This is a genomic window from Candidatus Odyssella thessalonicensis L13 (assembly GCF_000190415.1).
GTDB lineage: Bacteria > Pseudomonadota > Alphaproteobacteria > Paracaedibacterales > Paracaedibacteraceae > Paracaedibacter > Paracaedibacter thessalonicensis.
This window is the reverse complement of sequence record NZ_AEWF01000001.1, coordinates 461,370-519,040: the sequence shown is the minus strand read 5'-3', so window position 1 is coordinate 519,040 and position 57,671 is coordinate 461,370. Positions and strand designations below refer to the sequence as shown.

The 57,671-nt window shown below is 41.7% G+C and carries 51 protein-coding genes and 2 tRNA genes (2 of these 53 cut by a window edge); 18 read left to right on the top strand and 35 right to left on the bottom strand.

Annotated features, from left to right (window positions below; translation table 11 throughout):
- The 5 genes from HMO_RS0102540 to HMO_RS0102520 form a co-directional block, all read right to left on the bottom strand.
- Positions 1-173, bottom strand: the start of a protein-coding gene (locus HMO_RS0102540; RefSeq protein WP_010298360.1) for an amino acid ABC transporter ATP-binding protein. 532 nt of this gene lie to the left of the window's left edge; only the first 173 of its 705 coding nucleotides appear in the window; it begins with the start codon at positions 171-173; the stop codon falls past the left edge of the window.
- Positions 166-822: an amino acid ABC transporter permease gene (locus HMO_RS0102535; protein WP_010298359.1), complete on the bottom strand. Its 657-nt coding sequence runs from the start codon at positions 820-822 to the stop codon at positions 166-168. The genes HMO_RS0102540 and HMO_RS0102535 overlap by 8 nt, the downstream gene beginning before the upstream one ends.
- Positions 823-917: 95 nt before the next feature.
- Positions 918-1,664 (bottom strand): ABC transporter substrate-binding protein, encoded by a 747-nt coding sequence (locus HMO_RS0102530; protein ID WP_010298358.1) that lies wholly within the window; start codon positions 1,662-1,664, stop codon positions 918-920.
- 104 nt (positions 1,665-1,768) lie between these two features.
- Complete coding sequence (gene obgE, locus HMO_RS0102525; RefSeq protein ID WP_010298357.1) at positions 1,769-2,815, bottom strand: GTPase ObgE; 1,047 nt, start codon at positions 2,813-2,815, stop codon at positions 1,769-1,771.
- Positions 2,816-3,135: 320 nt separating this feature from the next.
- Positions 3,136-4,866: a leucine-rich repeat domain-containing protein gene (locus tag HMO_RS0102520; protein WP_010298355.1), complete on the bottom strand. Its 1,731-nt coding sequence runs from the start codon at positions 4,864-4,866 to the stop codon at positions 3,136-3,138.
- A gap of 539 nt (positions 4,867-5,405) precedes the next feature.
- Between HMO_RS0102520 and HMO_RS0102515 the strand changes: the two genes are divergently transcribed.
- The gene (locus HMO_RS0102515) at positions 5,406-6,626 is read left to right on the top strand and encodes a hypothetical protein (RefSeq protein WP_217490974.1); all 1,221 of its coding nucleotides are present in this window, start codon (positions 5,406-5,408) and stop codon (positions 6,624-6,626) included.
- A gap of 47 nt (positions 6,627-6,673) precedes the next feature.
- Here the strand turns inward: HMO_RS0102515 and HMO_RS0102510 are convergent, their stop codons facing one another.
- The 12 genes from HMO_RS0102510 to HMO_RS0102455 form a co-directional block, all read right to left on the bottom strand.
- The gene (locus tag HMO_RS0102510) at positions 6,674-7,195 is read right to left on the bottom strand and encodes an SEL1-like repeat protein (RefSeq protein WP_010298351.1); all 522 of its coding nucleotides are present in this window, start codon (positions 7,193-7,195) and stop codon (positions 6,674-6,676) included.
- A gap of 215 nt (positions 7,196-7,410) precedes the next feature.
- Positions 7,411-7,737, bottom strand: a complete 327-nt coding sequence (gene nuoK / locus HMO_RS0102505) for an NADH-quinone oxidoreductase subunit NuoK (RefSeq protein ID WP_010298349.1) — start codon at positions 7,735-7,737, stop codon at positions 7,411-7,413.
- Positions 7,734-8,345: an NADH-quinone oxidoreductase subunit J gene (locus HMO_RS0102500; RefSeq protein ID WP_010298346.1), complete on the bottom strand. Its 612-nt coding sequence runs from the start codon at positions 8,343-8,345 to the stop codon at positions 7,734-7,736. Before HMO_RS0102500 ends, nuoK begins: the two co-directional genes overlap by 4 nt.
- Before the next feature lie 28 nt (positions 8,346-8,373).
- Entirely contained in the window at positions 8,374-8,862 is a 489-nt protein-coding gene (nuoI, locus tag HMO_RS0102495; protein ID WP_010298342.1) for an NADH-quinone oxidoreductase subunit NuoI, read from the bottom strand.
- Between the two features lie 9 nt (positions 8,863-8,871).
- A complete protein-coding gene (gene nuoH / locus HMO_RS0102490) occupies positions 8,872-9,900 on the bottom strand; it encodes an NADH-quinone oxidoreductase subunit NuoH (RefSeq protein WP_010298339.1) in 1,029 nt (342 codons plus the stop codon).
- An 8-nt stretch (positions 9,901-9,908) separates the two neighbouring features.
- Positions 9,909-11,972 (bottom strand): NADH-quinone oxidoreductase subunit NuoG, encoded by a 2,064-nt coding sequence (gene nuoG / locus HMO_RS0102485; protein ID WP_010298335.1) that lies wholly within the window; start codon positions 11,970-11,972, stop codon positions 9,909-9,911.
- 12 nt (positions 11,973-11,984) lie between these two features.
- Positions 11,985-13,262 carry an NADH-quinone oxidoreductase subunit NuoF gene (gene nuoF / locus HMO_RS0102480; protein WP_010298333.1) on the bottom strand — a complete coding sequence of 426 codons (1,278 nt, stop codon included), beginning with the start codon at positions 13,260-13,262 and terminating at the stop codon, positions 11,985-11,987.
- Positions 13,252-13,896, bottom strand: coding sequence for an NADH-quinone oxidoreductase subunit NuoE (gene nuoE, locus HMO_RS0102475; protein WP_033444469.1), 645 nt, complete (start codon positions 13,894-13,896; stop codon positions 13,252-13,254). The genes nuoF and nuoE overlap by 11 nt, the downstream gene beginning before the upstream one ends.
- 5 nt (positions 13,897-13,901) lie before the next feature.
- Positions 13,902-15,074 carry an NADH-quinone oxidoreductase subunit D gene (locus tag HMO_RS0102470; protein ID WP_010298327.1) on the bottom strand — a complete coding sequence of 391 codons (1,173 nt, stop codon included), beginning with the start codon at positions 15,072-15,074 and terminating at the stop codon, positions 13,902-13,904.
- Complete coding sequence (locus HMO_RS0102465) at positions 15,071-15,679, bottom strand: NADH-quinone oxidoreductase subunit C (protein ID WP_010298325.1); 609 nt, start codon at positions 15,677-15,679, stop codon at positions 15,071-15,073. The genes HMO_RS0102470 and HMO_RS0102465 overlap by 4 nt, the downstream gene beginning before the upstream one ends.
- Before the next feature lie 8 nt (positions 15,680-15,687).
- A complete protein-coding gene (locus tag HMO_RS0102460) occupies positions 15,688-16,191 on the bottom strand; it encodes a NuoB/complex I 20 kDa subunit family protein (protein ID WP_033444468.1) in 504 nt (167 codons plus the stop codon).
- Between the two features lie 53 nt (positions 16,192-16,244).
- Positions 16,245-16,610 (bottom strand): NADH-quinone oxidoreductase subunit A, encoded by a 366-nt coding sequence (locus HMO_RS0102455; protein ID WP_010298317.1) that lies wholly within the window; start codon positions 16,608-16,610, stop codon positions 16,245-16,247.
- Positions 16,611-16,832: 222 nt separating this feature from the next.
- Between HMO_RS0102455 and HMO_RS0102450 the strand changes: the two genes are divergently transcribed.
- The 4 genes from HMO_RS0102450 to HMO_RS13505 all read left to right on the top strand — a co-directional run bounded on the left by HMO_RS0102450 (position 16,833) and on the right by HMO_RS13505 (position 18,910).
- A tRNA-Leu gene (locus HMO_RS0102450) sits at positions 16,833-16,919 on the top strand.
- A gap of 36 nt (positions 16,920-16,955) precedes the next feature.
- Positions 16,956-17,570 carry a ribonuclease D gene (locus tag HMO_RS0102445; RefSeq protein WP_010298314.1) on the top strand — a complete coding sequence of 205 codons (615 nt, stop codon included), beginning with the start codon at positions 16,956-16,958 and terminating at the stop codon, positions 17,568-17,570.
- Positions 17,571-17,667: 97 nt separating this feature from the next.
- Positions 17,668-17,868, top strand: coding sequence for a hypothetical protein (locus HMO_RS0102440; RefSeq protein WP_010298309.1), 201 nt, complete (start codon positions 17,668-17,670; stop codon positions 17,866-17,868).
- A 577-nt stretch (positions 17,869-18,445) separates the two neighbouring features.
- Positions 18,446-18,910: a tetratricopeptide repeat protein gene (locus HMO_RS13505; protein ID WP_010298307.1), complete on the top strand. Its 465-nt coding sequence runs from the start codon at positions 18,446-18,448 to the stop codon at positions 18,908-18,910.
- Between the two features lie 791 nt (positions 18,911-19,701).
- On the opposite strand, the gene HMO_RS13500 is transcribed toward HMO_RS13505, so the two are convergent.
- Complete coding sequence (locus HMO_RS13500; RefSeq protein ID WP_010298304.1) at positions 19,702-21,042, bottom strand: M23 family metallopeptidase; 1,341 nt, start codon at positions 21,040-21,042, stop codon at positions 19,702-19,704.
- A 653-nt stretch (positions 21,043-21,695) separates the two neighbouring features.
- Here HMO_RS13500 and HMO_RS0102425 point away from each other — a divergent pair.
- Positions 21,696-22,514 carry an F-box protein gene (locus HMO_RS0102425; protein WP_010298302.1) on the top strand — a complete coding sequence of 273 codons (819 nt, stop codon included), beginning with the start codon at positions 21,696-21,698 and terminating at the stop codon, positions 22,512-22,514.
- A gap of 198 nt (positions 22,515-22,712) precedes the next feature.
- On the opposite strand, the gene HMO_RS0102420 is transcribed toward HMO_RS0102425, so the two are convergent.
- Positions 22,713-23,477: an EAL domain-containing protein gene (locus HMO_RS0102420; protein ID WP_033444409.1), complete on the bottom strand. Its 765-nt coding sequence runs from the start codon at positions 23,475-23,477 to the stop codon at positions 22,713-22,715.
- Between the two features lie 288 nt (positions 23,478-23,765).
- Here HMO_RS0102420 and HMO_RS0102415 point away from each other — a divergent pair.
- Positions 23,766-23,840 (top strand) — tRNA-Gln (locus HMO_RS0102415).
- Positions 23,841-24,397: 557 nt separating this feature from the next.
- Here the strand turns inward: HMO_RS0102415 and HMO_RS0102405 are convergent.
- Positions 24,398-25,549, bottom strand: coding sequence for a hypothetical protein (locus HMO_RS0102405; RefSeq protein WP_010298294.1), 1,152 nt, complete (start codon positions 25,547-25,549; stop codon positions 24,398-24,400).
- 590 nt (positions 25,550-26,139) lie between these two features.
- Between HMO_RS0102405 and HMO_RS0102395 the strand changes: the two genes are divergently transcribed.
- Together HMO_RS0102395 and HMO_RS0102390 are read left to right on the top strand one after the other, a co-directional pair.
- Complete coding sequence (locus tag HMO_RS0102395; RefSeq protein WP_010298288.1) at positions 26,140-26,451, top strand: hypothetical protein; 312 nt, start codon at positions 26,140-26,142, stop codon at positions 26,449-26,451.
- Between the two features lie 113 nt (positions 26,452-26,564).
- Entirely contained in the window at positions 26,565-27,464 is a 900-nt protein-coding gene (locus HMO_RS0102390) for an aminoglycoside phosphotransferase family protein (protein WP_010298285.1), read from the top strand.
- Here the strand turns inward: HMO_RS0102390 and HMO_RS17620 are convergent.
- The gene (locus HMO_RS17620) at positions 27,444-27,614 is read right to left on the bottom strand and encodes a tetratricopeptide repeat protein (protein WP_083821222.1); all 171 of its coding nucleotides are present in this window, start codon (positions 27,612-27,614) and stop codon (positions 27,444-27,446) included. The two genes, HMO_RS0102390 and HMO_RS17620, sit on opposite strands and share 21 nt — an antisense overlap.
- Before the next feature lie 200 nt (positions 27,615-27,814).
- Here HMO_RS17620 and HMO_RS0102380 point away from each other — a divergent pair, with 200 nt between their 5' ends.
- Positions 27,815-30,937 carry an ankyrin repeat domain-containing protein gene (locus HMO_RS0102380; protein ID WP_029448226.1) on the top strand — a complete coding sequence of 1,041 codons (3,123 nt, stop codon included), beginning with the start codon at positions 27,815-27,817 and terminating at the stop codon, positions 30,935-30,937.
- 70 nt (positions 30,938-31,007) lie between these two features.
- Here HMO_RS0102380 and hemB read toward each other — a convergent pair whose 3' ends face one another.
- A complete protein-coding gene (hemB, locus tag HMO_RS0102375) occupies positions 31,008-32,000 on the bottom strand; it encodes a porphobilinogen synthase (RefSeq protein WP_010298280.1) in 993 nt (330 codons plus the stop codon).
- 70 nt (positions 32,001-32,070) lie between these two features.
- On the opposite strand from hemB, the gene HMO_RS0102370 reads away from it, so the two are divergent.
- The 5 genes from HMO_RS0102370 (at position 32,071) to HMO_RS0102350 (ending at position 37,558) form a co-directional block, all read left to right on the top strand.
- Positions 32,071-33,207: an acyl-CoA dehydrogenase family protein gene (locus HMO_RS0102370; RefSeq protein WP_010298277.1), complete on the top strand. Its 1,137-nt coding sequence runs from the start codon at positions 32,071-32,073 to the stop codon at positions 33,205-33,207.
- 14 nt (positions 33,208-33,221) lie between these two features.
- On the top strand, positions 33,222-34,295 hold the full coding sequence (locus HMO_RS0102365) for an enoyl-CoA hydratase/isomerase family protein (RefSeq protein WP_010298274.1): 1,074 nt from the start codon (positions 33,222-33,224) through the stop codon (positions 34,293-34,295).
- Positions 34,296-34,470: 175 nt separating this feature from the next.
- The gene (locus tag HMO_RS15380) at positions 34,471-34,917 is read left to right on the top strand and encodes a YiiD C-terminal domain-containing protein (RefSeq protein ID WP_010298269.1); all 447 of its coding nucleotides are present in this window, start codon (positions 34,471-34,473) and stop codon (positions 34,915-34,917) included.
- Positions 34,918-35,489: 572 nt separating this feature from the next.
- The gene (locus tag HMO_RS0102355; protein ID WP_139016801.1) at positions 35,490-36,797 is read left to right on the top strand and encodes a hypothetical protein; all 1,308 of its coding nucleotides are present in this window, start codon (positions 35,490-35,492) and stop codon (positions 36,795-36,797) included.
- Positions 36,797-37,558: a hypothetical protein gene (locus HMO_RS0102350; protein ID WP_010298261.1), complete on the top strand. Its 762-nt coding sequence runs from the start codon at positions 36,797-36,799 to the stop codon at positions 37,556-37,558. The genes HMO_RS0102355 and HMO_RS0102350 overlap by 1 nt, the downstream gene beginning before the upstream one ends.
- Positions 37,559-37,840: 282 nt before the next feature.
- On the opposite strand, the gene HMO_RS0102345 is transcribed toward HMO_RS0102350, so the two are convergent.
- Positions 37,841-39,061: a hypothetical protein gene (locus HMO_RS0102345; protein WP_010298259.1), complete on the bottom strand. Its 1,221-nt coding sequence runs from the start codon at positions 39,059-39,061 to the stop codon at positions 37,841-37,843.
- A 329-nt stretch (positions 39,062-39,390) separates the two neighbouring features.
- Here HMO_RS0102345 and HMO_RS15375 point away from each other — a divergent pair, with 329 nt between their 5' ends.
- Positions 39,391-42,411 (top strand): tetratricopeptide repeat protein, encoded by a 3,021-nt coding sequence (locus HMO_RS15375; protein WP_010298256.1) that lies wholly within the window; start codon positions 39,391-39,393, stop codon positions 42,409-42,411.
- Between the two features lie 168 nt (positions 42,412-42,579).
- Here the strand turns inward: HMO_RS15375 and HMO_RS0102335 are convergent, their stop codons facing one another.
- The 12 genes from HMO_RS0102335 to HMO_RS0102280 all read right to left on the bottom strand — a co-directional run bounded on the left by HMO_RS0102335 (position 42,580) and on the right by HMO_RS0102280 (position 55,610).
- Positions 42,580-43,425, bottom strand: coding sequence for an SPFH domain-containing protein (locus HMO_RS0102335; protein WP_010298254.1), 846 nt, complete (start codon positions 43,423-43,425; stop codon positions 42,580-42,582).
- A gap of 443 nt (positions 43,426-43,868) precedes the next feature.
- The gene (locus HMO_RS17490) at positions 43,869-44,651 is read right to left on the bottom strand and encodes a leucine-rich repeat protein (RefSeq protein WP_083821221.1); all 783 of its coding nucleotides are present in this window, start codon (positions 44,649-44,651) and stop codon (positions 43,869-43,871) included.
- Positions 44,652-44,664: 13 nt separating this feature from the next.
- Positions 44,665-44,901 (bottom strand): hypothetical protein, encoded by a 237-nt coding sequence (locus HMO_RS0102325; RefSeq protein ID WP_010298247.1) that lies wholly within the window; start codon positions 44,899-44,901, stop codon positions 44,665-44,667.
- Positions 44,902-45,477: 576 nt separating this feature from the next.
- Positions 45,478-47,484 carry a hypothetical protein gene (locus HMO_RS0102320; RefSeq protein ID WP_010298244.1) on the bottom strand — a complete coding sequence of 669 codons (2,007 nt, stop codon included), beginning with the start codon at positions 47,482-47,484 and terminating at the stop codon, positions 45,478-45,480.
- Positions 47,485-47,934: 450 nt separating this feature from the next.
- The gene (locus HMO_RS0102315) at positions 47,935-48,288 is read right to left on the bottom strand and encodes a hypothetical protein (RefSeq protein ID WP_010298240.1); all 354 of its coding nucleotides are present in this window, start codon (positions 48,286-48,288) and stop codon (positions 47,935-47,937) included.
- 103 nt (positions 48,289-48,391) lie between these two features.
- Complete coding sequence (locus tag HMO_RS0102310) at positions 48,392-49,093, bottom strand: hypothetical protein (RefSeq protein ID WP_010298237.1); 702 nt, start codon at positions 49,091-49,093, stop codon at positions 48,392-48,394.
- 129 nt (positions 49,094-49,222) lie between these two features.
- Positions 49,223-49,948, bottom strand: a complete 726-nt coding sequence (locus tag HMO_RS0102305) for a hypothetical protein (RefSeq protein WP_010298234.1) — start codon at positions 49,946-49,948, stop codon at positions 49,223-49,225.
- Between the two features lie 466 nt (positions 49,949-50,414).
- Positions 50,415-52,649, bottom strand: coding sequence for a hypothetical protein (locus tag HMO_RS0102300; protein WP_010298231.1), 2,235 nt, complete (start codon positions 52,647-52,649; stop codon positions 50,415-50,417).
- 227 nt (positions 52,650-52,876) lie between these two features.
- Positions 52,877-53,593 (bottom strand): hypothetical protein, encoded by a 717-nt coding sequence (locus HMO_RS0102295; RefSeq protein WP_010298228.1) that lies wholly within the window; start codon positions 53,591-53,593, stop codon positions 52,877-52,879.
- Positions 53,590-54,588 (bottom strand): response regulator transcription factor, encoded by a 999-nt coding sequence (locus tag HMO_RS0102290; protein WP_010298225.1) that lies wholly within the window; start codon positions 54,586-54,588, stop codon positions 53,590-53,592. Before HMO_RS0102290 ends, HMO_RS0102295 begins: the two co-directional genes overlap by 4 nt.
- A complete protein-coding gene (locus tag HMO_RS0102285; protein ID WP_010298222.1) occupies positions 54,585-54,830 on the bottom strand; it encodes a helix-turn-helix domain-containing protein in 246 nt (81 codons plus the stop codon). Before HMO_RS0102285 ends, HMO_RS0102290 begins: the two co-directional genes overlap by 4 nt.
- A gap of 93 nt (positions 54,831-54,923) precedes the next feature.
- Positions 54,924-55,610: a hypothetical protein gene (locus HMO_RS0102280; RefSeq protein ID WP_010298220.1), complete on the bottom strand. Its 687-nt coding sequence runs from the start codon at positions 55,608-55,610 to the stop codon at positions 54,924-54,926.
- Positions 55,611-56,042: 432 nt separating this feature from the next.
- On the opposite strand from HMO_RS0102280, the gene HMO_RS0102275 reads away from it, so the two are divergent.
- The gene (locus tag HMO_RS0102275; RefSeq protein WP_010298218.1) at positions 56,043-56,939 is read left to right on the top strand and encodes a LysR family transcriptional regulator; all 897 of its coding nucleotides are present in this window, start codon (positions 56,043-56,045) and stop codon (positions 56,937-56,939) included.
- A 25-nt stretch (positions 56,940-56,964) separates the two neighbouring features.
- On the top strand, positions 56,965-57,671 hold the 5' portion of the coding sequence (locus HMO_RS0102270) for a class I SAM-dependent methyltransferase (RefSeq protein WP_010298216.1). 22 nt of this gene lie beyond the right edge of the window; the window shows 707 of its 729 coding nt (coding positions 1-707); the start codon lies at positions 56,965-56,967; its stop codon lies beyond the right edge, outside the window.

The following is a 57,671-nucleotide window of genomic DNA, read 5'->3' as shown; positions in this document are numbered from 1 at the left end:
ATACAGCCGGGATCAGTGGGCTCGAGGCGGGCAATGCAGCGCATAAGCGAGGTCTTGCCACTGCCCGAAGGTCCTAGCAGAGCAGTAATTTCACCGGCATTAAAGCTGCAATTAATGTGATCTAGAATCTGACTTCCATTGGCCGTAAGCGTTAAATTAGAAATCTTAAGCATAAGCTAACCTCTTTTCCAGGCGTTTTGCCAACCAAGCAATAAACATTACAATTATATAATAGCATGCCGCGGCTAAGATTAAAGGCTCAAAATATAAATACTTCTCGCTGGCTACTTTTTGTGCTTGCCGTAACAGGTCAGCTTCTCCAATGGTGGAAATGAGAGAGGATTCTTTAAGGAGATCAATCATTTCGTTAACGAGAGCCGGTAACGTATTGCGAATCGCTTGGGGCATAATAATGCCAAAAATCGTCTGGCGGCGACTAAGGCCAAGCATTTGGGCTGCTTCCCACTGGCCTTTATCCACCGACTGGATGCCGGCGCGAATAATTTCTGACGAATAAGCTGCTGAGTTTAACGCAAAAGTTAAAATTCCTGCCTCAAAGGCCGAAATGGTATAGCCCGTTAATTGTGGCGTTGCGTAATAAATCAGCCCTAATTGGACTAATAACGGTGTGCCACGAAAAAGCGAAGTATAAGCGCTTGCCAGGCTACGGATCACTGGCTTGAAGCTCAGCTTAGCTACCGCCAGGCCAATGCCTAAAGGTAATCCACACAGCAGCGATAATAGAGTGAATTTAAGGGTAACTGTTAATCCTTCTAAAATCACCGGGATAGAGGGGATAATTGCTTCAAAGTTAAGATGCATAACGGTTTCCTTCATTCAGTAGGCTAGGGCCAGATCACTACTCAAATCTCTACTTCTCTTCAAGACTTAGGAAAAGAGTAGCGCTCTACCATTGCTTATTGAAGCCACTCTTGAGTAATTTTCTCTAAACTGCCATCAGCTTTCATGGCTGCGAGCGCTTGATCAAGCTTATCTTTAAGAGGCGACCCTTTAGGCAGGGCAATGGCCAGCTCTGTTTCTGACCCATCAACAGGAATAACCTTGAGGGTAGGTTGTTCTATCAGCAAACGTTTTGCTTCAGTGCTTCCCATAAGAATGCCAACTATTCTCTTCGATTTTAAATCTTGGATCAAGTCTGGAACTTTAGGGAGCCCCTTAATGACCAACTCAGGATTTTTCGGTTTTAGCTCTTGGGTTGCATACATTTCATATATAGAACCGGTTTGCAGACCAACGGTCTGGCCTTTTAACTCATTGGCTGTAGCAATGAGAGCGTCTGCTGTGCATACTAAAGAAATGGACCCTGCATAGTAGGGGGCGGTAAAATCAACAGCCTGTTTCCGCTCTTCCGTAGCGGTGATCGAAGAAATTGAGGCATCAATACGTTTGCTTTGAAGAGCACCAATAATCCCATCAAAGTTCATATCCTTAAATTCGACGTCAACACCAATGCGTTGTGCTAAAGCCTCCATTAAGGCAACATCAAATCCAACAATCTTGCCATCCTTAAAATATTCAAAAGGAGGGTAATCTGCTGATAAGCCAACAATAATTTTGTTAGCCGCCGAGGAAGCAGGAGTTTCCTCTTTTTTACAGCCAATCAGTAAAAGAGCGGCGCCAATAATCGGTAAAATTCTTTTCATCTTTCTGCCTTTATAGTCGATGGATGTCTAGCAACTTTCTCCCTAGCTGTCGGAAAAAGACTATCGAAGAAATTGCTAGATAAAGTATTTCTATTATAAATAGATTAATCTAGGGGGTGGAATGGTTTCTGTTCATTTGCAACGGCAACGTTGCTTCGTCGGTGTTGATGAATATAGTCTAATGTCTTTGCTAAGACAGGCGTAATTCCTTGTTTGGTGACACCGCTGATAACATAAAGATTCTCATGATGGACAACAGATTTAAGCTGCTCTAATTTCTCGGCTAATTCTTCGTCCGTCAGGGCATCACATTTGTTTAAGGCGACAATTTCTGGCTTGTCTTCCAGACCATAGCCATAGGCTTCTAATTCACCGCGAATTGTGGTGTAGGCGTGCGCTACATCCTCCTGGGTACCATCAATGAGATGCAGGATAACGCCACAGCGCTCCACATGCCCGAGGAAGCGTGTTCCCAGACCCGCTCCTTGATGAGCGTTTTCGATAAGGCCGGGCAAATCTGCCAAGGTAAATTCTTCCTCATGAATATAGACGACCCCTAATTGTGGCGCCAATGTAGTAAAAGGATAATCAGCGACTTTAGCTTTGGCTCGTGAAACCGCAGACAAGAACGTAGATTTGCCTGCGTTCGGTAATCCGACCAGCCCGGCGTCAGCGATGAGCTTCAAGCGCATCCATACCCAGTGCTCAGTTCCTTCCCAACCCGGAATAGTCTTACGTGGTGCTTGGTTGGTCGCTGTTTTAAAATGAGCATTGCCAAAGCCACCATCGCCGCCCCGGGCTAAGGTATACCGTTGGCCTGGTTCCACCATGTCAACGATAAGGGTTTCTTTGTCATCATCCAGAATTTGGGTGCCCACAGGAACTTTTAAAATTAAATCTTCACCATCAGCGCCAGTGCGGTTGCGGCCTGAGCCGCCTTGGCCATTGGGAGCGCGAAAATGTTGCTGATAACGGTAATCGATAAGGGTATTTAAATTATCAGCCGCCTCAATGATAATGTCGCCGCCGCGGCCACCATTACCGCCATCGGGACCACCAAATTCAATAAATTTCTCGCGTCGGAAACTGCAGCATCCATTACCGCCGTTACCACTTTTAACATAAATCTTGACTTGATCGAGAAACTTCATAACTTTTATCTTCTTGTTTTAGCTATTATTTAAAACCTTATCGGCCTTGCATCGTCGCGGTATTGCCTTAAGAACACTTGCCAACTTAGCAATCACAGTTAACCGGCCCAAAAGCGGGCAAGAGGATCAGCTATCCAGTGGCTGATTTAAGGATTTTCAGGCCTCCTACACTATGTGGTATTTTAGCGAAGATTATCAAGTTTTTTTTGACAAACAAGGAACCAGTCTACACTAAAAGGCTGAGGTTAGCATTTAAAGAAGGGACCTCTGTTTAACTTCAATTCTGAACTCAGAGCACCTTAGGTAACAGTTAACCTCTTCTAATTCTGCTCTGAGGAAGAAACCTCAGCAATCTCTTGGATGGAGTATAATACTCTCTTAGGAGGTAAAGCAGCTTGTTCGCTCCTATGATCTATCTCTTGTGAGATAGAAACGAGGATTTTCTCTCCTTCCAAGTTTTCAAGCCACGATGTGGAAATGCCCAGAGAGAGGAGCGATGTATTAACCTTTATGGCGTTTGCTAGTACTTTTATCGCTTCTAGGTAGACCTTAGCATCTGAAAAGCGGTTAAGAGATCTTAAATTAAGGTGAGTGAGAGTTTTATTAGTGCTTATCGTATTAGTAAATGCTGTAATGCTTCTGTCTTCAGAGTTATTGAAAGCTAAGTCTAAAGAAGTCAATTTACTGTTAATAGCTACGGCGGCTGCAATTTCTTGCAGGCCATCCTCCCCAATCTCAGTAAACATTAATTTTAACTCTTGTAAAGGGGGCGAAAGCTGTATTGCTTGCGCAAGCCCTGAAGCTCCCTTATATCCTATAGAGTTGTGGTTTAAATTTAATTTCGTTAAGCTTGAATTGCTCCTTAAGGATGCAGAAATTGACATAATCCCCTCACCTGTAAGCCCGCACCTCCCTAATTCTAAAGCTTTTATTGTTGCGTTATTCTGGATCAGCATAGCAAGCGCCTCTGCTCCTTGATTGTTTATCTTGTTACGGCTCAAGTCTAATAGTGTAAGGTGTTTATTAGTTACCAACGCTGTTACTAATGCTTCTACGCCCTGGGGACTAATCTCATTATGCTCCAAAGTAAGCGATACAAGAGAGTGATTAGTTGTTAGCATTTCAGCTATTGCCATAACTCCGCTATCTCCGAGCTTATTGGTCTTCAGAGTCAAAGAAGTAAGCTTTTGAAAAGCTGCTACATTAATATTATTAGGCGCATTAAAGTTAATTGGTGTTCTAAAAATTCTTAGGGAGCGTAATTTCTCATGAGTACTTATCTTACCGCTTAACACACATAATGCTTCAGCTGCGTCCATGCATACATCCTCTATTGTTAAAGATATAAGATGAGGAGGAAGGTTGAAGGCTTTCTGGAGTGTCTCTGTCTCAGGCGTGTCATATATCTTAACTTCTAACTGCGACATATAAGGCAATACCTCTTGTATTTGCATGTTAGTCTCTATATTTATTGTCTGTGTACAGCTCTTGAGGGCTTGCCGGACTTTCTGTTGCGTCCGATCGCGGCTAATTTCGGAAAGGCCATCTAACCCCTTCCATAAGTCCTTCATTTCCGGGATTGACCATAGCGGTTGCATTGAAGGTCTCGTAAGCTGCAAGGTGATGTTATCGCAACTGAGCAGTTCTATAGCTTTTTTCACCTTATTATAATGGATGGGAGCGGGAATATTAATCTGCAAACCGCCGATGGCTTTAAGGCGATCTAATTGTTCCTTATTCGGATGAAATTGTAGCTTTACATGGCGTAGTTTGAAGCAAGGGGAGATCTGTAAATAGCTCTCTAAGTCCTGACAATTTTTTATTACTGTTTGATGAGTTTTACTAAGAATATCTAGACGTACCTTTTCAAAATCTTGATAGACAGCAGGGAGGCTCTGTAGATTTGACTCAGGAACATACTCAAGAATTCTTACTAATATCTCTGGCGACAAGATCTCCCTAATAGGCGAGGGAGGAGGGGAATTATCCTCCATACTGTTAGATGTTGAGAAAATCAATAAGGCACCAGCTAGAACTTTCAAGATTGTCATGATTATTATCTTTCCTGAGCAGGTCACAATTAAAATAGGTTATAGTTAATCGTTTGCAATAATTCAATAGATTTAGGGGTAGGATAAATGCCCAAGCAATAGATCTGCGGGCAAAAGGATTTATTTGAGGGGGAATTTGAGTGCAGTTTTTATACTCTGCTAATTAATAACCGTGCTCAATAATAAATTGTAAGCTTTTGTTTCGCCCTTGCCTTCAAACAAGTTAAATAAGGAGTAAAAGGATAACATTAATGGAACAGGAAAGTGCTCATCAAAGATTTACCGCTTTAATAAGAATCTTGCTATTCCACAGATGTTTTCCTAAGGTGGCTTTAACGATGCAGCGTAAGCCACTGAAAACTTACTATAACTTCTAAAATTATGATTTAAATTTACATTGAAAATTTGGGGATAAAAGCCATATAAAGCTAAGAGGAATAACAAGAATATAGAATAAAAGGCGCACTCTGCGTAAATTTACCATGAAAAAAAGTTATCTTTCGGCTTTTATAAGCGTTTTATTTTGCTGTGCCCACGCTATGGAAGCTCCTTCTTCCAGGTCTAGGGCCGCCAAACTCTCTAGCCAGCCTTCCCTCTATAAGCTACCGGATATGGTGAATAAGGAGCAACTTGTCCAGAGTTCTGTGGTGGTGCAGTGTGGAACTGTGAGGGGTGGTGGGGTCGCCATCAGTGATAAATTTATTCTGACAGCTGCGCATAACCTTACTGGTGCAGTGTTATATAATGCTAAAGTTCGATGTTTCGCAGTAGCGTCCTATCAGCCAGAATATAGAGTTCCTTTAAGGGAACTATTTGTTAATGCAGAGGACAATGGCTGCTATGTTCCTGATTATCATAAGACCTCATCCTTCCGGGAACTTATTATTTCTCGTATGCATATACACACGCAAACTTCGATTCGTGAAATGGGAGAGTCTGAACCCCGAATGTCAAATTTGCAGGGGCTCCTGCGAACCCTTGTAGAAAATCTGGAGTATGGTCTGCACAGTGCAGAAGAATATGCTGCTAATGGATGGGAAACTGAATTTATAAATGAAGGGGAGACCGTATCAAGAATCGCACATATAGTTGGCCCTGATGTTGCTCTCCTTGAATGTCAAGAGCCTCATAAACTTTTGCCCGTAGAAATATCTGAACCATTAAATGATGACAGGCCTCTGGTTCATGTCGTCGGAATTGCAGGCAACAGATACGCGGATACCTTTGACACCTCTTTAACTGGAGGGACAATAATTTTTAGTAAGAATAGGGCAGAGTTTGTTTTTTCTCCGCGAATTGCGGGACAGCGCTTTAAGTGTCTGCCAGCTTATCCAAATAACTTAAAGCTATGGTTTAACCGACCATTCTTAAAAATTATGGGTAATAAACGCTATTTTATTCATAATGAAGTTTATCCCAACGCTCCCGAAGGTTTTGGGTTGATCAGGGCCGGAGAGAGTGGTTCGGGAGCATTTGTTGTAAAAGAAGGTAAACCTTATCTAGTTGGTGTTTCCTGTTCAGGTAAAGTACAAGGCGTATTTGAAACTATCCATAGCTTTCTAGAACAAGAAGACTTTGATCTGGCAAAGATAAAGCATCTGCCAGGCGGAGAGATATTATGGAAGATTTATCACGGTTCTCTTCAGGTAACAGATAAAGATAAAAAATGGTATATAGCTCAAGCATTAGCCGATGTGACCCATTTAAAGTCGTGGATTGATAATATTGTGAATAATGCAGAGCCAAACAATAATTCTTAAGCTTAAGAAGAAATCTCTGTGCTTAATGAAAGAGCATTAAGAGGTGTCTAGGGCTGCTGTCTTAAGTGTCTACGAGAATTATCTAGATATTGATCTAGCCAATACTCAGATAATTTCTTACTTTGCTTGCTGGGGCAATTATTCTTGTAAATAAGAGCAAGCTGTAAGGCGGCCTCGCTATTTCCTTGGGTCGCTGCGCTTTCAAGCCAATTAATCGACTTTGGTAAATAACACGCATCAGTTAGATAATGGCGTCCTAAATAAAGCTGAGCTTGAATCCTTCCCTTGTGAGCATCACGCTCCAAATCTTCCATTGAGACTGATAACTGATAAGCAGCAGCAGCTAAAGATGGGCAAGGCAAAAACTGTTCTGCATCTCTTGCTAAAATAGCGGTCGATAATAATTTGTTCCAGGACGGAGGGGTGAGGGGAGACATCTCTTGATTAAGCATGGGAGCGTGCCCATCACCTTGCTCAGATGTATGCGATACGTTTTGCTCAGAGGCTAGGACAGCTAAGCTAAGGCTTATAAGGGAGATCGGGTAGAAGATGCAGTTGTTGTTAGCCACTTTCTCGGTCCCGCTGTTGTGGGTGCATTATTATTAGCTACAGCAGATGAACTTTGTATTCAACTCCAAAAGCTCAACTTATAAGATAAAATTTACCGTAGCAGAAAGAAAATTATTTATTAAGAAAGCTTCTTCTTAAGCTTATCATTAAAAAGGGGGACAAGATATTTGTCCCCCTTAATACTGATCCTTTTTCTGGTCTTCGTGTTAAGTGCTTATCCATGCATACGCGAAGCGTCATCAACTTTTATGGTGTGGCGATTACGGAAGTACACCACCAAGATTGCCAAGCCGATGGCTGCTTCAGCAGCAGCAACCGTTAAAATGAAAATCGTAAAAATCTGCCCTGCTAGATCTTGAAGATAGCAAGAAAAGGCTACAAAGTTAATGTTTACAGATAACAGGATTAATTCAATGGACATCAAGATGATGATCACATTGCGGCGATTCAGAAAGATCCCCATAATACCAACTGTAAACAGCAGCGCGGCGAGCACTAAATAATGGCTTAATCCAATGGTAAGCGCTTGATCTAATATCATAGGGAGACTCCTTTGCCAGATTCAATTTTATGGAGTGTCAATGTATCTGATGGGTGGCGGCGCATCTGTTGATTCGGATCCTGGCGGCGTGTTTCTGGCCTAAAACGCAGTGTAAGAGTAATAGCTCCAATCATAGCCACCAATAAGATCAAACCAGCGAGTTGGAAGGGTAAGATATAGTCGGTATAAAGTACACTGCCAACCATTTGCGTATTGGTCATCGTTGAGCTGTGTAAGGCCACGGTCTTAGTCAGTTGCTTGGTTGCCGGCCAAGTCCACATCACCAAGGCCAGTTCTGCCGCCAGAATGATGCCAATTAAAGCCGAGAAGGGGGCATATCTAGAAAAGCCTTGCCGCAGTTCTTGGAAATCAATATCCAACATCATGACAATGAATAAGAACAGTACTGCTACGGCACCAACATAAACGATAGAAAGTAACATTGCTAATAGTTCTGCTTGTAACAGCAAGAAAAGCCCCGTGCCATTAAGGAAACAGACAATAAGAAATAACACCGAATGCACGGGATTGCGGGCTAGAATGACCCCACAGGCTGACATAATCAAAATGCCAGCAAACATGTAAAATAATAAGGCTTCACCAATCATTTTTGATTCCTATACAACAATATTTATCCTAGCGATACGGAGCATCTTTACGTAAGTTGTCTGCTATCTCTCTTTCCCACCGTTCGCCATTTGCTAAAAGGCGTTCCTTATCATAATAAAGTTCAGGATGAGTAAAGGTTGAAAATTCAAAGTTAGGACCTTCAACAATGGCATCAACGGGGCAGGCTTCTTGGCAAAAGCCGCAATAGATACACTTGGTCATATCAATATCATAGCGGGTGGTGCGGCGGCTACCATCTTCCCGCTCTTCGGCTTCAATAGTGATGGCTTGGGCTGGGCAGATGCCTTCACACAGCTTACAAGCAATGCATCTTTCTTCCCCATTGGGATAACGGCGTAACGCATGCTCGCCCCGAAACCGCGGGCTTAACGATCCTTTCTCATAAGGATAATTAATTGTCACCTTGGGGCGAAATAAATAGCGTAAAGTAAGCCACATTCCCTTGGCAATTTCGACTAGGGCCCAATGACGAAGGCGTTTAAATAAGGTTGACATCTATTCCTCCTATATCTTAGGCAGCCAGCCCATAAACATTAAGAATCCTGCACTTAAGACGACCCAGACCAGAGTAAAAGGTAAAAATACTTTCCAGCCGAGTCGCATTAATTGGTCATAGCGATACCGCGGCAAGGTAGCACGCACCCATAGAAAAATAAACAATAAAAAGCATATTTTTAAGATAAACCAGATAAAGCCAGGAATTAAATTGAGCGGAAAGATATCCATGGGCGGTAACCATCCCCCTAAGAACAAAAGGGCAGAAATTGCGCTCTGTAAAATCATATTCGCATACTCACCCAAGAAAAAGAGAGCAAAGGAAAGGGAAGAATATTCGACGTGGTAACCTGCCACTAACTCTGATTCAGCTTCGGGTAAGTCAAAGGGATTGCGATTGGTCTCTGCCAAGGCTGAGATAAAGTGAATGATAAACATGGGCAATAGTGGAATTGCAAACCATAGACCTTTTTGTGCTTCGACAATTTTAGTTAGGTTAAGGGAGCCCACACATAATAACACGGAAATAATAACCAGTCCGATCGAAACTTCATACGATACCATCTGAGCGGCGGAGCGCAAAGCGCCGAGAAAGGCATAGCGTGAGTTGCTGGCCCAGCCCGCAATAATAATGCCATAAACGCTTAAAGAAGACACGGCAAAGAGGTACAAAACGCCAACATTGATATCAGCAAAAACCCAGCCATAATCAAAGGGAATCACCGCCCAGGCGGCAATCGATAGCGTAAAGGTAATCACCGGGGCCAAGATAAAAAGATACTTGTTGGCAAGGGTAGGGACAATGTTTTCTTTATGCATTAACTTGAGAGCATCGGCAATGGGTTGCAAGAGGCCAAACCATCCTGTTACATTCGGGCCTTTGCGCATCTGCATCAGCCCAATAATGCGCCGTTCTGCATAAGTTAGATAAGCCACTCCTAAAATAAGAGGCACAATTAATAGCAGTGATTTGATAGCAATTGTCGCCATGTCAATGGCATAGGTTTGAAGTTGGGAATAAATCATTGCAAAATCCATGTGCCCTCCTATGCGCATTTTTTACTGCAGCCACTGCCAACAATTTCCGCCATACATGCTGCCATAATGCTGGAATGCCGACTAATCGGATCCGTCATATAGAAGTTAACGATAGGCGATTTAAAAGAAATATGGCTCAATGTTTCAGGATATTTCGAGATAATTTTAGTCCAAGGCGCAGCGCTAACTTGGTTGAGCTTGGCAAAAATGGGATTGATCTCAATCATTTTCTGGATGATATCTTGGCGGGTCTCAAATTTAAAGTTGAAGCCTAATTTCACTGCCACTTCATTGAGTAACCACCAGTCTTCTTGAGCTTCCCCAGGGTTAGCTACGGCTTTTTCTGTTTGCTGCGGCCTGCCTTCTGTATTGACATAGGTGGCAAACTTTTCAGTGTAAGCCAAGCCCGGTAAGATAATGTCGGCTCGGTGCGCCCCTTCATCACCATGATGCCCTATGTAGATCACACACGCCTCACCAAAACTGCCTCCCGGAATATTATCAACATTGTTCAACAGGATGGTCTTAATTTGTCCACGCTGGCAGGCCACAAGAATCTCATGCACATTTAGGCCTTTATCCTGAGGAACAAATCCTAAGTCTAACGCACCCACACGGCCTGCGGCCGTATGCAAGACATTAAAGCCATTCCAATCATCCTGAATCATATTATACTTTTCAGCGATCTCTTGGCAAAGGCGAAGAATTTCACGGCTATCACGGCGATTGAGAGCCCCTTGGCCAATAATGATCATCGGCTTGCGGGCTGCTTTCAGTTGCGCGCAAATCGGATGTGCATCTTCCAGGATTTCCTTAATCACCGGCGCCTGTTCACTGACATGCGTATAAGGATAGGTTAAATCATAGGCTTGTCCCACCGCGGCAACGTTTAAGCCACCTTGAAGATATCTTTTGCGAATTCGGGCGTTAATTAACGGTGCCTCATGGCGAACATTGGAAGCGATAATGAGAATGAAGTCGCTCTCTTCTATGCCGGCAATGGTGCTGTTAAAGATATAGGTTGACCGATTGCTGGCGTCATGAACTGTTTCATCAACGCGGCAGTCTAGGTGAGGGGAGCCTAAGGCTAACATTAACTCTTTTAAAACGGTAACTGATTCACAATCTGCTAAGTCGCCACTTAATGCTGCAATTTCATTGGCAGGCGTCGCCTTTAACACATGGGCCACTGTATTAATCGCTTCTGTTAAAGGAACAGCCGTTAGTTTACCTTCTTTGCGAATGTAGGCCTTATCCAGGCGTTGGCGGGCTAGGCCATCATAGGAAAAGCGGGTTTTATCGCTAATCCATTCTTCATTGATTTCCTCATTAAGGCGCGGCAGCACCCGCATAACTTGTTGACCACGGGTGTCGATGCGAATGTTAGATCCTACCGCATCCATAACATCAATACTATTTGTCTTGGTTAATTCCCACGGCCGTCCATGAAAGGTGTAGGGTTTATTGGTCAACGCTCCCACCGGGCAAACATCGATTAGGTTGCCAGATAGTTCAGAGCTTAAAGCGCCTTCCAAGTAACTGGTAATTTCAGTATGTTCACCGCGATGAATGCCGCCCATTTCTGGGGTGCCTGCAATTTCAGTGGCGAAACGCACGCAGCGGGTGCAATGAATACACCGTGTCATTATGGTCTTAATTAAGGGCCCCATATACTTATTACTTACCGCTCTTTTATTGAGATCGAAGCGACTAGTGGAGGGGCCATAACTTACAGTTAAATCCTGAAGATCACATTCGCCGCCCTGATCACAAATGGGGCAATCTAAAGGATGGTTGATAAGCAAGAGCTCAAGCACCCCTTTACGCGCCTTTTCCACAAGCGGCGTATTGGTCCGGATAACCATTCCTTCCGCCACTGGCATGGCACAGCTTGCAATCGGTTTTGGTGATTTTTCCATTTCCACTAAGCACATCCGGCAATTACCAGCGATCGATAAACGCGGATGATAACAGAAGTAAGGAATTTCGAATCCGGCTTGCTCGCAAGCTTGCAGCACGGTCAGGCCATTTTCGACGTCGATTTCTTTATCATTGATGGTCAATTTCGGCATAACTATTTTCCTTTAAGCTGCATTTTTCTTAGCATAAGCACGGATGCGATCTTCCAATTCAGAACGGAAATGGCGAATCAAGCCTTGGACGGGCCAGGCAGCTGCGTCACCCAAAGCGCAAATGGTGTGTCCTTCAATTTGGCGCGACACTTCTTCAAGCTTATCAATATCAGAGATCTCACCTTGGCCTTTGACCAAACGTTCCATCATCCGCCACATCCAGCCGGTTCCTTCACGGCAGGGCGTACATTGACCGCAACTTTCGTGCATATAAAATTTGGATAGCCGTGCAATGGCTTTAATAACATCGGTTGATTTATCCATGACAATCACCGCTGCGGTGCCCAATCCAGAGCGCACTTCTCGCAAAGCATCAAAGTCCATTAATACGCTGTCGCAGATCTCTTTGGGGAGAAGGGGGACCGACGAGCCACCGGGAATAATTGCTTTCAAATTATCCCATCCGCCTCGCACGCCACCGGCATGCTTTTCGATCAGCTCGCGTAAAGGAACGCTCATAGCTTCTTCCACATTACACGGGTTGTTAACATGGCCGGAAATACAGAAAACCTTGGTGCCACTATTGTTAGGGCGGCCAAAGCTTGCGAACCACGCAGCGCCGCGCCTTAAAATAGTGGGAACGACAGCAATACTTTCAACATTGTTCACGGTTGTTGGGCAGCCGTATAAGCCGGCCATGGCCGGAAACGGTGGTTTTAGGCGTGGAAAACCTTTGCGTCCTTCCAGGCTCTCAAGCAGAGCTGATTCCTCACCGCAAATATAGGCGCCCGCACCTCGGTGGACATAGAGATCAAAGTCCCAACCGGTTTTAGCTGCATTTTTACCTAATAAGCCTGCTGCATAAGCTTCGTCAACGGCTGTTTGCAAGGCTTCTGCTTCACGATAATATTCACCACGAATATAGATATAGCAGCTGTGAGCGCCAATGGCGAAGGCTGCAATTAACGCTCCTTCAATAAGCTTATGGGGCTCGTTACGAATAATATCGCGATCTTTACAGGTGCCGGGCTCAGACTCATCCGCGTTGATGACCAGATAAGACGGACGCGGATCATTTTTAGGCATAAATGACCATTTTAAGCCGGTTGAGAAGCCGGCCCCACCGCGGCCACGCAAACCTGAGTTCTTAACTTCCTCGATAACCCAGTCGCGGCCTTTGGCAATAAAATCTTTGGTTTTATCCCAATCACCGCGCTTTTTAGCGCTGGCTAAAGCAGCGGGCTCATATCCATAAAGATTTGTGAAAATTCTGTCTTGATTACTCAGCATCTTTCACCTTCTTCTTGCGTGGTGTCTTGGGGGCTTTAGCTTCAGGAGCTTCAGTTGTTGTCGCACATTGGGCCGGCGACGAACATTGGCGGCCGATCTGGGAACCAGTTTTAACCTCTTTACCTTGAGCTAACTCATCAAGAAGCTTTACAAAAGTGGCCGGACTCAAGTCTTCATAATAGTCGTCATTAATTTGCACGACCGGGGCATTGACACAAGCCCCTAAACATTCGACTTCCATCAAGCTAAATTTACCGTCAGCCGAAACTCCACCCTCTGCAATTTTAAGGTGGTCCATGCAAGCAGTTTTAAGGTCTGCGGCTCCTCTTAGCCAGCAAGGTGTTGTGCCGCACAGCTGAATGTGATGCTTGCCCACCGGCTTTAAGTTAAACATTGTATAAAAAGCCGCAACTTCATGCACGCGCATTGGCGGCATGGCCAACAGGCGCGCCACTTCTTCAATAACGGCTTGAGAGACCCAGCCCCCATTTTGACGCTGTCCTAAATCAAGGAGGGGAATAACCGCGCTGGCTTGGCGTCCTTCTGGATACTTGGCAATGTACTTTTTTACCTTCTCCATATTTTCAGGAGAGAAAATAAATTGAGGTTGGTCTTCGTTGGGTTTTGCTGTCATGTTTTTCACCGGTCAATCTCTCCGAAAACAATGTCGAGGGACCCTACAATCGCTGTTACGTCAGCGAGCATATGGCCGCGAGAAAGGAAATCTGTTGCTTGCAGGAAGGCAAATCCAGGAGCCCGAATTTTGCAGCGATAAGGACGATTGCTGTCATCGGAAATTAAGTAGACCCCAAATTCTCCTTTAGGAGCCTCTACAGCTGTATAAACCTCTCCTGCAGGAACATGGAACCCTTCTGTATAAAGCTTAAAGTGATGGATTAAGGCTTCCATGGAATGTTTCATCTCGGTGCGCGGCGGTGGTGTCACCTTGCGATCATCGGTAACAATCGGTCCGGTCGGCATTTTGTCGATACATTGCTGCACCAGCTTAACAGATTCTCTCATCTCTGCCACCCGCACTAGGTAACGATCATAACAATCGCCGTACTTACCCGTCGGAATGTCAAAATCAAGCTCTTCATAGATCTCATAGGGCTGAGATTTACGCAAATCCCATGGCACGCCGGAGGCACGCAGCACTGGTCCCGTAAAGCCCCAGTCCAAAGCATCTTGAGCGGAGATTACGCCAATATCAACGGTTCTCTGTTTAAAGATACGGTTTTCTGTCAGAAGTTCCTCAATGTCATCGATCACTTTCGGAAAACTCTGGGCAAACTGATAAATATCAGCAATAAGATTTGGCGTCATATCTTGATGGACACCACCGGGGCGAACGTAGGCCGCATGGAGACGAGCCCCGCATACCCGTTCATAGAACTCCATAATCTTTTCACGCTCTTCAAAGCCATAGAGGAGCGGAGTAATCGCCCCCACGTCCATAGCAAAGGTCGTAATATTTAAGAGATGGTTGGTAATCCGTCCTAACTCAGAGAAAAGGACGCGGATATATTGAGCCCGGCTTGGTACCTTAACATTCAATAACTTTTCCACCGCCAGGATATAGGCATGCTCCTGATTCATCGGCGCCACATAGTCTAGCCGATCAAAGTAGGGGAGCGCTTGTAAATAGGTCTTATATTCAATGAGTTTTTCAGTACCACGATGCAGAAACCCAATATGGGGATCAGCGCGTTCAACTACTTCACCATCCAAATCTAATAGTAATCTTAACACCCCATGGGTCGCAGGATGCTGAGGACCAAAGTTTAAGGTATAGGTTTTCTTATCACTCATGAGCTCGCCTTCTCATCGCCAGGCAGTGGGTTTTTCTTGTGAAGCATACCTTCCCAAGGACTTAAATAATCAAAATTACGGTAATCTTGGGCTAGAGAGACGGGCTCGTAGATTACCTTGTGTTTTTCTTCGTTGTAGCGAACTTCAACGTATCCTGTTAACGGAAAATCTTTGCGCAGCGGGTGACCCTGAAATTCGTAATCCGTTAATAGTCGCCGCAAGTTAGGATGATCAGAGAAGATGATCCCATATAAATCGAAGGTTTCTCTTTCATACCAGTTGGCTGAGTTATAGACACCACTCACAGAGGGAATATCCATGCCTTCAACTAAAGCAACTTTAACCCGAATCCTTAAATTAAGTTCGATGCTTAACAGATGATAGACAACTCTAAATCGCTTATGATCATCCGGGTAATCAACGCCACACACATCGAGTAAAATTCTAAATAGGCAGTTGGGGTGATCTCTTAAGATAGTGAGAACGCGAACGATAGATCCTGCATAGGTTTCAATCGTTAATTCATCCTTATATTGCTGAGCTTTAATTAAGTCAGGTCCAAGTGCCTCTTGGACAACGGTAGTTAAATGATCCAGTTTTTCCATATTTTCACCTAGAGCACAATGTTGCCGCGACGTCTAATTTTCTGCTGTAATAAAAGCAAGCCATAAAGCAGGCCTTCAGCTGTGGGAGGACATCCGGGAACATAGACATCCACAGGCACAATGCGATCGCATCCGCGAGTTACAGAGTAAGAGTAATGGTAATAGCCGCCCCCATTCGCACAACTTCCCATGGACAATACCCACCGCGGTTCTGGCATTTGATCGTAAACCTTGCGTAGCGCTGGTGCCATTTTATTGGTCAAGGTGCCGGCGACAATCATTAAATCCGATTGTCGGGGAGAAGGGCGGAAAAGCATCCCAAATCTATCCAAGTCATAGCGACTGGCGGCCGTATGCATCATTTCAACAGCACAGCAGGCCAGACCAAAGGTCATAGGCCACAGCGACCCGGCTTGGGCCCAACCAACGACTTTATCAATTTGAGTTAAAATGTAGCCTTTAGAATTGATCTCATCATTGAGTGACTGAAAGAGAAGCTTTTCGTCCTGCATGTCGGCAGGAAGCGTACTACGAATAGTCTCATAATTAGTATGCTGGTGATTTTTCATTCCCAATCTAGTGCTCCTTTGCGCCATTCATAGATAAATCCAACTGTTAAGACTGCCAGAAAGGCCATCATTGAACAAAATCCCACCCAGCCAATGTGGCTTAATGTAATCGCCCAAGGAAATAGGAAGGCAATTTCAAGATCAAAAATTATAAATAAAATTGCGACGAGATAAAAGCGGACATCAAACTTACTCCGCGATTCGCCAAAGGGCTCAAAGCCACATTCATAGGAGGAGAGTTTTTCTGGATCAGGCTTATTTTCGCCGCGGAGCCACGATATAACAACCAATGCTATCGATAAGCCTGCTGCTAATCCTAAAAATACAAGGATTGGCAAGTAATTAGTGAGATACCCTTCCATTTCCCCCGTCTCATCATCAATAGACTTTAATGTCACAGTATCATGGTTTTAAAACCATTGCACTAGGGTATTTAAAATTTTTTCTTTTATTCGAAGCCTTTGTTATTACGCTGTATTAACTATTGTGGTCAATTTTTTAAGCCTATAACTAAAATTTTAGTAACATCGGGTTGATATAAAGACCTTGACAGTTTAGGGACGGATCTTTTACATAAGAACTATGCCCAAATGGCGGAATTGGTAGACGCACCAGCTTCAGGTGCTGGCGGGGGTTTCCCCGTGGAAGTTCGAGTCTTCTTTTGGGCACCATCTAACACATTAATCAGGTTTAAGGAGCAGACATTCATGAAAATTTTCTTCTACAAGAATGATCTGCCAGCTGATCTTGATTTGGGCCAATCTGTCGCGATTGATACAGAAACCATGGGCCTGAAGCCCAGTCGCGACCGTTTATGTTTGGTCCAGTTGTCTTCGGGGGATGGCAATTGTCACCTAGTGCAAATGGACCCTACGGGTGAGGTTTATCCCGAGAATCTTATTGCTTTATTGAGCGACGATACGGTTGAGAAGATTTTCCACTATGCTCGCTTTGATGTTGCTGTGCTGATGCATACTTTTGGGATTTCCCTAAGCAATATTTACTGTACTAAGATTGCCTCCAAACTTGTGCGCACTTATACTGATCGCCATGGTCTCAAGGAACTGTGTAAAGAATTGTTAGGCGTCGAGATCTCTAAGCAAGAGCAAAGCTCCTATTGGGGGGCGGATGACTTATCTGAGGACCAGAAAAAGTATGCGGCGACTGATGTTCTTTATTTGCATCAGCTGAAAAAGATCTTGGATGTACGCCTTGAAAAAGAGGGGCGTCTGGAATTGGCACAAGAATGTTTTCATTTCATTTTAACGCGTGCTTACTTGGATCTGTTGGCCGGCGAAGATTTTGATATCTTTTCTCATTAAAATTATTAACAGAATCTTTACCGTCAAGTCTTGAACTCCATAAAAAAACTCCTATCTATAAAGGGTAGAGCACAGTCTTTACACGGAGGATTCAAGTATGCAATATCCATTCAATCTGCACCTCTTTACGTCAGCCAATATCTTAGATGCGCATCGTAGGGAGAGCGATTTATCCGGTGCTGTTCAGCTTTCTTTAAAAGTAAAGGAGCAGCAAGTGCAAGAGGTAACTAAAGCAACGGTAAAAAAAGATGGCTCTCGCACCTTGCAAACCAAAGACCCTAAGCCTGAAAATAGCTAAAGACTCTCAAAGATCTTTAGTTGGCCAGTAGTCGATCCCCGACTAACGGGCCTAAATGTTTAAAGAGTTAAAGAACTGAACTTTTCCGTACGCTTTGAGTTAAGCGTGTATCTATGAATTCTTGAGTATTCCAATTCAAGTGTTATCTGTGAAGTGTCAAAAGAAACGTTACACTTTTCTTCTTGTGCATGAAGGGAGAATTAATTTTCCATTCTTGCTATGCTTCCAATTTTCTCTGTTATCCTTATCATTCTCTTGTGGGAGCAATTTTATTCAACAAAATACAGCTGCCACACATTTTTTCTAGAGTAAATTTACATACCTCCTTTTCAAATAGCTTCTAATATAGAGGAAAGAAGAGAGCGGGAGCTATTTTCTTAGAATTGGATCCCTTACTGCCTAAGACTAACCCGTTTATAAGCCTTAACCTTTCTAATTATCCTTAATAGGCTCCCTGTAGATGTGCTTCGCAAAAATAGCAGATGAGATAACTTCTAGATTTTATTGTGCAGTAAATTGTGGTAGATATATTGATTTTAATTAAAATATTAGTGTTTATTTGCCAATAAGGTGTTCAATGCAGGAGATACTTATAAAATTGTTGCTAGCAAGTAGCATAGTTCTGGCTTGTGTCGTAGACAAAGTCTCAGTAAACGACATCCCCCTAAGCAGCGAGGGCTTGCGAACAAGAACTACGCAACTTCACGCCCCTGACATCCTATTACATAACAATATTGATATCCGTAGAGAAGAAGCTAATTCTTGTGAAGGCTTAATGGAGCAGGCCGCATCCCCCGAAGAGAAAAGTAGTTGTGAAAAGGGCGCTGAGAACACTGATCATAGTTATTTGGGGTTTAGTTTTGATGAACTTATGGTTCAGGCAGAAGCGGGTTATCCAGAAGCCCAGTATGCTATAGGGGAATGTTACTTAGAAGGCAAAGGAGTTGAGAAGAATGAGACCTTAGCTTTTGAGTGGTTTATGAAGGCTGCAACGCAAGGACTCGCCAGAGCAAACAATGACAGCACAACGCGCAAACCTTGAGTTTCTTCAAGAGTAAATCGCTATTGTGGCTTATATTAAAAATGGATTTCTTGATATATTATATCAGGGTGTTTATGAACGTAACCAACTTCTCAAATCAATCTATCCTTGCTTAGGGGAGTAACTAAGCCATAAAACAGTGATGCTTTAAATTGACCAATTCAAATGGATCTATAAAAAGGCATCCCTAAAGAAATAATTGTTACTTGTTTGTATACCTGGAAGAAAGGTCACTTAATGGGCTCAGCGTGCTTTTCTTCTTCTCTGAAAAGAAAGAATTAATCTCTCATCTTCCTCATCTTCGCTTTTAATAGAAATTGTGACTATAGATTAAGATCAGTTAGGAAAGGACCCGGTTGACGTCGACTTAAGAGGTAGCAATAAGAAAAAGCCCTGCTTACGTAAAGGCAGAGCTTAATCTCACTACTTTTACGCTCTAAGAAGAAGAGGTGAGGGAGTGCCTATCCTATCAGTTTTTTGAAGATACTGCTGTTTAAAGCTAATAAAGTTAAGCGCAATAGGACTCTTTTAATCTACCTACTTCTCTCTGAAGTATTAATTAATTCATTGAAATAAATAGACTATATAGAATTTAGTCCCCCTATAACTTTGCAAGGTTTTAGTATTAAATAAGGTGAACTTGCAAAAAAGCTGCCTTCAAAAATCTTTTTCTGTTTGTTGGGAAGGCGCAGAACCGCTTCAAGCCTTACAAACTCAACATAAATTGGAGAAAAGTACACTGAGCGCAGTAAAGGACTTTTCTCGAGGAACTTTTCTTCAGAATCGACTACCTAACCTATACTTACTGGCATCTTTAAAGAGGCCAGCTGAGCTGCTGGGGCGGCGGTCTGCATATCGGTATCACACTGGCTCTTAACTTGCTGGAACTGGGCCAATTCTTTAGGATTTAAGCGGATCGCCGGTAACTGCTTGACCGATAAAGGATTTACCTGTTGGCCATTACAGATGACTTCATAGTGCAGATGGGGGCCAGTAGAGCGACCAGTGGTGCCAACGGAGCCAATATTTTGACGCTGACGCACTCTTTGGCCGACTTTAACGTTGATTCTGCTGAGATGAGCGTAAGCTGTCGAGTACTGATTGTTGTGCTTAATTAAGACATAATTCCCATAGGCTCCATTCCAGCCGGCCTTTATTACTACGCCTTCGCCAGCTGAAGCAACGGGGGTGCCAATCGGGGCGCCAAAATCAATGCCTTTGTGCATTTTCGAAAAGCCAAGAATAGGATGGGTACGCCGACCAAAACGAGACGTAATCCGCATTTTTGTAGGATCTAGCGGTGTGGCGAGCAAACCTTTGATGACGCTTTCGCCTTTATCATTATAAAAACCTGCGCCACTGGCGGTTTTAAAGGCGTAGATTTTTCTCCAGTTCCCTTGGGGGGCAAAAGCAGCAAATTTCAGGTCGCCTGTCTTGATAATATTCCCAGCTTCATCTTCAAAGACCTCAAATAATATTTTGAATTCATCGCCGGACTGCGGATCATGCTGCCAGTTAATATCATAGCTTAAGGCAGAGATTGCGTCTTTTACGATACTCGCAGGAACACCCCGCTTAAGAGCCGCAGAATAAAAGCTTGAATTAATGTGGCCTTCAACTTTGCAGAGCCTTTTTAAAAGCTTGACCTCGAATTTTTGCGCTGTAAATTGATCATTATCATATTTTAATTCGATAGAATTGCCAGCTGAAGTTTTAAAGTTGAGTGTCTTCAACTTGGCTGACTCTGTTCCCTCGGCAGCGTTATATTCTATAGAAAGCTCTTGTCCTTGCTTTAAAGCTTTTGGATTGTAAACCTTTCTTAGTTCAGAAACCGCATGGGCTGCATGTTTTCTGTCAAATCCTAAGTTTGTTAACACCGTCATCAGGTTTTCGTTCTTACCGAGAGAAAAGGTCGTTTTGCGTTCTCGCGATACTGGCTCGGTTAAAGCTATGGGTGAAGCGTTAATGATGACGCTACCAGAAGAATTATTGGAGATAGGTTGGGTATTTGCTTCTGACGGCAGCACCTTGCTAGGATCGCTGGAGTCTGAAAGGTAACTATGAAAAGCAATGGAGGAGGCCAGAAAGATTGTTGAGATAGCAATAATATTAGTTTTATTTAGGCCAGCCAATTGTTCCTCCTATACAGACTTACATAAAAAACAGAATAATATATTAACAAAGGATTAACATATTAAATACTGCCAGAACCATAATATGGTTGTCAATAAAGGTTAGATAAGAGAATTTATGATGATTTTTCCTGTGGGCGTTTTATCGTTTGATTCCCTAGAGAAAGGCTTAAGGAGAAGGGCTATAAGGGGCTAAGATTACCTTAGCGGAAGCGCTGATGAGTTAATTAACCAATAAAGTTGGTTGTTGGCGCATTAAGGCGCACCATTAAAAGGATCCGCGCCACTTTGTAATTTTACCATACGAGCTAAACAATATAAAAGCAAGCATCTTTTATTTCTGTTTTACTCATACTATTCTTTAACAGCTTAAGGTCCTGCAAAATGGTAATAAAAGTTTACTGGTAAATTTCGGGGGCTAAGGAGATGAGCTTAAAAACTCTATGGAATAATAATGTTTACAATCTGAGCTGTAAAAGGCAATCACCAATCACTGCAAATTCTAACTATTGATAAGCTATATAGAAGCGATAATAAGGCAGAAATTGTAAGCAAATAAAGAATATTTCCTGTTGGAGATCTTTAAAAAGATACATATATGTATATGAATTAGAAATAATACAGAAATGTAATTTAATAGAGAGGTTGATTTTATGAAGTATGGTTTTAGCATCTTTAACTTTGTTACCTTATGTCTGCCCACCTTATTGGGCGCTATGGAAGCTCAAGAGTTTTTTGAGAGAGAAGGAAATATAAGGGGTGAGCCCTCCTGTAGCCTTGAAGATTTACCTAATGAGCTTTTAGAAAATATCGTAAGTTTTCTAGGGCAGAATGTTACAGATTTGGCTAATCTTAGCCTTATGTGTCAAGGGCTTAGAAAAATTTCTCAGGAAAAGCTTGAGCTTTTGTCTTGCACCTTTAAGGAAAGATTAGCTAAGGACAATAAGGTATTACCCTTTAATTTATTAGAGGATAAAGCATTTATGGGTTCTTTTCACTTGGCATCTAAGGTATCTGTTTCTTTCAGCTTGTCTTTACCGCTATTTGAAGATTCGACTTGTTTCAGCTCATATCATTTTTCTCCGGTCTTCTCTATTTTTGATGGAGGACGTTATAAGGTTACCTCCGTTAAACAATTGGAGAAATTCCAAGGGCCTCAATTAGATGAAGCTTCCTTCTTCCAGATTAATGAGGGAATTAAAAAGCTAGAAGAATGGAAGATCCCTAATTTAGAACGTTTCAAATTTAGATTCCAGCAAACTGTTAAACTAAGAAGGCATATAAGAATGATTGAGACACTAGAAAAGATCTACGATCTTACTTTAACGGAGGTAAAGGAATTAAAAGTTTCTAATTATTTTAGGCAATTAGAAAGTAAAAAGAAAAAGTCGAGAGTCTCTTATAAGATGCCCCTGGGAATAGAATTTAGGCCCAGCTCAAATGAGCCTCAAATTAATTTTAGACCTTTTTGAGACCTTAATACAAATAGTAACAATAATCAGAAGTTGATTTATGGACTGGCAATTTAGGAGGAGGCGGTGCGGGCACCTGAGAAAATTGTTAAAGCATCTAATTTTTAGAAGCTGAGGTTTCTTAATAGAGGTGGTTTTATGTATTTTAAAGTTTCCCTCTTTCCGTTTTCAGAGGCTTACCCCTCTTGAAAACGGAAGCTAGGCAAATTGTTTGGCTGCAGCCGAGGCGGGAAGAGGGTGGTTAATTGGTTCAGGTTTACCAAATAGATATCCTTGTCCTACCTGGGCATTAATTTTAATGGCTCTATTTAGGTGAGTATTGTTTTCAATACCTTCGCACACAATATCAATATTAATCTCTTTGGCAAGATTGGCTAAGGTTGCCAGAATGAGGGTAGAATTAGGGTGATCAGATTGAATAAGGCTTTTGTCAATCTTGATCTCATCAACTTCTAACTCGACTAAGGTCTTTAAGGAATTATAACCGGTGCCAAAGTCATCTAAGGAAATTCGGATGCCTTCACGGCGGAGCATGTTGATGCTGCCAGCTATAATGTTATAGTTTTCGACCTTTAAAGATTCCGTCAGTTCCAAAGTGATAAGGTGACTGGGAACCTTATGGTATCGCAATATGGCAATTATTTGGTTAACATAGGGGATTGTCATACTTGCCGGAGAAATATTAATCGCAATGGGAAGCGGGGAGTCAGATTGCGATAAAAATGTGGCAATCTGTGAAATTAACCAAGAGGTTAAATGGTTGATCAATTTTCTTTCCTCCGCAATGCGGATCCACTGATTAGCAGGAATTAACCCATACCTCGGATGATTCCAACGCAATAAAGCTTCATAGCCAATTACTTGAAAGGTTTTTAAACATACCTTAGGCTGCAGCGTAATGGCTAATTGATTCGTTAAAATCGCTAGCCTTAATTCTTGTGATGTGAAATTTCTAATCATCATTTAATAACTAAAAAATTTAGCTCAACTTTTATGTAAATAACTTATGATCTTATAAAACATTAAAGAAGAAATTTTCAAGATAAAATTTTATGATATTTCACGTGGCTGTGAAAAGTCATGCATTATAAGGAGTACAGAAAATTTGTGAAGGTAAAAAATATATAATTTGGAAAAATTAGCTGACAGCTCCGGAAGTTAAATTCAAGAAAATTAATGTTTACAAGGAATTATTTTTCCAAAAAAACTCTTCCCTTTGATAAAAAAATTTGTTATCTTTTATATATGTTTTGGGGTGTAGCCAAGTGGTAAGGCAGCGGGTTTTGGTCCCGCCATTCCTGGGTTCGAATCCTAGCACCCCAGCCACCTAAATCTTCTCTCAGTATTAAGATATTTCTCACTCAAGCCAGTTCTGATCCGCATCAGCTTTAATTGCTTTAAATATAGGCAGTGTTAAAATTTCAAGAATTTGCCAACTGCGCCGGAAATCTTGTCTTGTTTATTGTTGTTATCAGCAGGTGCGTCAGCATCACCGCCTTCTTGATCGCTATCTGCTGGAGGGGTGGCTTGCTTTTTCTTGGTGATCTTATTAAGTAGATTGCCAATTCCTTCTTTCCCGCCGATAGCTGATAATAAATTCTTTTTCTTATTATCGGGCTGGGCAGGCTGCTGTGTCTCTGCTTGGGATGCCGCATCTGCTGGTTGAGGCTCTGCCGCAGCTGGCTTGGACGAGTCATCATCTTGTTTTTTTGAGTCGTCTGCAGAGGAATCTGACGAGGCTTGCTCAGGGGGAGTTGAAGTGCTGTCTGGTGCCGCCGCAGGGGATGCTGGCGCCCCACTAGGCTGAGGGGCAGGTGCTGACGCAGCTGGTTTGGAGGCAGGTTTTTTCTTCCCCTTTGCTTTACGTTTTACGGGGTTCTTCTTTACTTTTTTTTAGGTTCATCACAATCTTCTTCTCCCCCTTCCTTGTCCTCGACAATTGCCGGTAGCTTCCCATCGTATTGTGCTCCTTTATCAACCCCAGCATTCGCTAATCCCCCTAGGGGGGTGGCCACATCATCATTAGTGGCAGGGGCAGGAGCAGGTGGAGGAGCGGGAGGCGGCGGGGGTGGTGCTGGTTGAGGCTGTACCGTTGGGCACATTGTGGGAGCCTGGGGCGCTTGAACAAAAGCGTTAGTTTTTACTTGAGTCACTGCTGACTCTGGCGGATAGCCATTATAAAGGAAGTCCAAGCATGCTAAAGCAAGTTCAGTGCGATCATTGTCAGGAATCATTTGAACGGCGGGAGGCGTGCAAAAGGTATTGAAGAATAGACGCTTGTCATCCCTTAAGGCTTTACGGCCCTCACGAAGTTGGATCGCAATATGTTGTGCTGTGGTTTCCGCAGGTTTCTGCTTATCTGGACGGGCGTTGTAAACCATGGTCTGCGGATTCATTTTGTAACGTTTCGCGCCGCCACTCAGGCAATGGGAGCCGCGGAACTCGGCAATATCGCTGCAAATTGTCGCACACACCGAGAGAAAGTTCTTTGAGCTTTTGCACCCTTCACCAAAATTCTTTCGGCACACTCCGCCTTCATCACATAAGCTTTTCTTATTACCTTCCAGGAGGGCATTTTGCAACTGACGAACGTAATCCATCCCTTTTAACTTTTGTTGATGGCTGCCGCCTTGCGGATTTGCAGCATTGGGCCCTGCGCCTGGAGCGGAAGCCGCGTAGGCTGAGCTGCCGGCATTATTTAAATCATTGCCATCATCATTTATGCCGCTGGGATCGTTTGGATCTCCATAATCTCCACCATCCATGCCAACGGGCGGCCTTGAGGTTGGTCCCCCTCTTTGAGGCATGTTAGAGGGCGGAGAATTATTACCAGCGGGCGGTTGAAGATTATCCATATCATCTGGACCATCTATTCCCCCGCCATTATCACTGCCCTGATCGAATCCATCGCCATTCCCAAATCCTCCGCCCCCCATGCCTTGAGCGTTTCCAACATTTCCAGGCCCAAACTGAGCCGCACTTAAGGGACAGGAGCTAAGGATTACTGTGATAAATAATGCGAATACCTTATTCATGGTCTGGATCCTTTTCCATTTTCTATCACAATTTTAAAGTGTTTCACCTTAAAAGATGGTTAATTTAACTAAAAATCTTGGATAATTACCGAGGGACCTGGTTTGCTGTCAGCGGGGGAGATTAATTTTAAACATATCTCGCCTTGCTTAGGTTCGTTATAAAAGAGGGGATGACCGATATACAGCAAGCATTAAACTGCTTAACCATTTAGTATGGTTTAAGGCTTGCATCGGATAGAGTCGAACGTGATAAAATGAGTTAAAAGCCATGCTCAAGGTCATCTAAGCAAGCTTGCATTGGGATATAATTGAGTCAGAAAAATAATGTTGGATTATGTATTAATTGACCGAACAAAAGTTATGGTGGTAGCAATATAGCCGGTGTTTTACTTATTAAAGCTCTTATAATGAGAAGCATTATTTTGCTGCGTTAAAGGAATAGCTAAATGAGATTTTCTAACGTCCTTGCCCCTTTAAGCTTGATTCTTGCTTTAAGTAATTGTACTCAACTTCCGTCTGAAGACCTCTCTTCAAGGAAAGTTATAATCAATGATTTTCTCTAGTGGCATAATACTATTTTGAGAGATAAGATGAGAACCATCACCCTTGCTGATATAGAAAAGTTTTTTGCTAAAGATGCGCTCTTGATTGTAAATGATAAGACCATCGCCAACAACACTCAAGAGTTTTTCGAAACGTATGAGAGGATGGATGCCTCAAAAACAAGAACCTTCTTTATTTTACCCGTCACTGAGGAAATTATTAAAGATGATCTTGCCATCTTGCGATGCAACGCAGAACTAATTAAGGCTGATGATAAAAAAGGAGATCATAAGATTTCTGGTTATCTTCAGTTTAACAATGAAAATAGAATCATTAAATTTGTTGAGGTATTTCATTAATTCTGAGGCACTATCAATATTTAGTTTCAGACGTCTTACCAAAGACTCGGATGGGAGAGAATCCGCATCAATAAATTCAAACCTCAGACGGGCATAGTGAGGAAGATGCAATAATGATGATTATTAAACGATTCATCCCAACAGTTGGGCTTGCTCATCAGCTTATTATCGAGCAATTCCCTGAATATGCCCATTTGCCTGTAAGTGAAGTTGAAAAGCAAGGTCATGATAACCGTACCTATAGGCTTGGGGATAATATGCTTATCCGCATGCCGACAGCAGAGAGCTATGCGCTAAAAGTTCCTAAGGAACAAGAGCTATTAACCAAGTTAGCGCAACACCTGAGTATTAGCATCCCAGCTCCCCTTAGGATGGGAACTCCTTCCACAAGCTATCCTTATCCATTTTCCCTTTATAAATGGTTGCCTGGGAAAAGTATCAACCTTTTGACATTAAGTGAGAGGGAGAAGGAGCTGATTGCCTTTGACTTAGCCATCTTTTTAAAGGAACTTCAGGTCATCACAGATATTCCAGGACCAGCACCTGGCCAGCATAACTGCTGGCGCGGTGACCACTTGAGTGTTTACGATAAAGACGCCCGTGAACAGATAGCAAAGCTAAGAGGAATTATAGATAGTAATAAAGCTCTTAATTTATGGGAACGAGCTTGCGCTACGCAATGGAACAATCCGCCGGTATGGATTCATGGGGATCTTACCATCGGAAATATACTCATGAATAATGGCAAACTCTCTGCGATCATTGATTTTGGGGGCATCGCTATTGGTGATCCTGCCGGCGATCTTGTAATTGCTTGGACTTATTTAGCGGGGAAAGCACGTGAGATTTTCATAAAGGAGATGGGATTGGATGCAAATACTTGGCTTCGAGCTCGGGCGTGGGCTTTATGGAAAGCAACCTTTGAATTGTGCCAGATAGAGGACCAGAATAGCCCTGACGCTTTATTGCAAGCAACCATAATTTTAAATCTCTTAAATGAGAATGAAACATGAAGCTAAACTGCGCCATTTCTCACTTAGGCTAATTTCGAGAGCCTTTTCAAAATAGGGCAATGCTTCTCTGTTATCACGCTGAGCACTATAAAGATTACCTAACCCAATATAAGCCTGAGTCTTTCTTAAACTTTGATGTATGGCAGCCAAAGAGGGCGCACTGGTTTACCAAATAAGGCAATAAAATTGCTAAGAAGCTCCATTAATTACAGGTAATAGGGTCGGCGCAGATTTTATAAAAATAAATAGACAGGCCGTGACTTGAAATATTACTTGAAAATATTAAAACAGTGACCATCTATCAGGCAAGAGATAAAAGTGTAAGCTCTACGAAAATAGGTTAAATAATCTTGAAAGTAAATTCCTTTAAACTACTGTTTCTTGTCAGCATCTTAAAAACCAATCTGATGTATGCAATGGAACAGCCAGTTGAAAGTATGTCTTCCTCTTCGGGAAATAGCCAGGCCGTAGTCCTTAGATCAAAGCGATTGGGGCGCCATAATAGCTTTAAGAATGTAAGCCAAGAGTACCCTTTTCTGGGCACCTATACTGATAGGAATAAAAAGACAGAGCAAATAGTCGACTTTGAACTTCTTCTTTCACTTCCAGAAATTCATAGCAAAGCAACAGGTAAAGGAGTAAGCGTTGGAATTCTGGAATCTGGTATTGATTGGAATCATGATTTATTTGGAGCAGATGGTGCGAAGCTGAACTTCTTAAAGGTGGGGAAGGATTTCTCGCATGGTACCGCAGTAACAAGTGTAATTCATGCAGTAGCCCCAGCCTCAGAGCTTCGTTTTCAAGATCGAAGGCTCTCTTTGAGTGGTCAATATGAGATCTTAAATGTTTCAAGCGGGTTTCTCGCGAGTAAATCTAAGCAAAAGGATTCTGATTGGGATACTTATCATATGGCTTATGATTCTTATGCCCAAGAAGTTAAAAAACTTGCCCTAAAAGGCATCTTAATTGTTAAGTCGGCTGGTAATAGGGGGACAGAAGTTTCTTTAGGCTTACAGCGTTTCATTGAAGAAGAGACGCAAGGTAGAATGATTGCTATTGGTAATCTAGATTACAGTCAGGGCTATGAACAATTAGCCAGCAGTAGTAATTATTCTTTGCCTTCCTTTGATCGTTTTATATGTACCCCAGGAAGTCAGATCTTGGTCGGTATACCAGGCTCAAGGCGAGAGGCCCACACTGGAACTTCCTTTTCAGCCCCCATTGTTTCTGGGGCTCTAGCCTTATTAATGGAGGCTTTTCCAGCTTGGCGATATACGCCTGAGAAGTATATTGATATACTTTTACGCTCAGCGCGAAAGAATGATAAGTTAGGCTTCAAGATTGGTCGCGGTGTTCTGGATATTAAGGCTGCCTTTAAGGAAGCAGAGATAGAACAATTCTTAGAAAGCATTAATAATTACCTAAGGCAAAATAAGAATTTTAGACAGCAAGAGTTAGATGATCTTAAAGCGAGAAGTTTGCAAGATAATAAGATTGATCTACGGGTGGCTGAAAATCTATTTGATTTAGAAAATCTTATTTCCTTGTTTATTATTCGCGGTTATTCCAAATCCTTAGAAAAGATCTTAAGTTTTGAGCCGGCTGTGGTAAATAACCCTGTCAAAGATCTCCGCCAGAACTCTCTGCTTAATTCCTTAGAGGCATCATTCTTATTGTCTCCTCTTGAGCTGGCGATTCAGACAGGTCAAAGTACAATTGTTGAATTGTTGCTTGCCCATAATGCTAATCCAGAAATTTCTGATAAGGGATTGCTTTTTGCCCTAGCAAAACTGCAAAAATTTGCACCCCTTACAAAAAAGCTATTCAAGCAAAGTCTTAAGCAAACAGAGTTTGTATCTGAAACAGATAGATATGGACGCACCTTGCTCATGGTGGCTGTCTACTTCGGCGCACCCTGGTCTATTGTAAAACTCCTTAAGCAAAAATGCTCTTCTTTTGCGCTAGACAATTGGGGACAAACAGCGATTGACTGGGCTATTATGGGGCAATATCCAAAAATTGATAAATTGCTTGAGTATGTCAAACCTAATCAGACAAATTTTACCAAAGGAGGCTTAACCTATCTCCATTTAGCTGCAGCAACAGATAATGCTCAGATAATTCAATTGCTTCTTGATAAAGGAGCAGCTATTGATGCAAAGGAGATGTTTGATCTTCAAACACCATTACATATAGCTGCGATACAGGATGCCCGGCAAGCACTACAATTATTACTCAAGAATGGTGCTGAAATTGATCAACGGGATAAAGATGGCGATACCGCTCTTCATATTCTGGCTGAAAGAAACCAGCCTGCCTCCATTGAAATGCTGCTAGACTATGGGGCTGAGGTTAACCCTCCCAACTCTCATGAACAAACCCCTGTATTTAATGTTGCAGTAGCAAATTCACTGCAAACGCTTACAAGGCTAGTTGCGAAAGGTGCTAATATTCATCATCGAGATGCGAAAGGAAATACGGCTCTTTTCAGAGCGTGTACGGAAAATGCAACAAGAGTTATAAAAAGGCTACTTGATATAGGTGCCAATATTAATGATGAGAATTTTATAAAGCAAACACCATTGCATATGGCTGCTGGTTATAATGCGGTCGACGCGGTTGAACTTTTGATTGCTAATGGGGCACAAGTGGATGCAAGAGATACCTCTGGATGGATGCCGTTGAGTATAGCAATTATGAAAAATGCAGAAAGTGCCGTAGAAATTCTTCTTGAGAAAACCAAAGATGTTGATGCAAAAGATAATTATGGTCAAACACCCTTAATGATCGCAGCCTATAATAATTCTGAATTTATTGTTAAATTATTATTGGAGCGAAATGCCCGAATTGATGCTGCAAATGAAGATGGATTGACCCCTCTACTCTGTGCTGTTATTAACAATAACCTACAAATTGCTGAGATGTTAATTGCCAAAGGAGCAGATATTAACCATCAAGATAATTATGGTCAAACACCACTATTTATTGCAGCAGAGAAAGACGCTTATCAGATTGGTGAGTTGTTAATAACACGAGGAGCAAATGTTAACCACAGAAACAGCAACGGGGTAGCGCCACTAATGGCGGCAGCCTATCATGATTCTAAATTTTTGGTTGAGCTATTAATTAAACGAAATGCTCAAATTGATGCTACCAATGAGAAGGGATTTACCGCTTTGTTCGCTGCTGCTATTAACAATAACATAAAAAGTGCTGAGTTATTAATAGCGGGAGGAGCGAATATTAATCAACAAGATAAGGATGGTCAAACACCGCTATTTAAAGCGGTAGAGAATAAAGCTTACGAGCTCATTGTATTGTTAGTAGAATGGGGATCAGATATTAATCATCGCGATAAACAGGGAAGAAATATCATAGATATTGCTCGCTCACTCAACTTTGATTCAATTGCAGCGTTGCTGGAACGAAAATTGATGGCTAAAGAGGAAACTTTCTCTCCTACTTCTATCTAGAAAGATAAGTTCTAGAATCTTTAAGGAGGAAGGGTATAGGGTTTTAGCGCTTATTCAAGCGCTATCTCATTTATGCGGACAAGTTCTGGGCAACCTCTAAGGCAAAATAGCTTAATATGCCATGGGCCCCCGCGCGCTTAAATGCAATCAATGATTCTAATACGGTCCGTTCTTCTTCCAGCCAGCCATTTTGAGCTGCAGCTTTAATCATCGCGTATTCGCCGCTGACTTGATAGGCCAGGAGGGGGATGTTAAACTGTGCTGCTGCGCGTTGCATTACATCAAGGTAGGGCATGCCGGGCTTGATGATAATCATATCGGCCCCTTCTTGAATGTCTTGAGCAATTTCACGCATAGCTTCATCACTGTTAGCGGGATTCATTTGATAGGTCTTTTTATCTTTTAGGCCGCTCAGCTGCTGAACGCCGACGGCTTGCCGGAAAGGGCCGTAAAAGCTAGAGGCATATTTAACTGCATAACTGATGAGAAGACAGTCCGCATAGTCCCGATCATCTAGATAGTGGCGCAACGCCAGGATGCGACCATCCATCATATCAGACGGCGCTAAAGCGTCTGCACCCGCTTTAGCTTGAATATAAGCTTGCTGCTGGAGAATCTCAATGGTGGCTTCGTTATCCACCCGTCCATTAATAATAACACCGTCATGGCCGTGATCTGTGTAAGGATCCAGGGCCACGTCAGTAATAACACCAATATTCAAATTAAGAGATTTAATAGTTTGAATGGCTCGACAAATTAAATTGTCTGGATTTAAAGCCTCACTGCCGTCGGGACATCTTAATTCGACAGGCGTGGTCGGGAAGAGGGCGAGGGCGGGAATCCCTGCGTCGGCGGCCTGGTGGACCACGTCAATCAATTCATCTAAGGTTAATCGCAGAACACCCGGCATGCTCGGGATATGCGGCGACGTTTCAGGCTCGCGCACAAAGATGGGCAAAATAAGGTCACTGGGGGTTAAATCATTCTCTGAGCATAAATCTCGCATCCAAGCAGATTGGCGTAAGCGTCTTAAGCGGGTATTGGGAAATGCTCCTATGACCATAAATTCACCCTTTTGTTTTTGATTAACAGTGGTTAAGCTAATCCTATATAATTTTATCTAATTATGCACCATGGATTTTTATCTCAATTCAGAACAATCACAAATTAAGGCAATGGCAGAAGCCTTTGCTGCTGAGCATCTTCAACCTTTTGCAGCCGAATGGGATGCTAAAGAGTTTTTCCCTGTCGCCACCCTGCGTCAGGCAGCCACCTTAGGGTTTGCGGGCCTATTTATTGGGGAAGAATTCGGTGGTTGTAATCTAACCCGCTTAGACGGAGCTCTCATCTTTGAAGCCTTAGCCCAAGGCTGTGTTGCTAGCTCAGCTTACCTTTCCATTCATAATATGGTCGGAGGCATGATTCAGCGTTTTGGGACTAAGGAGCAGCAACAGCGATGGCTGCCTAAGCTTTCCTCCCTGCAGTGGTTATCCAGTTATTGCTTAACTGAGCCTGCCAGTGGTTCTGACGCGGCATCCTTAAAAACCAAAGCGGAACGAGATGGCGACTGTTATGTGCTCAACGGCGCAAAGGCTTTCATTTCTGGGGGCGGAGTCAGTGATCTCTATCTGGTAATGGTACGCACGGGTGACGCCGGGGCCAAGGGCGTTTCCGCTGTCATTGTTGAAAAGGGAACACCCGGTCTTAGTTTTGGGAAAAAGGAAGAAAAAATGGGGTGGCGTTCCCAGCCAACCTGTGTTGTCAATTTTGATGACTGCCGCATCCCCATTAGCAACCGCTTAGGCAATGAAGGCGATGGCTTCAAAATTGCCATGACCGGGCTAGATGGGGGCCGCATCAATATTGCTGCTTGCTCTTTAGGAGGAGCACAGCGGGCCCTGGATCTTGCCAAAGCTTATATTAAAGAACGACGCCAGTTTGGGCAGAAATTAGCCGACTTCCAAGCCTTGCAATTTAAAATTGCTGATATGGAGACGGAATTATCGGCCGCTCGTCTCATGGTCTATCGAGCTGGATTTATGCTAAGTCAAAAAGATCCCGAGGCAACCCTTTACTGTGCCATGGCTAAGCGTTTTGCGACGGATGTCGGATTTAAGGTGGTAAATGAAGCGTTACAGCTTCACGGCGGATATGGGTATATTCGTGAGTATCAGGTTGAGCGTTTAGTGCGTGATTTACGGGTGCACCAGATCTTGGAGGGGACCAATGAAATTATGCGGCATATTATCGCTCGTAAAGTATTAGACTAAATAAAGGAAAGAACATGGAAGCTGTAGCACGACTAGAAGATATAGAATCAGAAGTTCTTATCTCCACTCAAGGAAACGCCGGTATTATTACCTTGAACCGCCCCAAAGCGTTGAACTCATTGAACTTAACAATGATTCGCGAGATTCATAAGGCCCTGAAACAGTGGCAGCAGGATGACGCTATTGCTTGTGTCATTGTAGAAGGAGTAGGGGAGAAGGCTTTTTGTGCTGGCGGTGATATCCGCTCTGTCTATCAAGCCCGCTTAGAAGGAAATAGAGACTATAATGATGCTATTTTCCGTGAGGAGTATCAGCTTAACTATTATATCAGCCAGTATCCTAAGCCGTATATTTCTTTAATTGACGGAATTTGTATGGGGGGTGGTTTAGGAATCTCAGCTCATGGTTCTCATCGTATTGTCACAGAGCGCACAGTTATGGCGATGCCGGAAACAACGATTGGTTTTTTCCCTGACGTCGGAGCCAGCTACTTTTTGAACCAATGCCCGGGTTATATAGGAATGTTTTTGGCCATCACCGGTGAGAAAATTAGCGGTGAAGATGCTATTTATTGTGGCATTGCCACCCATTATCTGTCGTCCACTAAAATGGCAGACCTGCGCTTAGCATTAACCCAGGCACAATCAACTGTTGAGATTGATGCCATTCTTACCTCTGTCAATGAGGTGGCGGCTATTGCGACTTTATCGACACATCAGCAATTAATTGATGACATCTTTGGCCAGAGCTCGCTCCATGAAATTCTTGCAAAGCTATATCAAAGTGAAAATGCCAAAGCTTATGAATGGGCGCGCAATCTGAGCAAGAAGTGCCCCTTAAGTATGGCTATCACTTTTACTCTTTTACAGAATAATAAAGGGTTATCATTAAAACAGTGCTTACCCGTTGAATTTCGCTTAAGCCAAAGCTTTGTCGACAATTATAATTTTTTTGAAGGGATTCGAGCGCTCTTGATCGATAAGGATAACGAGCCAAAGTGGCAGCCGAGCCACATTAGCCAAGTCGACGATATTGAAGTCAAGGCTTATTTCAAGGAGCTAGGCGCAAAAGAGCTAATTCTTATCTAAGAAAGTCACGAGGCCTAGGATAATCTTAAAAAGATAGAGGATGGGGTGATAACGCACAATCTGCGTCAATAAGCCCCCTAATTTACGTGAAGAATGACTAGAAATTCACCCCAGCTATGGGGTATGGTATGACAATGATGTGGAATATCCAAACAGATGATCAGGAGTCAATATCATGTCGTATGAACAGTTTTTTCAAAAGTTTATGGCTGAAAAAGTTCCTGTAGCCCAAGCTATGAATATCGAAATTGTTGAAGCTTCGGAACAGGGTATAACCCTGAAGGCACCTTTATCAGCGAATATCAATGATAAAGGTGTTGCTTTTGGAGGAAGTTTATTTAGCATAGCCTCCTTATGCAGTTGGGCTGTTGTTGACTCTTTGTTAAAGCGCCATAATCAGGAAGCGATTGTTTTCATCCATACAAGTCAGACACGATTTTCAACTCCGGTTGTTTCTGATTTTAAGGTTTCCTGTTTAGCCCCCACCGGTAAAGATCTTGACATGTTCTTAAAAACTTTTAATCGCAAAGGCAAGGCTCGTCTAACGTTGGCGGCCACTGTGTATGAGGAAGAAGCCTTAGCATTTGAATCAGTTTCCGAGTTTGTCGCCGTTCGTAAATAAATCCTGAAAAGAGGAGAACTATTTCCACAGTAGTCTTCTCCCTCAGGTCTTAGAATAAATGTCTTCAGCTTGTGAAGACAAGCCCTTACTCACCCTACAGCCCTTAAAGCTCCTCTAAGTCCGCGAGAAGGGTGATCAGGTAACGCAGTTACTGGTTGATGGGGTTAAGGGGAAAAATTAGGCTATCAGCATGGCTATACTAGAGTTACAGATGCGAGGGAGAAACGGTGCCGCCTTGAAGGCAGAATATTTAAATGACGCTGCAAATTCTTAAATTACCGCTGAAAATAGTATAGGCTAGCAAATTAGCAATATTCCTAAACGAGCTAACAAGAAAAATTGATCTCTGTACATGTAAAATTTGTGAGGTTTTCCTAGACAGCAACAAATTATGTCTTGATCTATAACAATTGATTAGGTGCTGTATACCCTCAAGTTTCTAAAATTAGCCTCTTAAAACCTATATTTTATAACAGTAAGCAATAAATAAGAGAGAAACGGGCAGAAAATCTTAATAATATTTCTTACTTTATAATGCAGCTCCGAATATATAAGACAAAGTTTTAACTTAAATGAAGAAGTATATGATGAAGTTGTCAAAAATAGTTTATTTTTGGGGTGCCTGTTTATTTTTAAATTTTACATTATCACAAGCAGCCCATATATCCAGTACACAAGTTGGGAGTTCTTCCTCTAGTTCCTCGGCTGCATCATTTAAAACACCGCTACAACAAGAGGCGGATGAATTCTTAAACATTTGGAATACAAGTCGCCCCACCTTTAAAGCAGACGATGAGGCTCAGTTTTTCAAAGGTTACGAAAATTATATTAACCAGATTATAAAAGGTGATAATTTAGCAGCTTTGACTGAAACTGACGGAGAGGATAATTTGCTCTCTTATTCTGGTAATTCCAGGCAGGAATTATTTGAGTCAGAGAATATTGAGTTAAGAAAAGCCGTCTATCAAGAGTTATCCCAGCTGTGGAAAGAATTAATCAATAAAGAAAACGCGTTTGCAAGTTATTTCCTAGGGTATGTATTAGCAGAAAAGATTCAGCCGGAAAGTTATAATACTCAGTATCATCGTATTATTTGTAATCTATTAGACTCTTCGAGTCAAAAACTCTACAGTCGGGCGACAAATTTTCTTTTAGAAAATATTCAGTGGCAAAAAACACTGGTCGACAGAAATCAGTTATTAATCCGCAGAGATATTATAGCGGCCCCTGACGAAGCTCTTTTTCATTATATAAAAACCCATGCTATAAAAGGTGAAACAAGCTGGAATGATTTAAAAATTCTTGAAAATATTTTATTGTATAATACTGCTACTCCTGAAGAATATTTAAAAGTTTACCGTAACTTAGCAAAAAGGCTTAAAAGCGCTCTAATCTTAAGAAAGGAAAAAGAGTCACCTTTGCGCATTGTTGAATTCTTTATTCTAAGCACGATAAGTGTGGCGACCGTACTGATGACGCAAGAAATAATTAATATTGTGAACGACAATCCAAATAAGATTCCTTATTACACTATTGGCTCCACACAAATTGCTGCAGCGATCATAGGAATAATAGTATCAGTGGTGAGTTATCCTTACATCACAAACTTAGTTTATAAATATCAGGATTGGGGTTTTAAAGGAAAACTTTTGCCGTCTTCTTATAGCGAGGATGAAATATCTCTGCAATCTCACCTTATTGCCCTTCTCTGTGTCGTGCTAAATAAGGCATATGACATTAGAAAATTAAACCAAAGGTCTTATATTAATAGGGTCCGAAAATTTATATTAGATCAGTTTGAAGTAGAGAGTAGAACTCTGAGTGGACTATTAAGTCAACATAATAAACAGTATCTGTTATTACCAGTAGGGAGGGACTGATGATAGAGAAACTAGCAAGACTAAGCGGTAAAAGCTTTACCGTATTTCTTGTAACGTTTTTATCAATCGCGGCGGCTTTTGATAATATGTCTCCAGCGGATAGCATCTACTGGAAAAAAATAGAAGAAGCTGTGCAAGGATATTGTGTAGATGATTTATTTGTCCACCATCAGCTGCCTCATAACTTTGAAGAATTTAATAGAGCCCACATGGCTTGCTTAAAAGCAGGGAGCTTGCTGAGGGATGGAAAGGGGGAGGAAGCCATTCCCTATCTAATATTTGCTGAAAGTTTTTATATAGCTGATAGCTTAAAAGAATTACACCGAATATATTTAGCTGAGAAATCCTTTTGTCAATATCGGGGAATTTCTTCTGCCACCTACGCGGAAATAAAGAAAAATTTTGTCACTCTATTGAATGCCCCTAATGATCCTGCGTCCCCTGCAAGCTTCGAGGCGTACATAGAGTATAAGAGGCGTCTTAATACTCTTTATACTGAGTATGATCAGATGACGCGGACCAATATTGCACAACTAGAAGAAAGGTATTATCGAACACCTTTGAGGGTGGTCGCTACTTATCTCAAAGATAAGGCTCGCTCTATCATAAAGAAGCGTTCCAGACGGCCAACAGTGATTGACTCTCAAGGTGCCACTTCTCAAATATTGGCGCATCCGGAAGAGCTCTGCTTGAGCTCTGATAAGGACATTTATTCAGAACTGATGCCGATGATTTCCTTACAAGAAAAAAAGCGCTTATAGTTCGTGTTTTTATAATCGTTACTCAAATGTGCTTGTCCATCAAATGGGCGTATTAGAGATTAAAGATCCCCCTAGAGGGCAGTATTTCTTGTCAAAGAATTTTCGTACATAGAAACCTACTGATAAATAGCTAAAAGGGCAAATCTTTCAGCTTAATTATCTCAGTAAGACACAGAGTAGATAAAAATTAAATCAGTTCAATTCCATCGTTTAACACTTTATACCTATGAAGAGGGGGCTATAAATAGAAGAGGGCCCAGGGCCGTCTTCTAAAATTTAATCCTATTCAGGAAAAGTGCCTAAAATAGGGTACCGATAGAGTTTTTTAGCATTTAATTTGGCTTGTAAAGTGTTGGCCCTTCTTCCTAGTCTTATTAAGACTTCTTGAAGCATTGCTTCCTTAGGACTAAAAATTATATATTGATTTAGGTAGTCATATATTGTACCTCCATTGTAATATTCTATTAAACAGAGAGCTAATACATCAAAGTAGAATTGCTCAGTTTTATCCATTCTCATAGGCTTACACGGCTTGAGTTCTTCCTTTACTGAATTTTTGAGTAATTTATAGAGGTCCGGCTTCTGTTTAAAAAAGTCTTTTAATGCTTGGACAAGATATAAGGCCTCCTTGCTTTTTACCGCCACAGGTTTTTGAAAATTTCTGCCAATGCATTGAACAATATTTTCCAGCTCTGAGGTGACAGTCATCCCAACTGCTTGAGCTCTTTCCAAAACTCTTTTGGGATAAAAATCTTTGTTAATTTCCTTCAATAAATCTGTTGGATCTTGAGCGTTAAAGCAGGGCTGTGCTAAGGGGGCTGCTGCCAAGACAGGTGCTTGCTCTTTAAGTCTTTTTATAAGGGGCTGAGATGAGGTAGGAAGTGCAATAGGATGAGTAGGATTTTCTAGCATCTTTCTCTTGGTTGGTAGTTCTGCAGCAGAAAACGACGAGGTGTTGGCTGGTGATCTCGGATCTGCCTCTAAGATGGGAACAGCGCTAATATGTTTTAAGGTTTGTTTGTGATCAGTAATTCCTGCTAAGGATTGGTGATCACATCTCTCCGTACCTATTTTATCCAAGGTTTTAGGTTTATCGTTAAATAAATTAGAATCGGACCTCCCAACAGAGGTTAAAAGCTCAAAATGTTCATTGCTTTCTTTAATTAAGGTGGTAAGGAAATCATCACAAGCACTGTCCGTATTAGCTAAAAAGGATGGTATCTCTTCCGCTTGTCTAAGGCTTGCCTCCAAGATGGCAATAGCGACTTCAGGTTTTGAGGGTGCTTTGTGATCAGGAACTTCTGATAAAGATTTATTACTACATTCCTCTGTAGCTATTTCATCCAGGGCCGCAGATTTATCGTTAAATAAATTATGGTCGGGCGTCGCGAAATAAGTTGCAAGGTCAAAACTTTCATTACTCTCTTCAAGTAAGTCGGTAAGGAAGTCATCATAAGCCATGCCAGTATTAGCTAAGAGAAGTATTAATAATAGTTTGTTCATTTATCTCTCTGAAGAATTATTGTTCTGTTTGCCTTAGCATAGCAAAGTAATCATCAAATACTCAATTTCTCTCCGAAGGATTTACTAGGACCTGCCTTGGCCTGTCAGTAAGAAATGCTCTTAAGGATTGCAAGGTCGGTCAGTGAGACATGCGGGTTACGTGGCGATAGCCTGAAACAGCGCAGACTTTTGTTCTTGCTCCTAAAACGAAGGCTTGCTATAAACAGTCTAGTTAAAACTAAGAATAAAAAACATTAGCTATTCAACTGTATATTTTATCTGTAAGTTATACGATAAGAATAATATATTATAATTATTAGGGTAAATTAATGACCTATCTTCATACTAAACTTGCGGCGCTTGTGTTCTTTTTAGGATTGCCTTATTGGGCTCTGGCTGCCGACGACTCCCCTCAAACTCAATATATTGCTCTATATCGGGGAATTCATTTCTTTAAAGGTATTTTTGCACCTTCAGATATAACTCGCGCTATCAATAGCTGTGAACAGGAACAGAATAGTCATCCTCTATTCTCCTCCACAGCAGGAACGCTTATAGGAGCTAATTATCTAACAAATCCTGACAACCCAGCTCTTTTATTAAGAAGTGGAGAATTAGTTCACAATACGCTTAAAAGGTATAAGGAACAGCATCCTGAGCATTATTACCTCTTCCATCAAACGTACACCAATAATCATTATAGATTTCATACATTACTGGGCGATAAAACCTACCCAGATAAAAAAGGCGCCTCCACCAACATTACTGCAGCAGAATTAGAGGCATTTAAAGCTTACAAAGAGATTTTTTTCGAAGAAGCTGAAGACCCTAAGTATAAGCTTGGAAGTATAAATGAGAAGGGTATTCATCGGAACTGCTTTGTGTCTTTCTCTCAGGGGCCAGAGCATGCCCTTAAATATGCCTTAGGCCTTAAGTATATGGTCGGAGAGTTTCTCCGCCCTAATTATAATGCTCAAGGAGTGCCGGAAAATGAATATCTTGGCAAACTCTACATTGCCTTATTGAAAAAGCAGGATTTTTATGCCTTGACTCCTACGTCTGTTCTTGATCTTCATGCCCAAAGGAAGCTTAAGATAAAAGTAAACCAAGACGATATCTTAGCAGAAGCTGAAGTGTCTTTCTTAGGTTACCTTGGTCAAGAGTATGTTAGCTGCGCTGTGGCGATTCAGGTCCCCTCCTTTAATAATGGGTACACAGCTGAGTATGAAGAAAGGTACGGGCTAAACCAGACCAGCTTTTTATATTTCAAAAATCTTAAAGAACGGATCAACGAAAAAGAATTTCTTAAAGAGTTATTAGAGAAGTATATTATTCCAGCCTACTCAAAAAGATTAAGTAGTAAGGTTGCCGAAATTCTTCAACGAAAGCAAGAGGGGTCTGTATTAACCTTTATAGGTTACGGTGAGCAGCTTGGAGAAGTATTCCCTAGCGCTATGTCGCATATCCTTCATCAGCTGTATGCCTTAAATGCTGCTGTGATATGTCCTGGCAAAAATACAGGTATAGGGAATCTGAACAAGAAATCAAAAGACACCATGGTTCGCAGATTCTCCTTTATTACAGAGCATGTCTCTCAATCTCAGGCTCTTATGTTAACTATAAAAGATTACTCTCTTAGTGGATTGGGAAGTAGGTTAAAACCTCTTCTAGGGAGCACGCTTGAGGTGCTTTCTCTTGTGAAGCTAGGTCTTAATTCTAAAGATGCGGCCCAGATTGCAGAAGCGTTAAAATCAAATACCTCCCTGACTGAGCTTAACTTAGACAATAATCCCATTAAAGACGAGGGAAGCAAAGCCATTGCAGAAGCATTAAAGAATAACAGATCTCTTCAAACCTTACAGATAACCAACACGCAAACTACGGCAGAAGGCCTTGCTAGCTTTGGTGCCTTGCTCGAGTATAAAAATGGCAAACAAAAGAATACATCATTGATAAAACTCCTTTACACGGACGTTAAAAATATTTCGAGCGGGATTCTAAAAAAAATTTCCGGCGGGTTGAGAAGAAATAACTTAAAGCAATATAGCACTGCGGCCGCCATGAATGAGACGGTAAGAAAGGAAAAAAGTGACGATCAGGATGATTTAATGCTGCAGTATTTAAAAGACAAAGGCATTACTCTAACTGATCTTCAAGTCGCTTTTGCCTCTCATCCTCAACCTGAACTGCAGGATTCAAACGAACAGTTCCTGCTGGGTGTAAAGTACTTTTTGGGCGTTCAAGCTCCGGCAGATTATGTCCAAGCTGCTCACTGGTTTAAGAAAGCCGCCGAGCAAGGGGTCGCAAATTCCCAGTATTGCCTGGCGATGATGCATATGGAGGGTCGAGGTATTCCTAAAAATTATAGGTTAGCTGTATATTGGTTTGAAAAAGCTGCTAAGCAGGATGTGACAGAGGCTCAATATAATTTAGGGACATTGTATCACGAGGGTACTAAAGTTCTTAAAGATAGCCGTAAAGCAGTGTTCTGGTATAAGAAAGCAGCTGCAAAAGGACATGCAGAGGCTCAATGTAACTTAGGATGGATGTATCAAAAGGGGGATGGTACTGAGAAAGATATGTGCAGAGCTATGTACTATTACATCGAATCTGCTCGGCGTGGTCAAGGTTTTGCCGGGGCCCAATATAATCTTGGGGTAGTATATGAGAATGGGCAGGACGGTATTGAGAGAAACGGTGCTTTGGCTAAACTCTGGTACAAGAAAGCCGCTAAGCAAGGATATGCAGATGCTCAATTTAAGCTGGGGGCAATGCATGAGCATGGGAAAGTCATTGCTAAAGATGGGCTTCAAGCCGTATTCTGGTACGAGGCAGCAGCGAAGCAAGGACATCGAGAGGCTCAATTTAACCTGGGCTGGATGTATGGAGAAGGAAGTGGAGTTGCTAAGGACGAGGCCCGAGCTGTGTTGTGTTACCAAGCTGCAGCTGCACAAGACCATAAAGAGGCTCAATGCAACCTGGGGGTAATGTATAAAGAGGGTCGGGGTATTGAGGCGGACAACATTTTGGCGGAGTACTGGTTAAAGCAAGCCGCTAAGCAAAAATATGCCCAGGCCCAATTTTATCTAGGTATGCTGTATGAACAAGATCTGAAAGGTATTAAGAAGAATCTTAGATTATCTGAGCTTTTCTACTTGGCGGCAGCAGAGCAAGGACATGCCAGTGCCCAATATAATCTAGGCATTATGTATTTTGAAAAAGGTGATGAGCGGGAATTTCCGAAAGCCATTCATTGGTTGCAAAGCGCTGCAAAAAACGGCGTTGAAGAAGCTGCTCATTTCTTCCATATATTAAAGCAAACCAGCTCTCAAGCCAGTGTAAAATCATAAGTGAAGGCAAAGAGCTTGGTCTCACTCACCAAGCCCTTTGCCGCCCTCTCAGCCCTTATGCACAATTTCCAGCAGATGCTCAGTAGCTTTTAGACCAAAAGAAAAGAGTCGCCTTATAACTCTTACTCTTAATTAAAGCATGGGCATAGCAAAAAAAGCGGAGTCTTGTTAGCTATCAGAGCTGATATTGATAACAGGTGAGGCGCCTCTATCACTACACAAAGTCACCAGCAGATTGGAGACAAGAGAGGCCTTTTGCCCTTCAGAAAAATAAGAAAGTTCCTGAGTATCTAAAGAGGTAAGGGCAGATCTAACCATGCCAATCGCTCCTTCGACAATTTTTTCTCGTGCAGCGATCATTGCCTCTGCTTGTTGCTTTTGTAGCATAGCACCTGCAATTTCAGGAGCATAAGCAAGATGACTTATTCTGGCTTCTACGACCTTAATGCCTGCAAGTTCCATCCTTGCTTCGAGCTCAGTTTGGAATTCCTTAGTTATCAGTTCACCTCCACAGCGTAACGATTTAGATTCTTCTTCAGCATTCTCATAGGGGTAATGGGAAGCTAGATGCCGTAGCGCTGACTCTATTTGGGTGGTAACATACGATTCATGATCCTCAACCTGCAATAGCGCCTTATAAGGGTCATTGACATGCCAAACCAATATTGCTGCAATTTCTATTGGATTTCCCTTCTTATCATTCATTTTTAGCTGAGCACTGTGAGAAGCTTTGACGCGTAAACTTATCGACTTAGAAGTAAATAAAGGGCAAACCCAGAAAAATCCAGGGGTATTTAAGCTTCCGATGTATTTACCAAAAAATAAGAAAATGCGACCTTGATTAGGCTGAATTACATTGCTTCCACAGAGCAGACTTATGATCATCAAAATGATAGATAGTACCGTAAAAAAGGCTATACTTTGCGGCATAACGGCTACCAAAAACACTATTGAACTAATTGCGATTAGAACGCTGATAAAGCCGTTAAAGGCTTTCAACTGAGGCGCTATCATTTAATTTCTCCATTTAATTTATAACGATTATAACTTTAAAAATTATAGGCTATCGTTTCAGAAAACGGCTAACTTTTTAACTTTATTTGTGGTATTTACGGAAGCTAAAAAAGAGAGCCGCTATCTTGTAACATAGCTTCTGAGGCCAGGTTATATTGAATGCTTCTTCAGCATCAGCGACACCGACAGGGCGGTTGAAGGCTTGAAAGAAGCTTTTTATAGAGGCGCATTTTTATTCTAGGCCCGCTAGAAACCTCGAGCTTTATTACCTATCTGGCGTCTGCCAAGAAGGGATAGAGTATTTCCTTAAAGCTAGAATAATATCTCTTCGTAAATAAGCTGAGTATATGTCCAGAACTTATTATACTTTTCTTACAATAATGTCCGCATTCAGGCCTACACCCTATGCGGGCATTTTATATACATTGTCATTATGCACCTGATCAGCAACAACACTTTTTAGAGGTAAGAAGAATAAGTGCTCTGGGCGGCAACCCGCGCGTATCTATAAAAGTAAGGTTTTTACAATTATAGAGGAAATAATCTCCTATTAAAGTGATATTAGCCAGTCCCCGGGCATCTAATGAAGTAAGATTTATGCAATAGGAGAAGAAATCACTTCCAATGGAAGCGACATTGGACAATCCTTGAGTATCAAAAGATACAAGATTACTGCACCCCTGGAGAAAGCCATTTCCAATAGAAGCAACATTCGATAGTCCTTGAGTATCTATAGAAGTAAGGTTGTCGCAGTAGGAAAGAAAACCATTTCCAATAAAATCGACATTGGACAATCCTTGAGTATCAAAAGATACAAGATTATTGCACATTTGGAGAAAATCATTTCCAATGAAAGTGACATTGGATAGCCCGCGCGTATCTATAAAGATAAGCTTGTCACAGTTGGAAAGAAAATCACTTTCAATGTAAATGACATTGGACAGTCCGCGCGTATCTATAGAGGTAAGGTTGGAGCAATTCGACAGAAAACCATTTCTAATCGATCTGACATTGGATAGTTCTTTGGTATCAAAAGATGCAAGACTGCCACACCCCTCAAGGAAACCATTTCCAATGGATACGATATTCGATAGTCCTTGGATATCTATAGAAACAAGCTTTTTGCAATAACGTAGGAATCTATTTCCAATAGAAGTAACATTAGATAGTTCGCGCGTATCAATAGAAGTAAGGTTGCGACAATTGGGGAGAAAATTATTTCCGATGGAAGTGCAGGTGTTACTGGCAAAAGTTTTTCTTCAAATTTAATAGATAAAAGTCATCGACGCACGCTTTGGTGAGAAAACAGGTTTCTCTCAGAGCTAACTTTGCGTCAGCATCAGAAGAAGCGGCAATACTGGCGAGAATCTCGGTCGGAAGATCGAGAAGAGTAAGCCGATCAGGATCGTGAACCTCATTATCGGGGGAGATCATTGCCCAGGGAGAGCACATAAATAAAATCTTAAACACTTCCATGGTCGTATTCAGTTTTCAAAATTTTCCCCTGTCTAAGGATATGAACTTTATATTTTAAGCGTAAACTTCGAGGGATAAGTAATGCAATAGGAGTACCACTCAACTAAATCAAAAATTAGCAAAGGAGAAAAGAAGAGGGGATGACAAAGAATGGATCACCTTTAGCAAGGCCATGGTAGCTTCTTATAAGATTTGAAGGCGATAATTATTTGATCTTATCAACGCTACTGTAAAGTTATGCAGAGTTGGATTCTAAAACATTCTATAAGGCCGGTTACTTGATCAAGAGAGAGGGTATTTCTCTCAATTGCTAAAGAGGTCTGAATACTTTTAATATTATCTGATCGTCTTAAAGGAAGAGGAGTATCTGCTAGCTGACGACCTATGATTAGGCCTAATTCTCGACTAAAACCCTGACAGAGCTTTAAAATTAGAGGGTTTATTTTAAAAGGAGGCGTACATTCATAATCTTGATAGTATCATCTGATATTATCATTGACCAAATTATTTAGAATTAGATTGTGTGGCTCTGATTACTGTACACCCTAATTTAGATAGGGGTTCTAGCCCCATAACTTAATTTCTTAAAAGCGCAGTTAATAGCTCGCTTGCTTGAATTCTTTGTGCTCTATTCATAGAGCTGTCTGCGATAAAAGAAGTAAGAGATGAAATATCTTTTTCATCATCGATGATTTTCATCTCATCATTAATCTCTATACGACCGTCTAACTTCATTTTAATTTTAAGAATTAGAGCATTATGACGGATTTCTTTTGCGAATTTAACATTCTCACTGACTTGAGCCAAAAGCTGATATGCTTGATTATCGGTTAATTCTAACGTCCTTCTCTCAGCTCTCATCACGCCTCGATAATAATTTGCAATAGCACACTTTTCCTCATCTAAGGCTTGGTCTTGGCTTGCATGAAGGAAAAGAGTATAGATTTCAGCATTCGTTAATGTGGGGGCTCTTCCTTGAACTGCCCTCACAGCTCTATAATAATTCGCAATAGCGTGCTTCACCGCATCTAAAAGTGGTTCTTGGCTTGCTTGAAGGAGAAGAGCATAAGTGTCCGCATCCGTTAGTGCTGGCACTCTTTCCTGAGCTCCCATTACCCCTCTATAATAATTGGCAATGGCGCGTTTTTCTTCATTTAGAAGATTTTGCTCACTCGCTTGAAGAAGAAGTTGGTAAGCTTGGTCATCCGTTAATCCTAGCATTCCTTCGGCTCTCATCATGCCTTTATAATAACCTGCCTCAGCGCGCTGCAAAGCGAATAAGAACTGCTCCTCATTGACTTGAGAGCGCAGCTCCATGATTTGAGCAGCCGTTAATCTGGCGGCCTTCCTCTGAATTTCTATCACACCTCTATAATAATCTGCACGAGCGCGCTTTAAAGCAGGTAAAGACTGATCTTTGCTTACTTGAGAGAAAAGCTCTTCAGTTTGGGCATCCGTTAATTTTGACGTTCTTCCTCTCAATCCCATTACAGATCTATAATAATTTGCAATAGCACGTTTCTCATTATCTAAAATTTGTTGTTCGCTTGCTTGGAGTAAAATCTCATAAATTTGCTCATTCGTTAATTCTGGTGCCATTCTTTTAACCCCCATCACACCTCTATAAAGATCAGCAACGGCACGATCTTGAGCAGAGAGAAGCTGATTTTGGCTTGCTTGAAGGAGAAGTTGATAAGCTTGATCATTGGTTAATGCGGGTGCTCTTTTCGTTGCCCCCATCACACCTCTATAAAGATCAGCAACGGCACGATCTGGAGCAGAGAGACGTTGATCTTGGCTTGCTTGAAGGAGAAGTTGATACGCTTGATCATTGGCTAATTCGGGTGCTCTTTTCGTAGTGCCCATCATGCCTCTATACAAATCTGCATAAGCCCGCGTGTAAGGAGAGAGAAAACGATCTTGGCTTAGTTGTTCTAAAAGATGATAGGCTGTCGTATCATCAACAATTTCAATCTTATTAGCAATGCGTTCATAAGCTAGCGATAATTTTATTTGAGCACGCTTTTCATAGGGGAGGCTTGCGTTTTCAAGCGCTTCTCTAAAATCTTCATAAGTCTTATTTCGAGAAAGTAACCCATCTAGTATTTGGGAAGGCGTTGCTTGCTGAAAAAATTCTTCTCCTAGGGGTGGTGAAGAGATTGAAGGCATCTGTTGTTCTGCTTCATTATCTTCTGGTTCATCCTTAATGGGAGTTGCTGCTACCAAGAGTTCTGCTAAAGGGTTGATTGCGGTCGGATGCTGCTGAATAGTCGCTTCTTGTAGTGACATTAACACTTCAATCCCCTCAGCTTCCTTCTCTTTCTTTATATCTCTCTTCCTTTTTCTGTCATCACCAACAGCAGGGACAGAGGATCTACCTCTATCTAGCAAAGACACATTAGTTTCTGGTAAAGAAGTTAGGGCTGTGGTAGGCACATCACTTTCTCGGCGCCTTATTTTGGTTGGATGCTTCTCTTCATTTTCACAAGGATCAGTAAAATCAGCTGCGTAGCATAGAGACAGAGATGAGGTAAGTGCTAAAAGGCAGATACTATTTTTCAAAACAAGCATAGTTTTTATCATTATTATTTTCCTCTTATTGTTTTCTATAGAGCTGCATATAAGCTCTACTATGTGTTTAATAAAGAGTAAGATTTTTTGGACTAGGTGCCCTTACGCTATCTTCTCTACACAAATCTTAAGCTATATATAGGGACTAAATATTAAGGTTTCCAATTAAAAAATGGTCACTTATAAATTATGAGGATTTTAGATCCGGTTAACCAATAATTAGTGCGATGCATGTCATTGCGCGACTGACTCTCTTTTCTTTTAAAGCCTGCAGAGTCAAGGTTAAAGAAAAGTCTTTCCCTGCGCTCGGTGTACGTTTTCTTCATTTCAATTAGGGCTAAGGGAATTCTTGAGGGATTAAGAGAAGGTGTAAATTGGGCCCGATTGCTATGAGTTTTACTATGAAGTAACAGGAATTTTTCCCATCCTTTTCCATTCTTAACAGAGGGATAGGTAATAACTTTATAAGAGAAAATAAGCTCCTGTTTTTTCTAGTTCCAGTGCTATAAGAGCATCCAGTCCTGCTTCAGAAGGGGCGCCTATCTTATCAATTAAGAGTAAAAGAGGCTCTTCTTCATCGTCATCAAGTTCAATATTTACAAGCCATTCTTTATTAATGAATAAAAGGTATTGGTTATCCCCTTGTCCATAATCAATCCATTGTAGAACGTAAAGTGACTTTATTTCTGGAATGTGAGTCTCTATTAACTTGATAATCTTCTCTTTATTAAAGTGAGAATGGAAATACCTCGTCAAGTTAACAATCCTTTGCTCGATCTTCATCTCAGTAATGGTATTTCGCAATTTGTACTTCATCTTATGCGTCCTTATCTTTATGCAGCAATAAAAAAGGGAAGTGATCCTTAGATCATTTCCCTCACTTTCAACGCTGCTTTAAGCGTTAGCTGATGCGCTTTAATTAGATACGATAGAAAACACCAAGCTTAGCTGAATGCTCATTAGCCTTCACATTGATTGATCTATCCGTGCTGCCTAGGTAAGCTTGACCAAATCTTGGGAAGTCTTTTACTGTAAGGTTCTTTCCAGGTACATAGCTATAAGTGGCTCTCCAGCCAAACTGATCACTGTTTCCGAATAGACCTTGTAAGCCAACTTGGACTAGTGGTCTTACCATCCGCTTTCCAAAATTAAATTTGAGTGGAGCAACCTCATCCTCATAGGTTAAGGTATGCTTTATAGATTTAAACCCGCCGCCAATATACATGATTGTCGTCTGACCAATCTTAGCTCCAATCTTCGCTAATATTCCTAATCCTAGGCCTTTACGTGAACCTTTAATTTTTGCAGCTAGTATGTCAACGTTCATTTTGGCAATTTCTTTGCTACCGCCAAAACTATAATCTCCAAAAAACTCTAGGCCTAAAAGCATAGAATTAGTGAACACATGATCATATCCGAAAGATAATCCAAGATTTGGTTGCGCAATATTATTCTTTGTTGTGCTATGTATGTTTGTGGATGGGCCATCATTTAAATCTAGTTCAGCACTTGAATAGCTTGTTCCTAAATCAGCGCCCACATAAAACCCTTGTAGACCTTTAGCATTTGCTGCTCCAAATGCGATACCTAAAGCAAACACTGTTTTATAGAATTTATGCATAATAATCCTCTTTAATTTAAATTTTGTATGTTTGGTTTATGAAAATCTTTAAGCATTCTCTGTAAGTTACGAAAACTCCTATAAGAACAAAGATTTCCATATTTAAGTTTCATTTCTAGCAACTGCTCTTTAGCGCCTTCTTAATGACCACCCTGAAACCCGGCCCTGTCTGTCTTCATTAGCTGAATTCGAATTTAGCACTGTCACCGGCTGTACTGTGAGAGCGGGAGCCGCCCCCTGACGTCGCCGTTCTGCAGCTTCCGCAGCAAGACGATTAATTTCTGGCCGTTGGAGTTCTACGGCAAGATTGTTCTGCTGTTGATGCTGAAGTTCTTCTACAATTTCATCCAGCCCTTGCCTAAGTTCTTCAAAATCACCTAGATTGACTTCCTCTTCGCCTTCAGATTGTTCATCTTCAGAATCGCTAGAAGTCTCTGCGGCTCTTTCAGTGACAGCTTCTTGCAGGGCGCTTTGCAGCAGATTTAATAGGTCCTCATTTCTTTGCTGTGCTTCTTGACGTTGAGCTGCTTCTCTTTGCTGCACAATCCTTTCATAATCCCCAGGATTACCATAAATACCCGCCCTCATAAGCGCTTCAGTAAATTCTTCGCGCGTAGAATTTGTCTGTACGTCTAAAGCATCACGGAGGGGTACGCCATTCACATTAGGGGTAGCCAATCTAATTCCTCTTCCCCCTGTCATGTAAGCATACTGTACATGGTTTGGCGTATGAATAATTGGTCCTATGGTAGTTTGAAAGGTTTCTGTCCAATTTCCTCTAAATTCTTGCTGAGGTATATCCATACTGCATACCTGAGACATTAGTAAAGCAGAGGTAAGGTAAATTTTCCTCATCTATAAGCTCCTATTATTAATTATCAAACTTTATACCTATCAAAGCTTCAGCATTAAGAATCAATTCTATAGAGACTCATCAAACTCCCCCGGTGCAAGCCTTCTATTGTAAGCCACTGTTATTGAGCTACGCTAGAAAAGACCTAACCATGTATTGATGATGAGAAGCGTTAGGGCATTAATAACGCTAACAAATTCCACACTGATTCCATGCTCCGGAAAACAATATGTATCAATTGTTGCAATTTGTCTAATAAATAATTTCTGTATTATTACAATAAAGTTCTGGTATTAATAATGAATTTGAATAAAATTTTACTAATTTGTTATATATCTGTGTTGCTTTGTTAGTTTGTTTATTATTAACGTTATAAATTCTCTGAAAATTTACAAGGATCTACTGGGATAGTAGTAGAAAGCAAAGCGTGGCTACTGTATAAACTACTACCCATAATTTGAAGAATACTTAACCTCTTCTTAAAAAAATAGATGACAAAACTTGCCGTCTATCATTATCAGTTGAGTGCATATTAAGCTGTATTGCTCCTACTGCTCCTAGACTTTCATGCGCTTCATGGGCTTGCTGGGCGAGAGTCTCTTGGCGGATCCGTTCTGCTTCCTGAGCAGCTCGTTGGTCTTCTTCAGCTTTACGATGACGCTCTTCTTCTGCGCGGGCTTGCTGGACAAGGGCCGCCTGGCGGATACGCTCCGCTTCCTGAGCAGCTCGTTGGTCTTCTTCAGCTTTACGATGACGCTCTTCTTCTCGGACTTGCTGGGCAAGGGCCGCCTGGCGGATCCGTTCTGCTTCCTGAGCAGCTCGTAGGTCTTCTTCAGCTTTACGATGACGCTCTTCTTCTCGGACTTGCTGGGCAAGGGCCGCCTGGCGGATCCGTTCTGCTTCCTGAGCAGCCCGTTGGTCTTCTTCAGCTTTACGATGACGCTCTTCTTCTCGGACTTGCTGGACGAGAGTCTCTTGACGCACCCGTTCTGCTTCCTGAGCAGCTCGTTGGTCTTCTTCAGCTTTACGACGACGCTCGTCTTCGGCGCGGACTTGCTGGACGAGAGTCTCTTGACGCACCCGTTCTGCTTCCTGAGCAGCTCGTTGGTCTTCTTCAGCTTTACGACGACGCTCGTTTTCTTCGCGGACTTGTTGGGCAAGAGTCGCCTGACGAATACGCTCTGCTTCCTGAGCAGCTCGTAGGTCTTCTTCAGCTTTACGATGGCGCTCTTGTTCTCGGGCTTGTTGAGCAAGGGTCGCCTGCCGAGCCCGCTCTGCTTCCTGAGCAGCCCGTTGGTCTTCTTCAGCTTTACGACGACGCTCGTTTTCTTCGCGGACTTGTTGGGCAAGAGTCGCCTGACGAATACGCTCTGCTTCCTGAGCAGCTCGTAGGTCTTCTTCAGCTTTACGAAGGCGCTCTTGTTCTTCGCGGGCTTGCAGGGCAAGGGTTTCCTGACGCGCCCGTTCTGCTTCCCGAGCTTGTTGCTCTTCTTCTTGTTGCTCGCGGGCTTGTTCAATAGCAAGGTGAGCTTCTTTTTCTGTGATTTTATGTTCTACTTCGATAAGACGAGCTTCTTCTTTCTTAAGTTTACGTTCTTCGTCTATAAGACGAGCTTCTTCCACCTTAAGTCTGAGCTCTTCTTTCGCAAGCCAAGCTTCTTTCTCAGCCAGCTGCTTTTCTTCGGCTTTGTCTTGAGGCTCCACTTTCTCATCATGTTGAAGTGCCAGCTCCTCATGAGTCAACAGTTCCGTTTCCGAATTTAGCTGTACTTTCAACTCTTCTATCTCTTCAGCGAGTCCTTTTGCTGTTTTTTCCCTGATTTCTCTTATTGCTTTGATTCCTTTTTCTAGCAGCCGTTTGCTTTCTTCTTTAATTTCTTCTACGGCATTTTGAGTTAAGCGTTCTCCTTCTTTTCGTAATTGCTTTATTTCCTCCTTAGGGGGTTGATGCGCTTCTTCTGCTGGCCTCTGCTTAGTAATTTCGGGACCTTCGTGGGCACCCTCTAGCCTGTCTTGCTGATGAGATGGAGTAGGTGGCGTGCCCCCGCTAAGAGTGGGCTCATCTAATTTCGGAAGCTCGATGCGCACCCTTTTGCCAGTTTCAAGCTTAGGAGTTAAAGCAAATTTGAGATTTAAAGGGGGTAGTCCAACTCTTAATGCAGCTTTGAGCAAGTTAGATCTAAGAGTGTCTTTTTTTTCATGATTAGCACGATCAAAAAGATTCGTATATCTTCTACCAGTAATGCCTGGAAAAGGGTACTTTAATTCAAAGTGATCGTCACTCCATGTATAAGATAGAGGAGCTGGATTCTCTTTATGGAATTCCTGGTCTCGGATCTGCTTAGCATAATTTGCCAAAGCCGGACTTAGAACTAGAAGCTCTGAGAACTTTAATTCTTCTATATCTGCAATCAGGTAATTAACGTCGTAATGGGTTTTTCTGTCTGAGTCTAACTTTTGAAGCACTTCCTCCCGCGTTAAACCTAGATCTTCCAATCTCCATTCTCCTCCGGAAGGGAGCTCTTGGTAAATGTTTAGGCCCTGAGGCTGTTGATTATCGCGTGCTTGAAATAGCATTTCAAATAATTGGTTTTCGTTCACGATTGGGCAGACAGGCTCTGGCCGTTCCATCGCTAGACTAACAGTTGTTAAGGAGACACAAAGAAAAGCAGCTCTCTTAAATTTATTTAATAATTTATTCATATCTATTCCCCCTTATTTTATTTGAGAGTATTCTTATAATGATACTCTTCATCAAGGTTAAAGTTTCTAACAAAAGATACGGTTTTGAGAATCTTAGATTAAAAGGGAAGGCGGATTTCAATTTCCTAACTAGAATTTTGGTACCGAGAGCGTGGGGAAATTAGCGATTTATCTGTTTTCCCTTCTATGGAGAGAAATTCTCATGAGAGAGTTTCTACAGAGGGGGATTAGGCCGCTGTCGCTGCTTTATTTAAGCGATTTTTGACAGCTGTAAGATGACGATTGCGTCTCATCTCAACAGATTCATCCTGCTGTACCTTCTTTGGAGAAGAACTGCCCCAGAAGTAATTATAAGCAGCATTGCCCAACGACCAAGTGCTGGATGCCGTATATTTGCCCCCAGCTAATGACAATTTTCCAGCTTTAATCACCGCCTCGGCTCCATACTGGGCGATATAGCCTCCCGTTGCTGCAAGAGTCATTTGTGCGGCGGTGGATTGAGACACCATCATGCCCAATTTCGTTGCCGCAGCAATACCAGTGAGACCACTTATACCCATCACATTTAAAGCATAAGAAGCCCCATAATAGGTTCCCCATAAAAGTGCAGCGGGACCATACATATAGGTAACGGCTAAGCCAGCACCGGCAGCGCCTAATTTGATTGCGGAGATTATGCCGCTAGAAGCTGAGGGTACTTCTTCAGCTTGATTGGCTGAAGGCAACTCTTGCACGGTTACTGTTGTATTGTCTGTCTTTGATAAGGCAGGCGTCTCATTAACAACAGTAAACCCTTGCTCTTTGGCAGCTCGGAATTCAGGATTTTCTTGCTCGAGTCTTGGGAGAGACCAAACGTTGGGTGCTTTCCAAGCAGTATTGGTATCAAGGGCTTGCGCTTGACTAAGTGTTGTAGATAATAATAAGCTAGTGATAAGTTTCTTCATTCTTGATTCCTTTCTTGTAAGTGAAGAACTTCCAAGTCTCTCAGAGAAGGAGTCGGATTTCCAATCTGAGAGACAAGGGCGAGATTGTAATGCTGTTGCCCAAAACTTTGAGAATAGACAGGCACTACAAAAGGCTCTAAATCATGAAAAATCGGATGATAAAGGGCAGGTATACAAAAAGATGAGGGTAAGATGTTCGGGCTAACTCTCTCCCATAAATCTAGCTCTTTCTCAAGCGCTGATCGCGCATCTTGCATATGATGAGCCAGAGAATTATCTGTAAACGCTAATAAGGCACTTACTTGTCCGTGAATGTCAAGCAGTAAGAAGCTCCCCATTAAATCGAGGGGATAGTATTCTTGAATATTGTGTTTTTTTAGCAGAGAACTCAGATAATCTTTAAAACAGGGCTCTTTTAAAGCAGAAATCTCCTGAGAGTCTAGAAACCATTGCTTAAGTAAAGATTCCATATGTTTTTCAGTTACTTTCTCAAAGTATTTATATACTGCTTGTTTGATAACTTGCTGTAAATGATCTCGAAAATTAGAACTTTTCCTAGGAAGGCAATAATTTATCCATCCGTGATTGAAGGCATTTATAACAGTTTCCGCTTCTAAGGTGCTGTTAAGGAAGATCTTTTGAATGTTGGGATCTGTGATCTGACGGCAGATATCAAGTCCACTTACCCCTTGAACTTGCTCATCAATCAGCACACAAGAGATTGTTTGAAATCGGTCTAAATTATAAATCTCTTCATAAAGATAGCCGGCACTATTATAATCTAAGAAGGGTTCACAACTCTCGAGAACCCGATCAAATAAAATTTTAGATTTGCTCGACGAATTTAAGAAATTCAGGGCTGCTTGCGGCTCTGTGATAAGATGCCAAGTGTTCGTATGCTGAGGGTTATGAGAATGTAACTCATCAAGAAAAGCTTCATCATTAGTTAGACAAATGACCTGAGTTGGGAAGAGGCAGTAAGGGAAGTTGGTCATTGCAGAATCTCCAGAGCACTGTCATCAAGAAAGTAGTTAGGGGTAACCCTTAAAATTCGCCATAACTTAATTAAGCAGTGAGGCGGAATCTTATCTTTTCCGAGTTCATGCTCACCAAGCTGGTGATTGGCAGTTTGCACTAGTGAAGCTAAGGGATATTGCCTAATATTTAATTCTTCTCGGCTTTTTTTAAGTTTTAAGCCCATATAAGTTTCTAGAATAGAGGAGGCTTTATCACTCATTACAAGGTCACCTTTTTAGGTATCTAGGTGCAAACAATCCTAAACCTAGGTAGGCTCAGTCCTATGTTTAAGACAGCATCAATCATCGGCTCTTTAAGCTAATGAACAAAAGGATTGTCGCGGAAAGGAAACAACATTGCTTTCAGATACAGATAATTTCTCTTTTCTTTCTAAAAGAGTACTTAGGAAGCTGACTTTGTGGGAGCGAGCAACCTGTAAATATTGCCTGATAAGCGGATCAGATTTTTGTTGTACCCACATTCTTCTTTGGACTTGGCTCTCAATATCCTCTTTCTCATCCAGAAATTCTTCGTAATGATATTTTGACGCAGGCAGAATTAACAACTTTCTTCTGCCTTCCGCAGTACTGATGATAGAAATTTCAGAGAAAAGATAGCTATAAAAATCAAGTTGGGCAGCTTCTTGTTTGGTCAAAAAGAACGCAACTTCTGGCTTGCTACCATAATGAGCACAGAAATAGATAACATCAAGAGCTTGTAAAACCAGTTCAATGAGAGCCGCATCATACAAGGACTCACTAGTTCTCTCCAAGCTTTCGTTATCTTTAATAAGAAAACTATTTAATCGAAGACACTCAGTATGTTCTTCTAGGCCCATTTCAATAGATAAATTTGTTCCCAGTTGATGGAGGTGAAAAACTGTCTGTTTAGCGGTATTTACTACTTTGCACCCATAGGAGAATAGCAATTCTTCTGATTTCCAGCATTTAATGTAAGCCTTCAATCCAGTCTGTAAATTTAAATTTAAAGTATTGCCCATGTCTACAACCCTCTCTCCTAGTAATACCGTTAAACAGACATCAATATACTCTCGCCTCGCTTATACTGTGAACTGAGGTTATGGGTTCCTACCCTTTGTTATATTGTTGTTTTTAACCTTATTTTTTCAAAAGAACTTAAGCGGCAATCAGAAACAAAAAAATATAGTGTAATAGTAAAGTATATTTATTATGTCATAGATCTATATATATAAATTTTACTAACTCTGGTTTTTAGATAAAAAATATATTATAAACCCACATTATTAGGAATAATATCGGATCCTATAAATGTAAATTTCAAAGATGATAATAGGTGTTAACAAAAATAGAAAACACTCACTCAGTGGTTAGTGCTACTAATAGCAGCGCAGGGTTTATAAATACTCTTATTTAGAGTATAGTGACGGCAAATAGGAGGGCCATTACAGCTTATGGAATGGAATCGATTAAAGACATTCTATTATGTAGCAAAGTATCAAAGTTTTAAAAAAGCCTCAGAAGAACTCGGAATTGCTATCTCCGCGCTCAGTCGGAGCATTTCTCTTCTTGAGCATCAATTGAAAACCATGCTTTTCTATCGTAATCCTACCGGCGTTTCTTTGACAAAGGAAGGGCAGACTCTTCTAAATATGGCACAATTAGTTTATTCAAGAATAGAAAAAGTTGAAAATGAGATCTTAGAGGAGCATAAATCTCCAAAAGGGGAGCTGCGGGTATTTGCAACTCAAGGAATTGTGAATTTTTATTTGTCACCCTTTTTACCGGAATTTATGAAGCTTTATCCTGATATCAATTTACGCATTTTCGGAATGGATACACTGCCCGATTTTGATTATGGAAACGTCAATGTGGCTTTATGTCCGCCTATTCCTGAAAGAAAAGGACTCATACAAAAGCATTTGTTTACGAATCATATTCAATTATATGCAAGTCCCCAATATTTAGAAATATACGGGACGCCTGAGACTCCTGAAGATTTAGAGCATCACGCTTTAATTGGAATAGGAGATGAACTGCATCGATTCCATCAAATGAACTGGCATCTAAGCCTAGGATGTAAAAGAAATGAGAGTCGCAATCCTTATGTAACGATTAATACCCCAAATGGCAGACTAATGTTAGCAGAGCAAGGTTTTGGTATCGCGGCAGCCTCTAGGGAGCATCCGGGGCTTAAGGACATGAACTTGGTCCCTGTACTGACGCATATTGAAGCTCCTATATTAGATAATTACCTCATATATCCAGACTACCTAAGTAAATCAAAGCGTGTCCAAGCCTTTGAACATTTTATGGTGCCGAGATTTCATAAAGCATATGGCGAGGGCTAATGAATAAAGTTAAAAAGGAAATAAAATGATTAATACTCCCCCAGAAACAGACGGGCTGATTGTAACTCTTAATAAGATGGGTTATATGAATACTGAACCAGAATTTTATAACGAGGCCTTCATCGATTTTGCCGGGCAATGTTCGCATCCGTGTCTTGAAATAGGAACAGCATATGGCAAGACAACCATTGCTGCCCTAAAAAAGGGAGCCACTATGATTGCTAATGATTTATCAAAGGATCACTTAGACATCGTTCTACAAAATACTCCTGAAAATCTGCAGAATAATCTGACTTTGATGCCAGGGGCATTTCCCAACGCCTTATCAATTGAGGACAACAGCCTAGGAGCCGTTCTTTCATCACGAATGTTGAATTTCTTAGACCCAGAAATTTTGCCAAGTTCAATAGATAAGATTTTTAAATGGATAAGACCGGGGGGTAAATTCTTTGTCTTAGTCTCCTCACCATATATGGGCAACTTTAAAGAATTTGTCCCCCATTACCTAGCGGCTAGAGCTCAGAATAAACCGTGGCCTGGTTTGTTAAAGGATATGGCCAATACGGTGCCTGAGCGTGCGGAAGACTTACCTTCTTTTATGAACTTGCTCGACATTGAGGATATAGCTTTATTACTGGTTAATTCAGGCTTTCATATTGAGCGTATTGGTTATTCGCCTGTCTCTTCACGCTATCCCTTAGATGTGAGGTTTGATGGACGAGAGCACGTGGG

Coding starts and splice junctions, on each gene's coding strand:
- HMO_RS13505 (WP_010298307.1), top strand. CDS start 18,446: ATGCAGGAGATACTTATAAAATTGTTGCTAGCAAGTAGCATAGTTCTG.
- HMO_RS0102425 (WP_010298302.1), top strand. CDS start 21,696: ATGAAGTATGGTTTTAGCATCTTTAACTTTGTTACCTTATGTCTGCCC.
- nuoK (WP_010298349.1), bottom strand. CDS start 7,737: ATGATATTAGATCAAGCGCTTACCATTGGATTAAGCCATTATTTAGTG.
- HMO_RS0102275 (WP_010298218.1), top strand. CDS start 56,043: ATGGAATGGAATCGATTAAAGACATTCTATTATGTAGCAAAGTATCAA.
- HMO_RS0102320 (WP_010298244.1), bottom strand. CDS start 47,484: ATGATAAAAACTATGCTTGTTTTGAAAAATAGTATCTGCCTTTTAGCA.
- nuoG (WP_010298335.1), bottom strand. CDS start 11,972: ATGCCGAAATTGACCATCAATGATAAAGAAATCGACGTCGAAAATGGC.
- HMO_RS0102390 (WP_010298285.1), top strand. CDS start 26,565: ATGATGATTATTAAACGATTCATCCCAACAGTTGGGCTTGCTCATCAG.
- HMO_RS0102370 (WP_010298277.1), top strand. CDS start 32,071: ATGGATTTTTATCTCAATTCAGAACAATCACAAATTAAGGCAATGGCA.
- HMO_RS0102300 (WP_010298231.1), bottom strand. CDS start 52,649: ATGAATAAATTATTAAATAAATTTAAGAGAGCTGCTTTTCTTTGTGTC.
- nuoE (WP_033444469.1), bottom strand. CDS start 13,896: ATGACAGCAAAACCCAACGAAGACCAACCTCAATTTATTTTCTCTCCT.
- HMO_RS0102500 (WP_010298346.1), bottom strand. CDS start 8,345: ATGATTGGTGAAGCCTTATTATTTTACATGTTTGCTGGCATTTTGATT.
- HMO_RS0102395 (WP_010298288.1), top strand. CDS start 26,140: ATGAGAACCATCACCCTTGCTGATATAGAAAAGTTTTTTGCTAAAGAT.
- HMO_RS0102440 (WP_010298309.1), top strand. CDS start 17,668: ATGCAATATCCATTCAATCTGCACCTCTTTACGTCAGCCAATATCTTA.
- HMO_RS0102355 (WP_139016801.1), top strand. CDS start 35,490: ATGAAGAAGTATATGATGAAGTTGTCAAAAATAGTTTATTTTTGGGGT.
- HMO_RS0102310 (WP_010298237.1), bottom strand. CDS start 49,093: ATGCATAAATTCTATAAAACAGTGTTTGCTTTAGGTATCGCATTTGGA.
- HMO_RS0102460 (WP_033444468.1), bottom strand. CDS start 16,191: ATGCAGGACGAAAAGCTTCTCTTTCAGTCACTCAATGATGAGATCAAT.
- hemB (WP_010298280.1), bottom strand. CDS start 32,000: ATGGTCATAGGAGCATTTCCCAATACCCGCTTAAGACGCTTACGCCAA.
- HMO_RS0102280 (WP_010298220.1), bottom strand. CDS start 55,610: ATGGGCAATACTTTAAATTTAAATTTACAGACTGGATTGAAGGCTTAC.
- HMO_RS0102350 (WP_010298261.1), top strand. CDS start 36,797: ATGATAGAGAAACTAGCAAGACTAAGCGGTAAAAGCTTTACCGTATTT.
- HMO_RS0102535 (WP_010298359.1), bottom strand. CDS start 822: ATGCATCTTAACTTTGAAGCAATTATCCCCTCTATCCCGGTGATTTTA.
- nuoH (WP_010298339.1), bottom strand. CDS start 9,900: ATGGATTTTGCAATGATTTATTCCCAACTTCAAACCTATGCCATTGAC.
- HMO_RS0102315 (WP_010298240.1), bottom strand. CDS start 48,288: ATGAAGTACAAATTGCGAAATACCATTACTGAGATGAAGATCGAGCAA.
- HMO_RS0102295 (WP_010298228.1), bottom strand. CDS start 53,593: ATGAAGAAACTTATCACTAGCTTATTATTATCTACAACACTTAGTCAA.
- obgE (WP_010298357.1), bottom strand. CDS start 2,815: ATGAAGTTTCTCGATCAAGTCAAGATTTATGTTAAAAGTGGTAACGGC.
- HMO_RS0102285 (WP_010298222.1), bottom strand. CDS start 54,830: ATGAGTGATAAAGCCTCCTCTATTCTAGAAACTTATATGGGCTTAAAA.
- HMO_RS0102305 (WP_010298234.1), bottom strand. CDS start 49,948: ATGAGGAAAATTTACCTTACCTCTGCTTTACTAATGTCTCAGGTATGC.
- HMO_RS0102325 (WP_010298247.1), bottom strand. CDS start 44,901: ATGGAAGTGTTTAAGATTTTATTTATGTGCTCTCCCTGGGCAATGATC.
- HMO_RS0102465 (WP_010298325.1), bottom strand. CDS start 15,679: ATGGAAAAACTGGATCATTTAACTACCGTTGTCCAAGAGGCACTTGGA.
- HMO_RS0102335 (WP_010298254.1), bottom strand. CDS start 43,425: ATGATAGCGCCTCAGTTGAAAGCCTTTAACGGCTTTATCAGCGTTCTA.
- nuoF (WP_010298333.1), bottom strand. CDS start 13,262: ATGCTGAGTAATCAAGACAGAATTTTCACAAATCTTTATGGATATGAG.
- HMO_RS0102455 (WP_010298317.1), bottom strand. CDS start 16,610: ATGGAAGGGTATCTCACTAATTACTTGCCAATCCTTGTATTTTTAGGA.
- HMO_RS0102420 (WP_033444409.1), bottom strand. CDS start 23,477: ATGATGATTAGAAATTTCACATCACAAGAATTAAGGCTAGCGATTTTA.
- HMO_RS0102345 (WP_010298259.1), bottom strand. CDS start 39,061: ATGAACAAACTATTATTAATACTTCTCTTAGCTAATACTGGCATGGCT.
- HMO_RS0102365 (WP_010298274.1), top strand. CDS start 33,222: ATGGAAGCTGTAGCACGACTAGAAGATATAGAATCAGAAGTTCTTATC.
- HMO_RS0102290 (WP_010298225.1), bottom strand. CDS start 54,588: ATGACCAACTTCCCTTACTGCCTCTTCCCAACTCAGGTCATTTGTCTA.
- HMO_RS15375 (WP_010298256.1), top strand. CDS start 39,391: ATGACCTATCTTCATACTAAACTTGCGGCGCTTGTGTTCTTTTTAGGA.
- HMO_RS15380 (WP_010298269.1), top strand. CDS start 34,471: ATGTCGTATGAACAGTTTTTTCAAAAGTTTATGGCTGAAAAAGTTCCT.
- HMO_RS0102470 (WP_010298327.1), bottom strand. CDS start 15,074: ATGAGTGATAAGAAAACCTATACCTTAAACTTTGGTCCTCAGCATCCT.
- HMO_RS0102445 (WP_010298314.1), top strand. CDS start 16,956: ATGAAAATTTTCTTCTACAAGAATGATCTGCCAGCTGATCTTGATTTG.
- HMO_RS0102405 (WP_010298294.1), bottom strand. CDS start 25,549: ATGAATAAGGTATTCGCATTATTTATCACAGTAATCCTTAGCTCCTGT.
- nuoI (WP_010298342.1), bottom strand. CDS start 8,862: ATGTCAACCTTATTTAAACGCCTTCGTCATTGGGCCCTAGTCGAAATT.
- HMO_RS0102515 (WP_217490974.1), top strand. CDS start 5,406: ATGGAAGCTCCTTCTTCCAGGTCTAGGGCCGCCAAACTCTCTAGCCAG.
- HMO_RS0102530 (WP_010298358.1), bottom strand. CDS start 1,664: ATGAAAAGAATTTTACCGATTATTGGCGCCGCTCTTTTACTGATTGGC.
- HMO_RS0102520 (WP_010298355.1), bottom strand. CDS start 4,866: ATGACAATCTTGAAAGTTCTAGCTGGTGCCTTATTGATTTTCTCAACA.